Here is a 49,613-nt window from a genome sequence, read left to right on the forward strand (position 1 = left end):
ATCGGCTCCCGCGGGAGGAGGACCGATCATCCGACAGCGCTCCTCGACCGGATCAGCCGGCGCGAGCCTGCAGGCATGAGATTGCCGGCATGAGCACGAGGTTGCCGCGCATCGCCCGAGAAGATCGCGGCGCGCAACCCGGACGCGTTCTGACGCCGTGAGCGCGGGCTGTGGCCGGAGCGGCCCCGTTCGCGGCCTCCGGGACGCCGTCGTGCTGACAACGTTGTCCCAGCGGCCGCCGCGCGCGCCGGGCGGCAAGCCCGGGCGAACGCGGCCCGTTCCGTCCGGAGGGGCCCGCGATCTCTGGCAGGATGCCCTCTGTGAAGCACGGCACACGGGTAGCGTTGTTCCTGGTGGGAGCGCTCGTCTATACCTCCTCGGTGGAGGGGCGGGAGGCGCTCGCCGGGTGGTTCGACGGTGTCCTGTGGTCGGTTGCCACGATCCTGCTGGTCCTCGCGGTGCGGCATCCCGCCCACGACGTCGTCGATCCGAGAAGCTCCGTGGTGCGTGTGCTCGACACGGGCGGGTCGTCGCGGAACCGGGTGCGCGCGATCCTCGGGCTGGCGCCCCTCGGCGCCGTCGAACGGGAGCGCCCGCCCGGGGCGCCGCGACCCGGGCGGGGCGCCGCGCAGGAGGGCTGGATCGTCGCGTACGGCCTGACCCGTGTCCGGGCCGAGCAGGCCGTGGCGCACCTCGCGGTGCGGGGGATCCGTGCCGTGCGGGACGTGGACCCGCTGCACGTCGTGCGCAGGCTGCTCCTGCACGCGGCGCCGGTCGTGATCGCGCCGGTGGTGGTCACGGTGGTCGGCCGGTTCGAGCTGCTGCCGTACGTGGGCCCGCTCAGCGTGGTGGTGGTGTGGGCGGTGCTCGTCTTCCTCGCCTACCTGGCGATCGACGTGCTGGTCGCGCGTCGCGGCACCGCCGATCCCGAGTTCTCCGTCGACGGGCCGTTCACCGTGCGGCTGGTGGGCATGGACGCGACGGCCGGGCGCGACGCCGTGGAGCTCATCAGCGCGTTGTGCCAGGTCGCGGCCCTCGGCCTGGATGACGCGCGCACCCTGTTCCGCACCATCCCGGCGACGGTCGCGGAGCGCGTCACCGCGGCGGAGGCCGACCGCTACCGCACCGCGCTGGAACGGGCGGGCGCCACCGTGGAGGTCGTGGGCAGGTAGCGTCTGCGCATGCGCGACCAGATCATCCTCCAGCCCGGCACCGACGTCCCCGCGGGCGTGCACTACCTGGCCACCCAGCGGGACACGGCCTTCTGGGGCCGCCTGCCGTGCGCCGCCGACGAGCCGGTCCTCACCGTGGACCCGGGGGACGACGTCGTGATCGACACCCTGTCCCACGAGGGCATCCTCGAGGACCAGGGGTCGGATCCGCTCACCTGGTTCGCCGAGCGGGGCGTGCCCGACGGCGCGGTGCTGGCCGACGCGGTCGAGCTGACGCGCGCCGCCCGCGCGGGCGAGCACGCGAGCCGGCTCGGCGTCCGCATCCCCGGGATGCCGGACTCGCCCGGCGGCCACGGCGGCCACGTGGTGACCGGACCGATCGCGGTGCGCGGCGCCCGCCCCGGCGACCTGCTGGCGATCCGCGTCCTGGAAGCGACGCCGCGCGTCCCCTACGGCGTCATCTCCAACCGGCACGGCCGCGGCGCGCTGCCCGGGGAGTACCCCGCCGGCGGCGCGCCGGCCGTCAGCGTGTTCGCGTCGGTGGACGACGACGGGCGCGGGCGCATCCCGCTGTCCGCTGACGCCCGGTCCACCGTCGGGTTCGACCTCGCGCCCTTCTGCGGGATCATGGGCGTCGCCGCCGCGGGCGGCGAGCGACCCCACTCCGTGCCGCCGGGCAGGTTCGGCGGCAACCTCGACATCAACCTCCTCGGCGCGGGCACCACGCTCTACCTGCCCGTGCAGGCCGACGGCGCGCTGGCGTACGTCGGCGACCCGCACTTCGCGCAGGGCGACGGCGAGGTGGCGCTGACCGCGTTCGAGGCCTCCCTGCGGATGCGGCTGCGCCTCGACCTGATCCCGGCCGGCGAGGCGACCGCCATGTTCGGGGAACTGGCCGGCCCGCTGGGGGAGACGCGCGACTTCCTCGTCCCCACGGGCCTGGACCGCGACCTCGACGTGGCCGTGCAGGACTGCGTCCGCGCGGCCATCGCTCTGCTCCGCGCCCGGTACGGGATGGACGCCGAGCACGCCTACGCCTACCTGTCGGCCGCGACGGACTTCGACATCTCGCAGGTCGTGGACGTCGTCAAGGGCGTCCACGCGAAGATCCGCAAGTCGGACTTCGGTAGCTGACACGACCGACCGGGTCGGCCGCACGGCTGGCACCATGGCCCGCATGGACAGCTCAGTGTGGCGGGTGCTCGGGGGCGACGGCGGGGCGCTGGTGGCGCCGACGGGTTCCGGCGTGCTCGACGGCGAGACCGTCGCCGTCAAGGATCTCTTCGCGGTGGCCGGGCAGCGGGTCGGGGCCGGGAACCCGGCCTGGCTCGAACGGGCGGACGTCGAGCCGGCGCACGCCCCCGCCGTCGCCCGGCTCCTCGCGGCGGGCGCCGCGGTCACCGGGATCGCGCGGACCGAGGAGTTCGCCTGGTCCCTCACCGGCGCGAACGCCCACTACGGCACGCCGCCCAACCCGGCCGCGCCCGGTCGGATCTCCGGCGGGTCGACGTCGGGCCCGGCGACCGCCGTCGCGGGTGGCGAGGTGAGCATCGGGCTCGGCACCGACACCTCTGGATCGATCCGCGTCCCCGCCGCCTACCAGAGACTCTGGGGCTTCCGCCCCACGCACGGCGTGATCTCGGGCGACGGCGTGCTGCCGCTCGCGCCGTCGTTCGACACGGTCGGCTGGCTGACCCGGGACCCGGACCTGCTGGCGCGCGTGGGCGACGTGCTGCTCCCGCCGGACACGGCCGGGCCCGCGGACCGGGCCGGCACGCCGATCACCGGAGCCGCACCGTTCCAGGGCCGGCTCGTCCCGGCCGGAGGTCTTCTCGAACTGGCCGAGCCGGGGGTGCGGTCGGCCGTCGAGGCCTGGCTCGGCGGCCAGGTGGCGTCGGACGGGGCGTCCCACCGCGCCGGCCTCGACGCCCCGCCCTTCACCGGACTCCCGGACGAGTGGGTCCAGGCCGTTCGCGTGGTGCAGGCCGCCGAGGCCTGGGAGGCGCACGGCGAGTGGATCGCCGACCACCTCGACGAGCTCGGGCCGGCCGTGCGGGGGCGCTTCCAGTTCGCGCGCTCCGTCACCCCCGGCGAGGCCGCCGCGGCCCGGAAGACCGCCGCCGAGGCGCGGTCGGCGATCCGCGACCGACTCGGCGACGACGTGCTCGTCCTGCCCGCTGCCTCGTCGGTCGCCCCGCCCGCCGGCGACCCCGACGCCGCCGAGGCCGTCCGCGCCGCCACCGTCACGCTCTGCGCCACGGTGGTGCTCGGCGGCCTCCCGGCGCTCGCGGTCCCGCTCCGGACGGCGGACGACCTCCCGACGGCGGCCTGCCTGGTGGGCCCGGCAGGTTCGGACCGCACCCTCCTGGCCATGGCGTCGCAGCTCACCGCCTGAGCCGGCCTGGCCCGGCCCGGCCTGACTCGGGGGCCGCCGGCGCCCGTCGGGTCCCGTGCCTGCCGGGAGCGGCGCTGCCCGTGTACTCGCCGATGTCGGAGACGAGCTCGGCGATGTCGGGCCTGCTCTCGAACCGGCGCCGGTGGATCGCGGCGATCCTCTCCCCGACCTCCGGGTCCATGCCGTCGGAGATGTCGAACGACATGAACGTGTCGACCAGCGGCAGGCCGATCCGGTCCACTTCCAGGTGCGCAGGGTGGTTCATCATCTCCTCGTAGGCGTCCAGGTCCTCCATCACGGAGACGGCGGCGTACTCGAACTCACCGCCGAAGTCGCGGCCGACGGCGCTCCGGACGACCGGCGGTGTCATGGCCCGGTTCGCCTCGCGCATCTTCTCGAGCGCGGCGTCCACCTGGTCCTGGGAGAGCCCGGGCTTGGGAGTGAAGCGAATGACGTGGTAGATCATCGTGCTGCCTCTCCGGTAGGTGTCTTCTCCGCAGGTGCCGCCGCGAAGACGGCCGCGTGGTCACGGGCGAAGTCGGTCAGGTCGCGGGCCGGCCGGCCGGTGAGGTCGGCGACGGACGAGTGCACCTCGGACGCCTCGCCGCGCGCGTAGTGGGCGTAGTCCTCGACCAGGCCGTTGACCTGCCAGGGCGGGAGGATCCCGGACAGCATGGCCGCGAAGCGGTCGGCCGGGACGTCCCGGAAGGTGATGTCGCGCCCGGTGACATCCGAGAGCGCCCGCGCGATCTCGTGGTGACTCACGGCGCGGGGGCCGGTCAGCGTGTACGTCCGGCCGTCGTGGCCCGTGCCGGCGAGGACGGCGGCGGCGCTCTCGGCGATGTCCCTCGTGTCGATCGCGCTGACGGTGGCATCGCCGATGGGCGCGCCGAACCAGCCCTGTGCGATGGTCGCGGCCATGCCGAACAGTCCCTGCAGGTACAGGTTGGGGCGCAGGACCGTGTGGTCCAGGCCGATCCGCCGCACGTGGGACTCGACCTCGGCGTGCCAGCGCAGGAACCGCACCGGCGAGTCGGCGGTGGCCGCGTACTGGGACAGCAGCACCAGCCGCTGCACGCCGGCCTCGCGCGCCAGGTCGGCGAAGCGGATCTGCACCGCGGCCGCGTCCTCGGCCGAAGGGCTGTTGAGGAAGACGGCGTCGACGCCGTCCAGCGCCGCGGCGAGAGACACCGGATCCTTCAGGTCGGCGACGACGGTCTCGGCGCCGTCGATGTCGCGGCCGGCGTGGCGGGTCATGGCGCGGACGCCGAGGCCGCGGACGCGCAGGGCGGGAACCAGCGCGGAACCGACGGTTCCGGTCGCGCCGGTCACGAGGACGGTGGGTGCGTTCATCGGAGATCTTCCTTTCGTGGGGTTGTCAGAGCTGACGGTGCGGCTCGGCGGGAGTCGCGGGGGAGGGATGACGTGGGGAGGAACGAGACGGCGATCGCGATCGCGACCAGCGCGGCCCCGCCGCCGAACGCGGTCGTGAAGTCGATGTCGTCGGGGGTGCCGGCCGCTCCGATGGCGACACCCGCCAGGACGGCGAGGCCGACGGCGCCGCCGACCTGCTGCGCGGCGTTGACGAGCCCGCTGAGCAGGCCCGACTCACCGTCCGCGCTGTTCCGTACGCCCATCGCGGTGGCATTGACGAGGCTGAGCCCGAGCCCGGCGCCGATCATCAGGAACGAACCCAGCAAGCCGGCTGAGAAGCCGCTGGTCGTGGGGTCGAACGCCAGCCACAGGTAGCCGGCCAGCAGCATCGCGAGACCCGTCCGCTGGGCGTTGTCGAGGCCGAGGAGCCTGGCCGTCAGCGGTGCGAGGCCGCTGCCCACGATGATCATCAGGGCGATGGGGACCTGCGCCATCCCGGTCGCCGTCGGACTCATCCCGAGCTCCTCCTGCTGGTACTGCGGCAGGAAGAAGAACAGGCTCGTGAGCGTGCCCCCGGTCAGCAGCATCACCGTGTTCGCCTTGACCACGGTCGTGCGGCGGAAGACGCTCAGCGGTACCAGGGGATGCGCGGCACGGCGCTCGACGAGCGCGAACGCCGTCAGGGCGACGGCGCCGACGAGCAGGCCGCCGATCGCGGCGGGCGATCCCCAGCCGGACTCTGCGGCAGCGCTGGAGCCCAGCGCGACGGCGGAGATCCCCAGGGTGATGGTGGCGGCGCCGGGTAGGTCGAACGAGCCGGGACGGCCCGGAACGGACGGCATCCTGCGCCAGACGACGATCATCCCGACGACGCCCAACGGCACCGGCGCGGCGAACACGGCCTGCCAGCCCAGCGTGCCGGTCAGCACCCCGCCGAGGAAGACGCCGGTCAGGCTGCCGGCACCGGCGACGACGCCCCAGATGCCCATCGCACGCGTGCGTTCTGCGGGGGAGCGGTAGAGCGCCAGCACGAGGGACAGTGCGGCAGGCATCAGCACCGCGGCCCCGATCCCCTGGGCGATGCGCCCGGTGACCAGCATCGCGCCGCCCGAGGCCGTCGCGCAGAACACCGACGCCGCCAGGTAGAGCGTCATGCCGGCCATGAAGAGCCGCTTCGCCCCGAGGACGTCGGCGAGGCGGCCGCCGAGCAGCAGGAGCCCGGCGAACGCCACCAGGTAGCTGTCCACCACGACCGTGAGGCCCGCGGCCGACAGCCCGAGGTCCTCGCGGATCCGCGACCCGGCGAGATTCACCATCGCCGAGTCGAGAACGACCAGGAACATCGCGGTCGCCAGGCCGGTCATCGCCGGGCCACGCGGCCGGGGCGCCAGGGTTCCTGCGGGTGTCGGGTGCTGTGAGAGCGTCTCACTCATCGTGTCGGCCTCCGGGAAGGATGTCGGTCGGTTCCGGCAGCGGGGGACTCCCGTGCCGGCGACACCACGATCGTGTGGCCGTGCCCGCGCTCGCGTCGGTGATGATCACCTAGATCGCGAGCATGTCGCCCGGGCGGCATCGACCCCTAGGGTCGGCACATGCCAACGCCCTCCGGATCGCTCGTCGGCCGTCGCGACGAGGTCGGCCGCCTCCTGGAACTCACCGGTGCCGCGGAGCAGGGTGAGGGCGGCGCTCTCGTCCTCCGGGGGGAGCCGGGCATCGGAAAGAGCGCGCTGCTGGATCACCTCGAACGTGTGACGCGGGAGAAGTTCCTGGTCCTCCGCGCCTCCGGGGCGGAGTTCGAGGGTGAGCTGCCCTTCGCGGTGCTGCATCAGCTGTGCGTCCCGGTGCTGGCGCGCCTGGACCACCTGCCGGACGCCTACCGCGCCCCGCTGCTGGTCGCGTTCGGACTGGCCGACGGAGTCCCCGATCCGTTCCGCGTGGGCCTCTCCGTGCTCGAACTGCTGGCCGCGGCCGCCGCGGAACGTCCGCTGGTCTGCGTCGTCGACGACGCGCACGAGATGGACGACGCCTCGGCGCGGGCGCTGACCTTCCTGGCGAGGCGCGTCGCGTCGGAGCCGATCGCCGTGGTGTTCGCGGCTCGCGACTCCGAGGCCGCACCCGGCCTGGACGAGCTTCCCGGCATGACCGTCGGTGGCCTGGCCGACGCGCACGCTCGCGAACTGCTCGACCGGGACAAGGCCGCGACCCTGGACGAGCGGGTGCGCGACCGGATCCTCGCCGAGGCACGGGGCAACCCTCTGGCGCTGATCGAGCTGCCGCGAGGGGCCGGCCCGGCGCTGCCGGCGCCGACGCCGATCGCGAGCCGGATCGAACGGAGCTACCAGGCCAGGATGACCGATCTGTCTCCGGACGCGAGGCAGCTGGTGACCCTCGCGAGCGCCGATCCCACTGGTGACACGAGTCTGCTGTGGACCGCCGCGGAGGCCTTGGGCATCGACGTCGCGGCCGCGAGCGCCGCGGCGGAGGAGTCGGGGCTGGTGCGGTTCGGTCCGCGCACGTGGTTCTGTCACCCCCTGGCACGATCCGCCGCGTATCGCGCGGCGGAGCCCGCGGGGCGCCGGGCGGTGCATCGGGTCCTGGCCGACGTCACCGATCCGCGGAGCGCGGCCGACAGGAGGGCCTGGCATCGCGCGCAGGCCACGACCGGTCCGGACGAGGACGTGGCCGCCGAGCTGGAGTCGTCGGCGTCCCGCGCCCAGGCGCGCGGCGGTGTCGCTGCGGCCGCCGCGTTCCTCGAGCGGTCGGCCGCGCTGACGCTGGACGCGGGCAGGCGTACCGAGCGTACGCTCGCTGCGGCGGGTGCCGCGCTCGAGGCGGGTGGCCCGGACGCGGCGTCGGACCTGCTGGCCGGCATCGACGTCGCGTTGCTGGAGGAGGAGCAGCACGCCGAGGTCGACCTGCTCCGGGGGCGGATCGCTCTCGTGTCGGGTGCGGACGGGGCCGCCAGCGGACCGGACCACATCCTGCGGGCGGCGCGGCGCCTGGCGGGCATCGACCCGAGGCGGTCGCGCGAGTACTTCGTCTCGGCCCTGGAGACGGGGCTGGTGGTCAGCAGGGCCGCCGGCGTCCTGGACCGGGTGCTCGAAGCGGCTCGCTCGGCGCCACCCGCCCCGGCACCGGATCTGCTCGACGCGCTGATCCTGCTCTACACCGAGGGGCATCGCACCGGCGTGCCGGCGCTGCGGCGCGTGCTCGACGACGAGGCCGTCTGGACCCGGGTGCCGGCGCTGGCCACGGTGCTCGCGGGCGAGCTGTGGGACATGGGCCTGCACGCGTCGGTCGTCGACTGGCTGGTGCGGACGGGGCGGGAGACGGGGTCGCCGATCACGATCAGGCTCGGTCTCTCACAGGTCGCCCTGGCCGCGGTGCTCACGGGTGATCTCGGGAAGGCGATGGCCACGATCGCGGAGGAGGAGGCGATCGCGGACGCCCTCGGCGACGTGCCGCAGTTGTACCCGAGAGTGCATCTCGCGGCCATGCGCGGCCGCCGCCAGGAGGCGCTCGACCTGCTCTCCGACGCGAGGAACCGGGGCGTCGGCCAGCTGGCCGCGAACTCTCCGGGGGCCGCGGCGCTGTTGTTCAACGGGCTGGGTGAGTACCCGGCCGCTCTCGCCGCCGCGCGACGTGCCGCCGCGAGCCAGGAGCCTTTCGTCGCCGGCTTCGCGTTGCCGGAGCTGGTGGAGGCCGCGGTCCGGTGCGGCGAGCGGGCCACCGCGGAGTCCGCGCTGGAGCGGCTCGTGGCGCGTACCGAGCCGGCGGGGACGTGCGACGCGCTCGGAGCCGCCGCCGGGGCGCGGGCGCTGGTCGGGGGCAGGGAGGACGACTACCGGGAGGCGATCGAGCACCTGGAGGAGAGCACGATGGCGCCGTACCTGGCACGGGCGCACCTCCGGTACGGCGAGTGGCTCCGTCGCGAGGGGCGCCGCCGTGACGCCCGTGCGCACCTGCGTATCGCGCACGAGCAGCTGTCCCGGATCGGGATGGAGGCGTTCGTGCGGCGGGCCGCGGTGGAGCTGCGTGCGACCGGTGAGGTGGCCCGCAGTCGTACCGAGCACACCTACGACCGCCTGACCATGCAGGAGATATGCACATCGCCCGCGAGGTCGCGACCGGTGCCACGTCGAAGGAGGTGGCCACGCGGCTGTTCCTCAGCCCGCGGACGGTCGACGCCCATCTGCGGAACATCTTCCGCAAGCTCGGCATCACCTCGCGCAGGCAGCTTCGCGACATGCCGGATCTCCGGTAGGTGCGGAGGCCAGGTTTTACCTCGGAGAAACGTGCGTGTCGCATGTGTGGTCCGGTGAAACCGTAGATTCATCGCCATGGACCTGGCCACCTTCAACGCCCTGCCCGACGCCGAGGCTGCCGCCGTCGTGCGGCCGTGCGCGGACATCCCGGCATGGGTGGACGACGTCGTCTCCGGCCGCCCCTATCCGACCCGCGACGCCCTGGTGCGACACGCGGCCGACAGCGCCGCGCACTGGAGTGAGCCCGACCTGACGGCCGCGCTCGCGCATCACCCGCGGATCGGTGAGCGTGCCCGGGGCGACACCCGCGAGGCCGCCATGTCGCGCCAGGAGCAGGGGGCGTGTTCGTCGGCCGACGACGCCACGGCCGCCGCGATCGCCGACGGCAACATCGCGTACGAGAGGCGCTTCGGGCGGATCTTCCTGATCCGCGCCGCCGGCCGGACCGCGCCCGAGATCCTCGAGAACCTCATCGCCCGGCTGCGGAACGACGACGCGACCGAGACGCTGGTGGCGATCGACGAGCTGCGGCAGATCGCCCTGCTGCGCCTCGAGGGACTCATCGACGAGGAGACCCCGGCATGACCACCGCCTCCACCCACGTGCTCGACGCCGCCCGCGGCCTCCCGGCCGCGGGCCTGGCCGCGTCCCTGACGGGCCCGCTGCCCGGCCCACGACTGCCGTCGGCCGAACACGACGTGAGCGTCGGTCCTGGGGGCAGCATCGACGCCGACGTCGTGCTCGGCGGCGCGAACGCGGGGTTGCGTGCCGCCGTCACCGACGACGACGGGCGCATCGACTGGGGTGAACTCCCGGGGCAGGGGAGCTACGTGCTGAAGCTGGCGACCGGCGACTGGTTCGCCGCGCAGGAGCGCGAGACGTTCTACCCGCGCGTCGTGCTGGAGGTGGCGCTCGGCGCCGCCCACACGCACGTCGCGCTGCTGTTGAGCCCGTTCGCCTACACGACCTACCGGGGGAGCTGACATGCCGATCGTCCTGGGCGCCAACCAGTACGGCAAGGCCGAGGTGCGGCTGGTCCGCGTGGACCGCGCCACCCCGCGCCACCGGCTCACCGACCTGAGCATCACGTCCCAGCTCCGCGGCGACTTCGCCGCGACCCACCTGGAGGGCGACAACGCGGGCGTCATCGCGACCGACACGCAGAAGAACACGGTGTACGCGTTCGCCCGCGACGGCGTCGGCTCGCCGGAGGCCTTCCTCGCGCGTCTGGCGCGGCACTTCCTCACGTTCCCCCAGGTGACGGGCGGCCGCTGGGTCGCGGAGCAGTTCGCGTGGGAGCGCATCGGGGCGGACCGCATCGCCGTCGCCGCGGCCCGTCCCGATCCCGGCCGAGAGGCCGGGCACGACCACTCCTTCGTCCGTTCCGGGGGCGGCCGGCGGACCGCACTCGTGCACGCCGACACGTCCGCGGACGGTTCCCCGGGCCTCGCCGTCCTGGCCGGGCTCCGCGATGTCACCCTGCTCAAGTCGACCGGCTCCGAGTTCCACGGCTTCCCCCGCGACCGCTACACGACGCTCCCCGAGGTCACCGACCGCGTCCTGGCCACGGACCTCACCGCCTGGTGGCGCTACACGGACGAGTTCGCGGCGAGTGCGCTGGACGCCGGCGACGGAGGTGCAACCTTTGACGTGCGGTACGACGCCGTCCGCTCGATCCTGCTGGAGACGTTCGCCGGGCTGCACTCCCTCGCGCTCCAGCAGACCGTGTTCGCCATGGGGAAGGCGGTGCTGGAGTCGCACCCCGAGATCGCCGAGATCCGCCTGAGCTGCCCCAACAACCACCACTTCCTCGTGGACCTGGAGCCGTTCGACCTGGACAACCCCGGCGAGGTGTTCTTCGCCGCCGACCGCCCGTACGGCCTGATCGAAGTCGCGGTGACCAGGTCCGACGCCGAGCCCGATACCAGGTCCGACGACGGCACCCGCGGTTCGGCGAGCCCGGCCGCCGAGCACCCGGTGTGGGCGACGATCGGCGGCTTCGTATGAGCCTGCTGATCGGATCCGAGCGCATGCTGATCGAGGGCGAGCTGCGCCCCGCCGTCCTGCGGATCGAGGGCGACCGGATCGCCCAGGTGTGGTGGGGCACGTCCGACCCCGACCGGGTCGCGGGCGACGGGGACGACGACGTGGTGCTCGGCGGGCCGCCGGTCGGAACCCCCGGCCGCCCCTCGCAAACCCTGTCGGCCGGCGACGCCGTCGTCCTGCCCGGCGTCGTCGACACGCACGTGCACGTCAACGAGCCCGGCCGCACCGAGTGGGAGGGGTTCCGGTCGGCGTCCCGCGCCGCGGCCCTCGGCGGCGTCACGACGATCGTCGACATGCCGCTGAACTCGATCCCGCCCACCACCACCGTCGAGGCGCTGCGGGTCAAGCAGAGAGCAGCCCTCGCCGCGGGCCTGGCGTGCGACGTCGGCTTCTGGGGCGGGGCCGTGCCGGGCAACGTCGAACACCTCGAGCCGCTCTGGGACGCGGGCGTGTTCGGCTTCAAGTGCTTCCTCGCCGACTCCGGCGTGCCCGAGTTCCCGCCGCTCGGACCGGACGAACTGCTGGCGGCGATGGACCGGCTGGCCCGGTTCGGCGGGCTGATGATCGTGCACGCGGAGGACCCGGGCGTGCTCGCGGCGGCCCCCGCGCGGCCCGGCCCGGCGTACGCGGACTTCCTGCTGTCCCGCCCGGAGGAGGCGGAGACGACGGCGGTCGCCCGGCTGCTCGACGTCGTCCGCGAGACCGGGACACGCACCCACGTGCTGCACGTGTCCTCGGCCCGCGTGCTCGACCTGCTCGCCGCGGCCAAGGGCGAGGGCCTGCCGGTGACGGCCGAGACCTGCCACCACTACCTGACGATCGCCGCCGAGGACATCCCCGCCGGGGACCCGGCCTTCAAGTGCTGCCCGCCGATCCGGGACCGGGGCAACCAGGACGCCCTCTGGGACGGCCTCCGCGACGGCATCCTCGACTGCGTCGTCAGCGACCACTCGCCCGCGACCGCCGCCGAGAAATATGGTGCCAAGCGCCCCGGCGCCGTCGACCTCCAGCAGGCCTGGGGCGGCATCAGCGGCCTCCAGGCCGGGTTCCTCGCCCTCGCGGACGCGGCACGACGGCGGGGCGTGTCCCTGGCCGACGTCTCCCGCTGGACCGCGCGGAACACCGCGGCTCTCGCGGGCCTCGACCGCGCGGACCGCCCCAAGGGGGTCATCGCGGAGGGAGCGGCGGCGGACCTGATCGTGTACCGCCCTGACGTGACGCGCACGATCGACGTGGCCGACCTGGCCCACCGCAACCCGATCAGCGCCTACGCCGGCATGACGATCACCGGGGACCTCGACGCGACGATCCTGGGCGGCCGCCTCGTGGCCAACTCCTTCTCGGACGCCGTGGCGCACGGGGAGCTCGACGGCGGCACCAGGCACCCGGCGCCGGACTTCGACCACGTGCTCGGCGGCGGCAAGCTGCTCGCCCGCCCGGGCAGTCCCGCGGCTCAGAAAGGCATCGCATGACGTCCCAGATCAATCCGCCCCCGAGGCTGCTCATGGGCCCCGGCCCGGTGGACGCGGACCCGCGCGTGCTGCGCGCCATGGCCGCGCCCCTGGTCGGCCAGTTCGATCCGTTCATGACCGACACCATGACCGAGACCATGGGCCTGTGGCGCGAGGTCTGGCGCACCGTGAACGAGCAGACGTTCCTCGTCGACGGCACGTCGCGCGCCGGGATCGAGGCGGCGCTGGTGTCGCTGCTGGAGCCGGGGGACGACGTCGTCGTCCCGTCGTTCGGGCGGTTCGGGCACCTGCTTGCCGAGATCTCCGAGCGGGCGGGGGCCCACGTGCACCGGGTCGAGGCGGAGTGGGGGAGCGTCGTCGACCCGGATCGCATCGCCGAGGTGGCGCGGCGGGTGCGGCCGCGGGCGATCGCCGTCGTGCACGGGGACACGTCCACGACCATGGCGCAGCCGCTGGACGCGCTCGGCGAGATCGCGCGGGAGACCGGCGCCCTGCTGTACGTCGACGCGACCGCGACCCTGGGCGGCAACGTCTTCGAGACCGACGCCTGGGGCATCGACGCCGCGACGGCGGGCCTGCAGAAGTGCCTGGGCGGGCCGTCCGGCAGCGCGCCGATCACGCTGTCGGAGCGCGCCGCCGCGCGCATCCGCTCGCGCCGCCACGTCGAGGCAGGCATCCGGTCCGCCGACGACGGCGACGCGCCGGGCATGCGCATCCGGTCCAACTACCTCGACCTCGCGCAGATCATGGACTACTGGGGGCCGCGTCGCCTCAACCACCACACCGAGGCGACGTCCATGCTGTACGCCGCGCGCGAGTGCGCGCGGCTGATCGGCGCCGAGGGGGTCGGCGCACGGGCGGCCCGGCACGCCCGGCACGGCGCCGCGATGGTCGCCGGGGTGCGGGGACTCGGACTGGAGACGTTCGGCGACGACCGGTACCGGATGAACAACGTGGTCGCCGTGCACATCCCGGAGCGGCTGCGCACCGAGCCGGGCGCGGGCGACGCGGTGCGGGCGGCGCTGCTGGAGGACTTCGGCATCGAGATCGGCACGTCGTTCGGGCCGCTGCACGGGCAGGTCTGGCGGATCGGCGTGATGGGCACCGGCGCCCGGCGCGACGCCGTGCTCGCCACGCTCGCCGGACTGGAGCACGTGCTGCGCCGCGCCGGCATCGGCGTCCCGGCGGGCGGCGGAGTCGACGCGGCGCTGGAGTCGTACGGCGGGCACGCCGACGGCGGAGGTGCCGAGCCCGTGCTCCAGGGCGCCGGGCCGGCCGAGCCGGAGGGGGACGTATGACCACCGCACGCCGGGTGCTCGACCGTTGCGCCGCCCTGACGGCCTACTCCGCGAGCCCCGACCACCTGGAGCGCACCTACCTGACGCCGCAGCATGCGGCGGCGAACACGGCGGTCGCCGGCTGGATGCGGGACGCGGGCCTGGACACGGAGACGGACGCGGCCGGGAACCTGTGGGGCCGCCGCGCCCCCGAGCCCCCCGGCACCGACGGCGCCCGCCAGGAGCCGGGCACGCGCGGCGTCCCGGCGCTGGTGCTGGGCTCGCATCTGGACACCGTGCCGGACGCCGGGGCGTTCGACGGCATGCTCGGCGTGGTGCTCGCGATCGCCGTCGCCGAGCGGCTGAGGGACGTCGCGCTGCCGTTCGCGCTGGAGGTCGTCGGCTTCTGGGACGAGGAGGGCGCGCGCTTCGGCACCGCGCTGATGGGCAGCAAGGCCGTGGCGGGGCAGTGGGACGCCGCCTGGTGGGACCGGCCCGACGCCGACGGCGTCACCGTGCGCGAGGCGTTCGAGCGGTTCGGGCTCGCCCCGGACCGAATCGGCGAGGCGGCCCGGCACCCCGAGGACCTGGTGGGCTACCTGGAGGCGCACATCGAGCAGGGCCCGCGCCTGGAGGCCGCCGACCTGCCGCTCGGGTACGTCACGTCGATCGCCGGCGCGCGGCGGTTCGTCCTGACGCTCACCGGCGAGGCCCGGCACGCCGGCGGCACGCCGTACGAGCGCCGCAAGGACGCACTGGCCGCCGCGTCGGAGGTGGTGCTGGCCGCCGAGCGGCTCGCCCGGGAGGCCGGGGCCCTCGCGACGGTGGGGGACATCGGCGTCGAGCCCGGAGCGGTCAACGTGATCCCTGGCCGAGCGCGCCTCACCCTCGACGTCCGCGCCGTCGACGACGCCGCCCGCGACGCGCTCGTGGCCGCGATCGAGGCCGCGGGGCGCGAGCTCGGCGCCCGCCGCGGCGTCGCGTTCGAGATCGCGGAGACGCACAGCGCGCCGTCGGCCGTCTGCTCGGACCGCCTCAGCCACGCGATCGCGGACGGCATCCGCGCCGCGCGGTCCGGCGAGCACACGCCGGACGTCCCCGGCCTGTGGAGCCCTGCCGGCCACGACGCCATGGCGATGGCGGCGGTGACCGAGGTGGGCATGCTGTTCGTCCGCTGCCACGACGGCATCAGCCACCACCCGGCGGAGTCGGTGCGCGAGGACGACGTCGCCGTCGCGCTGGACGCGTTCGAGGCGGCGGTGTTCGCCGTCGCGCGGGGGACGACACCGTGAGGTCGCTCGAGCGGCGCGTCCGCGAGCGCTACGCCGACCTGTCCCCGCAGGAGGCGCGCGCCGCCGACCTGCTGCTGGAGCGGATGTCGGAGCTCGCCGCCTACCGCGCCACGGAGCTCGCGGAGCTGGCCGGCGTCTCCAAGGCCACGATGAGCCGGCTGGTGCGGCGCCTCGGCTACGACGACTTCGAGGGCCTGCGCGAGCACCTGCGCGAACAGCGCGGGCGCGGCCTCCCGGTGACGGTGACCCCGCCCGCCGGGCTCGCCTCCCGGCTCCAGCGGGAGACCGAGCACCTGCAGCGCGCCTACGCGTCGCTCGACGAGGCCGCGCTGGAGGACGCCGCGACGGCGCTCGCCCGCGCGCGCCGGGTGCTGGTGGTCGGGCGCCGGGGCAGTCATCCCGTGGCCGCCGAGCTGCGGCGCAACCTGGCGCAGGTGCGGCCGGGCGTGACGCTCGCGCCGTCGCCCGGCCAGTCGCTCGCCGAGGACCTGGTGGGCACGGGCGCGGACGACGTCGTCGTCGTGGTCTCCTTCCGGCGGCATCCCGCCGGGACGGTGGCCGCCGTCGAACGGCTCGTCGCGGCCGGAGTGCCGGTGCTGCTCCTGGCGGACCCGACGCTGCGCCGGCTCGCTTCCCGCGTGCGCTGGTGGATCGAGTGCCCCGTGGGGTACGAGGGCGCGTTCGACTCGCACGCCGTGCCGATGAGCCTCGTGGCCGCGCTGTCCGACCTGGTGCTCGCGCGGACGACGCCGGGCGCCGCGCGGATCGCGGAGATCGACGCCACGTACGCCGAACTCGGCGAGCTGGACGAGGGGTGACACTGAAATCCGGGGCGGTCGGCCCGACCGCATCCGCGGCCAAGCACGTGAACAGGGCTGACACGAGGACTCATGGACCTGGACATCGACGGCGTGCGCATCGCACGCGAACGCGCCGACCTGGCGCTGCGCCCCGGCGAGCGCCAGCTCGCGGGCGGGACCTTCCTGTACTCGGAACCGGTCCCGGCCGGCGTGACGGGCCTTGTCGACCTGCTCGGCCTCGACTGGACCCCGTGGACGATGTCCGACGGCGGTCCGGGGCGGGGTGGGGCAGGAAGCGGCGGTCTCGACGTGGCCGCGACCTGCACGATCGCGACGTTGCGGGACCGGGCCGCGGAGGCCGCCGGACAGTACCCGGGCCTGCGGCTCGTGGCGCCATGCGTCTCGGCGTTCCTGCTGTCCTTCAAGGTGGCACACACGGCGACCGTGGGTGGGAACCTCTGCCTCGGCCTGCCGGCCGGCCCCATGGCGGCGCTGTTCGCCACCCTGGACGGCACGGCGGAGATCTGGACCCCGGACGGCGCCCGCACCGAACCGGTGTCCGACCTGATCACCGGCCCGGGCATCACCACTCTCACCCCGGGAGAGGTGCTGCGCGCCGTCCACGTCCCGCCCGCGGGCCTCGAAGCTCGGACGGCGGCCCGCAAGCTGAGCCTGACAGACTTCGGCCGCTCGGCGGTCCTGATCACGGCCGCGGTCTTCGGCCCGGTCGCGGAGTCGTCGGGCGCGGAGGGGTTCCCCCCGCAGCTTCCGGCCCCGCCTGGCACGGCCGGGGCGACGGTCCGGATCGTCGTGACCGCATCGGTGCCGCGACCCGTCGTCCTGCGGATCCCCGCCGGCGACCACGACGCGCTCGACCGCGCCGTCGACCGGATCACCGACTGGTACGACGACCCGCACGGCGCCCCCGACTGGCGCGCCGCCATGACCCGCCGGCTCACCCACGAGGTCCTGGAGGAACTCTCATGAGGATCGACGGCACCGAGACCAGCGATCCGCCCCGGCCCGGCCAGTGCCTCCGCACCTACCTGCGCGAGCAGGGCGCCACCGCGGTCAAGCGCGGCTGCGACGCCGGCGACTGCGGCGCCTGCACCGTGCTGCTCGACGGCGAGCCCGTGCACTCCTGCCTGATCCCCGCCCACCGCGCGACCGAGTCCGAGGTCACGACGGCCGCCGGCCTCGGCACCCCCGAGGAACCGCACCCGGTCCAGCGGTGCTTCGCGGAGGCGGCGGGCTTCCAGTGCGGCTTCTGCACCCCGGGCATGGTGGTCACGGCCGCCTTCCTCGCCGCGACCCCGCCCACCGAGGCGGCGGACCCCACGGCCGAGTCGCCGCTGCGGCATGCCTGCGACAGTGTCGACGCCGAGAAGTGGAAGGGGAACCTCTGCCGGTGCACCGGGTACCGGTCCGTCCGGGACGCCCTGACCGGGCGCGTCAACACCGACGCCCCGGACGGCGCCAAGGGACCGGGCGACAGCCGTGAGGCACGCGGACCGGCCGACGAGCCTCACGGCGAATCGAGCCCGGCGTTCGGCCGGTCCGTGCGGGCGCCCGCCGCGGCGCGCGTCGTCACCGGGCGCGAGCCCTACACCCTCGACGAGCCCGCCCCGCCCGGCCTGCTGCACGTCGCCGTGCTCGGCAGCCCGCATGCCCACGCCCGCATCACCCGCATCTCCGCCGACGCCGCACGCCGCGCGCCCGGCGTGCACCTCGTCCTCTCCCACGTGGACGTCCCGGACACGCTCTTCTCCACCGGCCGCCACGAGCACCGCACCGACGACCCCGACGACACCCGCATCCTCGACCCGGTCCTCCGCTTCCGCGGCCAGCGCGTCGCGGTCGCCGTCGCCGACACGCCGCGCCAGGCTCGCGATGCCCTGGCCCTCGTCGAGGTCGAGTACGACGTCCTGCCCGCGGTCTTCGACCCGGAACTGGCCAGGTCCACCCCGGGCCAGACCCCATTGCCTGCCGCAGACCAGGTCGAGACGCCACCAACCGCCGTCGGACACGGATCGGCGGCGCCCGCGGTTCCGCTCCTGCACGATGACAAGGACCCCGTCGCGTCTCGCATCGCCGACCCGTCCCGGAACGTCGTCGCGCAGCTGCACGAGGAGCACCCCGCCCCGGGCGCCGTCGACGTCGCGCTCGCGGCATCCGCGCACACGGTCACCGGCACGTGGACGACGTCGCGCGTCGCGCACGCGAGCCTGGAGACCCACGCCGCCCGCGCACACGTCGCGCCCGACGGCACGCTCGTCGTCCGCACCTCCACCCAGGTCCCGTTCCTGGTCCGCGACGAGCTCGCCCGGCTGCTGGGCCGCGACCCGGCCACGGTGCGCGTCGTCGCGCCGCGCGTGGGCGGCGGGTTCGGCGGCAAGCAGGAGATGCTGCTGGAGGACGTCGTCGCGCTCGCCGCCCTGCGCACCGGCCGCCCCGTGCAGTGGGAACCGAGCCGCGAGGAAGCGTTCGCCACCTTCCCCTGCCGCCACCCGATGCGCGTCACCGTGACACTCGGGGCCGACGACGACGGCATCCTCACCGCCCTCGCCGTCGACGCCCTCTCCGACACCGGCGCCTACGGCAACCACGCGCCCGGCGTCCTGTTCCACGGGCTCAACGAGTCGGTAGCGGTCTACCGCGCCCCCGCCAAGCGGGTCGACGGCGAGGCCGTCTACACGAACAACCTGCCCTCGGGCGCGTTCCGCGGGTACGGGCTCGGCCAGATCCAGTTCGCGATCGAGCAGGCCATGGACGAACTCGCCGCCCGCACCGGCCTGAGCACGGCCGAGATCCGCCGCCGCAACGTGATCCGCCCCGGCGACCCGTTCGTCACCGGCCACGTGGACGACGGCGACCTGGAGTACGGCTCCTACGGCCTCGACCAGTGCCTGGACATCGTCGAACGCGAACTGCGCGCTCCCGACCCCGACCTGAAAGGGCTCGGCGCCGACGGCGAGTGGAGCGTCGGGAGCGGGCTGGCGCTCGCGATGATCGCGACGCTGCCGCCGCGCGGGCACCGGTCGCAGGCGCGCGTCGTCGCGCACCCCGACGGGACCTTCGCCGTGCACGTCGGGACCGCCGAGTTCGGGAACGGGACCTCGACCGCGCTCGTGCAGATCGCGGCGACCGAGCTCGGTGTCGCGCCCGAGCGGGTGCGGCTGGTCCAGTCCGACACGGCCACCTCCGGGTACGACACCGGTGCCTACGGCTCGGCCGGAACCGTCGTGGCGGGACTCGTCGTGGCGCGCGCGGCCGCGGAGGTCCGGGAGAAACTCGAGGCGGGCGCAAGGTCGCGGTCCGTCGTCGAGGCGACGGCCTCCCACGACGGCACGCCGCGCTCCGTCGCGTTCAACGTGCACGGCTTCCGCGTGGCCGTGCGGCGCGCCACGGGCGAGGTGCGCGTCCTGCGTTCGGTGCACGCCGCCGACGCCGGCGTCGTCATCAACCCCGAGCAGCTGCGCGGCCAGATCGAGGGCGGCGTCGCGCAGGCGATCGGGTCGGCGCTGCAGGAGCAGCTGGTGGTGTCGGGCACGCCGGCGGGACCGGTCCGGGCCGGGGCGGCCGGGACGCGCCCCGGGTTCGACGACGTCCCGCCGGGCACTGTCCTCACCCGCACGTTCCGCCACTACCGGCTGCCCGCCATGGCCGACGTCCCCCGCACCGACGTCTTCTTCGCCGACACCGCCGACCGGCTCGGCGTGCGCGGCGCGAAGTCCATGAGCGAGGCCCCCTACAACCCGGTCGCGCCCGCGCTGGCGAACGCGATCGCCGACGCGACGGGCGTACGCCCGCACGGGATCCCGATGCAGCGCGACGTCCTGTGGCGCCTGTTCGACAGCGAGGAGACACGATGACCGAACCCGACGTGACCCACGACGACGACCGCTGGCTCGCCCGTGCCGTCGCGCTCGCCGTCCGGAACGTCGCGGACGGGGGAGGACCGTTCGGCGCGGTCGTGGTGCGCGACGGCGCCGAGGTGGCGACCGGCGTCAACCGCGTCACCCGCGACCTCGACCCCACCGCGCACGCCGAGGTGATGGCGATCCGCGCGGCCTGCCGGGTGCTGGGCACGCACTCGCTGGCCGGGACGGTGCTGTACTCGTCTTGCGAGCCGTGCCCGCTGTGCCTGACGGCGGGCCTGTGGGCCCGCGTGGACCGCATCGTGTTCGCCGCCGACCGGCACGACGCCGCCGCGGCCGGCTTCGACGACCGCGCGTTCTACGGCCTGCTGGAACAGGACCGCGACACGTGGCCCAACCCGGTGATCGCCCGCCGGATCGCGGTGGCGGGCGATCCGTTCACGGCCTGGAAGGCGGCGGAGGAGCGCACGCCGTACTGACAGGGCCGACCTGACAAGCAGGACAAGTAGCGTGGGCACCATGGTGAACGCGGTGGGAATCGTGCTGGCCGCCGGGGCCGGGACCCGGTTCGGCGGGCCCAAGGCGCTCGCCCGGGCCGACGACGGGACGCCCTGGGTCGAGATCGCCTGCCGCACCCTGCTCGACGGCGGGTGCAAGGACGTGATCGTCACCCTCGGCGCCGGCGCGGACACGGCCGGGCCGCTGGTGCCGGGCTGGGCCACGACCGCCGTCGTCCCCGACTGGGCGGGCGGCGCGTCCGCGTCGCTCCGGGCCGGCCTGGCGGCGGCCGCCGGGACCAGCGCCGACGTCGCGGTGATCACCCTCGTCGACCTGCCGCACCTCCCGCCCGCGGCGGTCCGCCGGATGCTCGGGCCCGACGACGGCGCGGTGGGCGCGGACACCCTGCGCCGCGCGGTCCACGCCGGGCGTCCGGGGCATCCCGTCGTGCTGGGACGGCACCACTGGGAAGCGGTCGCGAGCACCGCCACGGGAGACCGCGGCGCGTCCGGCTACCTGCGGGAGCACGGCGCCACCGAGGTCGATTGCACGGACCTGGGCGGCGGTGGCGACGTGGACCGGCGCTGAAGAGCGCTACGCGGGCTTGACCGCGTCGATCGCCCCGCCGTAGCGGCGGTCGCGGCGCGCGTACTCCTCGACGGCACGCCAGAGGTGGCGGCGGTCGACGTCCGGCCACGGCTCCGGCAGGTAGATCATCTCCGCGTAGGCCGCCTGCCAGAGCATGAAGTTGCTGGTCCGCTGCTCGCCCGAGGAGCGCAGGAACAGGTCGACGTCGGGCGCGTCCGGCACGTACAGATGCTGCTGGACCGTCTTCTCGGTGATCCTGCGCGGGTCCAGCCGGCCGGCGGCCACCTCCCGGGCGATGGACGCCGCGGCGTCGGCCACCTCCGCGCGCCCGCCGTAGTTCACGCACATCGTCAGGGTGCAGCGGTCGTTGTCGCGCGTCTCCTCCTCGCACCGCTCCAGCACCTTGATCACCGAGTTCCACAGCTTGGGCCGCCGCCCCGACCAGCGGATCCGCACGCCCCAGGACGCCATCGTCTCCAGCTGGCGATCCATCACCTCCTTGGTGAACCGCATGATGAACGCGACCTCGGAGGGCGAGCGCTTCCAGTTCTCCGTCGAGAACGCGTACGCCGAGATGTGCTCGATCCCGAGCTCGACGGCGCCGGCGACGACGTCGAGCAGCGACGCCTCCCCGGCCCGGTGCCCCTCCGTGCGCGGCAACCCGCGGGCGTTCGCCCAGCGGCCGTTGCCGTCCATCACGACGGCGACGTGCCGGGGCAGGAACTCGCGGGGGATCTGCGGCGCCCGGGCCCCGGACGGGTGCGGATACGGGTCCGCGAACCGGCCTTCCCGTGCGGGGGTGCTTCCCGGGTTCGCCTGCCGCGTGTCCGCCTCGGGCCGGCGCCCCCGGCTCTCGTCGGCATCGATCATGAGCGCTCGACCATCCTCAACGATCTCAGTGTCCTCTCCAGGTAGTACTGGCCGTACGCGGCGACCAGGCCGCTCGCCTCGCTCCGGTGCCGCGCCGCGGACGCGTCCGCTGTCTCCCAGTCGCCGGACAGCAGCGCCGCCAGCAGGGCGAACGTCTCGGGAGCGGGCGACGGCGACCCGGGCGGCCGGCAGCGCGGGCACACCGCGCCGCCCTGCGCCACGTTGAACGCCGTGTGCGGACCGGGCTCGCCGCAGCGCGCGCAGTCGACCGCCGACAGCGCCCAGCCCGCCACGGCCAGCGCCCGCAGCAGATAGGAGTCGAGCACCAGCCCGGCCGCGTGCTGCCGCTCCGCCAGCGCACGCAGCCCGCCCGCCAGCAGCCAGTACTGCTGCACGGCCGGCTCGTGCTCCTGGTCCACCAGCCGGTCGGCAGCCTCCAGCATCGCGGTGCCCGCCGTGTAGAGCTCGTAGTCCTCGCAGATCCGCCGCGCATAGGCGCCGACGGTCTCGGCCTGCGTCACGGTGTCGAGCGTGCGGCCCGTGTGGAACTGCACGTCCACGGCCATGAACGGCTCCAGCCGCGCCCCGAACCGGGACGACGTCCGGCGTACCCCCCGCCCGACGGCACGCACCTTGCCCCGCTCGCGGGTCAGGAACGTGACGATCCGGTCCGCCTCGCCCAGCTTCTGGGTGCGCAGCACGATCGCGTCGTCTCGGTACAGGGGCACGGGACCAGTGTCCCAGGTGTGGCTGACAGCGGCTGACGGCGCGCGGCGGCCGGCGTCGACCGTCGTCGACATCACCGTCCGGGAGAACCCTGAACCTGCCCTGAGATCCCGCGAGATCCGTCCGGCCGTATATGTAGCGTCGCTACATTTGAAGGGTGAGTGCCGCAGATCTCGCCCGCCTCGAGTTCGCGCTCCTGGCGGCCGTCCACTTCCTCTTCGTACTGGTGACACTCGGGCTCGGCCCGGTCGTCGCCGTGTTCAGCAGCCGCTGGGCCCGGGCCGAGCGCCGCGGCCTGTGGCAGGCGCCGGTCCTGGAGCGTGCCACCCGGTTCTGGGGCCAGCTCTACCTGGTGAACTACGCCCTCGGCATCGCGGCCGGGATCGTGCTGGAACTGCAGTTCGGGCTGCACTTCCCCGGGCTGCTCGACGTCGCCGGGGAGGTCTTCGGCGCGCCGCTGGCGATCGAGACGCTGGGCGCGTTCTTCCTGGAGTCCACGCTGCTCGGGCTGTGGGTGTTCGGGTGGCACGTGATCCCGCGCCGCGCGCACGCCCTGATCTTCTGGGGCGTGGTGGCCACCGGCTACGTCTCGGCGTTCACCGTGATGATCGCCAACGGCTTCCTCCGCAACCCCGTCGGCCACGAGCTGGTCGACACGCCCGACGGCCCCGTCGCCACCATCAGCGACCCGCTCGCCCTGGTCCTCAACCCGGCGGCGGTGCTGTCGGGATTCCATGTGGTCGGAGCCTGCCTGATGGCGGGCGGGTTCCTGCTGGTCGCGGTCGGCGCATGGCACCTGCGGCGCGGAGGGGGCGCCGGCGGGCCGTGGGGCGGGCGGCAGCCGGCGGACATCGACGAGGACCTGTGGCGCCGTTCCATGCGCACCGGGATCGTCACCGGTTCGATCGGCGCCCTCCTCGCGACCGGTTTCGGGTACGGCCAGTTCGCGTACATCACGAGGCTCGACGACCCGGGCCCGTCGGGCGGCGACGTCGACGGACCGCTCGACATCGTGGCGGCGATGGGGCTCGGGCTCATGGACACCGTCGCGAACCTCGTCGTCCTCGTCGGCATCGTGCTGCTCCTGATGCTGATCGGCAACGGCATCTTCCGCATGCGCCGGGGCGTGCGGAACGCGCTCTACGGCATCCTGATCGCCCTCCTGCCCGTGCCGTTCGTCACGGCCGTCTCCGGCTGGCTCACCCGTGAGCTCAGCCGGCAGCCCTGGGTCGTCGCGGGCGTGCTGCGGACCGACGAGGCCGTGAGCGACCAGCCCGCCGGAGCGGTGCTCGCGTCGCTGCTCGTGCTGGTCGGGCTCATGGTGACGCTCGCGGTCGTCGACTGGTCCGTCCTCGCGAAGCTCGCCGGCCGCGGCGGGGACCGGCTCGTCCTGGGTGCCCCGCCGGACGAGGTGCTGGGCGCCGAGACGGACGGCGATCCCGACGCGGACCTGCTCCGCTTCGCGGACGCGCCCGCCGGCGTCGGTCCTCCGGCCGGACCCGGCTCGTCCTCCGCCGTCGCCGCGCCGTCCGGCGCGACCCGGCCCTCCGGCGTCGGCCCGTCCCCCGAGCTTGCCCAGTCCTCCGGGCCGGCCGTGCGCCCTGCTCCGACCGATCCGACCACACCGGAGGGTGCTCGATGACCGCCGCCTGGGGAATCCTGCTGATCGTCCTGCTCACGGGTTGGTCCGTGCTCGACGGCGCCGTCCAGGGGGCCGCCGCCACCAACCTCGGTGCGCGGGGGGACGCAGCCCGCCGGGTGCGCCTCGCCGCCGTCGGCCCGCTGCTGCTGCCCGGCGAGGTGTGGCTCGTCGCGGGGGCGGGCGTGCTGATCGGCGCGTTCCCGCACGCGGAGGCGGAGCTCCTGCACGCGGGCTACGCGGCCGCGATCGCGCTGATCGCGTCGTGGGCACTGCGCGACGCCGCCCTCTGGCTCCGTTCCCGTCGCGAGGGCCACGCCTGGCGCGCGACCTGGGACTGGTTGCTCGCGGCGGCGTCGACACTGCTCCCGGCGGCCTGGGGCGCCCTGCTCGGAACGGCCTGGGGCAGCGCGGTCGCCGTCGTCGTGCTCGCGGCCTGGAGCGTCGCCGCCACGCGCCTGCACGGGGCGGCGCTCGTCGCGCGCCGCCTCGGCGAGCCGTCCCGGTTCGGGTGGTGGACGACGTCGGCCCTGGTGGCGACGCCCGTGCTCGTGACGGCGGTCGTGGCGTGGCCCCACCTCATGACCGGCACCGCGGTGAACGGCCCGTCCGCGGCGCTCGGCGGGGTGGTGGCGGCGCTGCTGCCGGTCCTCGGGATCGCGCAGTGGTTCGCGTGGCGGCTCCTGGCCCGCCCGCTCGGTCCACGGGACGTGATCTTCTTCTGACCGTGCCCGATTTCGATAGGATCGAAGCACCATGACCACCAAGAACCGCATCCTCTGCGCGCTCCTGGGCGCGGGCGCCGTCAGCCTGACCTTCCTGATCATCGCCTGGGTCCCCGATGCCCTGACCTGGCTGCTCGGCGTGGGCGGATCGGTGCTCTTCCTGGTGTCGCTCGCGATCCCCGGCCCCACCTACATGAAGCAGCCGCCGTGGCACTCCGTCACGATCCTCGACCGCGGGTACATGACCCCGGCCGAGGTGCACCAGATGCTCGGGATCTGGCTGCCCGCGCAGATCGAGCACCTGGAGGCGCGCGACGCGCAATGGACGGTGGCGCGGCACGTGCCGAAGTGGCGCGCGGACCACGTGGTGCAGGTCCTCGACTACCGCGGCGTCGTCGCCGAGCGGCGCTTCGAGCCGCTGTCCGCGCTGCAGTGGGTGGGCGTGCACATCTTCCCGGTGCTGCTCGGCGTGGGCCTGGCGCTCCCGCTGCTGGCGGTGATCGGCTTCGGCACGCTGGGGAGCAACTGGCTCACGGCGCTGCTCCTGTTCGCCGTGTGGGGCGCGGTGGCGATGGCGGTGCGCGGCGTCCTGGAGCGGTGGGTCATCCACCGCGTGGTCTGGGAACCGGAGCTCACCCCGGACGGCACCCGCTTCGTCGAGCGGTGACGGAAAGTATCCGTTCAGGGGCACGAGGCAGCTGGCCCCACCGGTCGCAGGATCTGGTGGAGACCGAGGGTGCCGAGCGATGGTGAGGGCCGCCGGCCAGGTTCAGTACCTGGGCGGCGGCCCTCGGGCGGTTCGGCAGACTCGGCCTGATCAGCCCAGGAGCTCGCCCAGGTCCTCGGCCAGGGCCGGGACGCCCTCCGGCCAGTCGTAGGACAGGGCGGTGGGCGGCGACACGGAGGACACGTTGACCGTCCCGACCACCTGCGCCACCATGCCGTTCTGCAGCGCGGGCAGGGCGCCGAGCTCCTTGCTGTCCGGGAGGGCCTCGGCCTGCTCCTCGGTGTACGTGTACGCCACGACGACGTCGGACTCGAGCTTGTCGAGCTCCTCGTAGGAGAGGGTGTAGAAGAAGTCCTCACCGCCCGTCGGGTCGAGCTCGTCGACGGCCGGGGCAGTGGTGAAGCCGAGCTTCTCGAGGAACCCGGCGCGAGGGTCCGACGAGTTGTACACGAAGATCTGGCCGTTCTGCGGGTCGTCCACGATCGCCGCGATGGTCTTGCCCTCGAACTCCGGGTGCTCGGCGGCGATCCCGGCCGCGTAGTCCTCGAACGCGGTGAGCACCTCCTCGCCCGCCTCGCTGCGGCCGAGGGCCTGAGCCGTCAGCGTGATGTTGTCGTCCCAGGGCGTGGTCCACGGTGCCTCGGGGTAGGCGACGACCGGCGCGATCTCCTCGAGCAGCTCGTACTGCTCCTCGGTGAGGCCGGAGTAGGTGGCGATGATCAGGTCCGGGTCGACCTCGGCGAACTGCTCGTACGGCACCTCCTCACCGGCGGCCGAGTCGTCGAGGATGACGGGCAGCTCCTCACCCGCCTCCTCGTACGCGGTCTCGACCCACGGCAGCAGCGCGTCCTCACCGACCGTCCAGACCTGCTCGGCGACCGCGACCGGGAAGACACCCGACGCGATCGCGGCCTCGGTGGAGCCCCAGCCCCACGTGGCGACGCGCGTGGGCGCCTCCTCGATCGTCGTGGTGCCGAGGGCGTGCTCGATCGTGATCGGGAACTGGTCGGCGGTCTCCTCGGCCGCGGGCGCGGCGTCGTCCTCGGGGGCCGGCGACGCGCAGCCGGCCAGGGCGAGGGCGGACGCGGCCAGCAGGCCGGCCGCTGCGGTGAGGGTGCGGCGTACTCGCACGGGTCCTCCTTGTGGTTCCGGGCCCGACGACGTCAGGCGCATGTGAGGCGAGCCTAACCTCATCTACTGGCCTATTACGTCACGTCCGCATCACGAAATTCCCCGCGCGGTGTGGCGTCTGTCGCACCGCTGCGCGTGCCGCTCGGGATCAGAAGGGCGGCGCGCCCGTGTCCGGTGTCGTCGGTGTCGGCCCATCCGCCGTCGGTGGTGCCGGCGGCGCGGCGAGGGTCATGCCGCGCGTCAGTGCGTAGCGGATGGCGGGGTCGGTGATGGTGGGCCGAACGTCCGTCCTGGCTCCGGTGGGCGCGGTCCAGCGGGTGACCCCGGTGCCGGGGTCACGGGTGACGTGCCAGCCGCCGTGCGTCTTGAGGTTGTGGTGCTTGCGGCACAAGGCGTGAAGGTTGGCCGCACGGGTCTGTCCCGGCGTGCCAGGCCTGTCGGGGTGGTCGGGGTCGAAGGGCTGGATGTGGTCCAGGTCGACCGTCGTTCTGCCGCCGGAGCGCGCGGGCCGGTGGCATCCGGGGAACGTGCAGGTCTCGTCGCGTGCGGTGACCGCGGCGCGCAGAGTGGCGCCGGGGGTGTATGCGCGGGTCGAGTAGTCGGTGAGGACGCCGGAGGCGGGATCGGTCAGAAGGCGCCGCCACGTGCCGTCCGCGGCGATGCGTGCGGCGGCATCGGCCGGGATGGGGCCGATGCCTTCCAGGTTGCCGGGCGTCAGATCGTCCGGATCCAGCAGCATGGTGGCCGGCACGGTCACGTGGACGGTGGCGGGCACGTCGACGACCCGTATCCGGGTGCCGGCCGGGTGGGCTGGGTCGGTGGTCCCCGGTTCAGGTGCAGGAGCGGTCAGGTGGATGCCCGGGGGATCCTCGGGGACCGGGACCAGGTCCGTGTCGAGCACGGGCGCCACCAGTCCGGGCAGTTCCTCGGTGGCGTCGCCCTCGTCGCTGCCGTTCTCGCCGTCGCCGTCAGGACAGGCCAGGACGACACGACCGGTGATCAGCGCCGCGAACGCCGCGGCGCGCAGTGCGCCCAGGGGGCGCGTCTCTCCGGGGGCGTCCTTGAGCGCCTTCGCTGCACCCTGGACGGTGTTGAACGCCTGGGCGGCGTCGGCGACCGGCAGGTCCGCGATGATGCGACCCACGCCGGGCCCGGCCGACTCGGCCCACACGTCGCTGCGGTCGACGACCTGACGCCGACGGGCCTTCTTCCCGTGCAGGCGTGCCGCCCAGGCATTCATCCGCTCGCTGATCCACTTCCAGGTGTGCTCGGGTGCGTCGGGAAGCAACTCGGTGATCGCCTCGCGCCGCTCCTCGGTGGTCAGATCAGCGCCCGCACGGAGGAAGGTGTCTGCCTTCCTCGCGTCGATGCGCCCCGCCGACAGGGCCCCTTCCAGATCCGGGTACAGGCCGGTCCCCTCGCCGCGCATCGCGATCCCCCATGCCTCGCCGGTCGTGACGCGCAGTTCGCCGGCGATCTCGCCGGCCACCGAGTCCCTTCCGAGCGGTCCGTCGGTGCGCGCCATGAGTTCGCGCGCCACCCGGGCCTGGCCGGCACGTGCCCAGGAGATCAGCCGCTCCCACCCCGCTACGACGCCGCGCAGCTCGCTGTCGCTCACCGTGTCCAGGTGCTCCGGAGTCCGTGTCAGATCGCGCAAGGCACCGGCGAGCGCCGCATCGGGCGCCAGCCCTGCCACGTCGCCCAGCAGCAGGTCGGCGGGGTTCACGACCTCTCCGGGGAGACCGTCGGGACCGGCGTCCCGCGCCGCGAGCTCGGCGGCGAACGTAGGATCGTTCAGCGGGTTCGTCGCCAGGATCGCGGCGAGCTCGCGGGCCGTGTGGTCCGGAGCGGGAACGGGCACTCCGAACTCGTCCACGAGCTCCGCGTCGTCGAACATCGGACCCTGCATGGGCGCACCCCCTTTCCGAACACGGGCGACGGCTGGTCCGCCGCCGATCGCTCACGTGTTCGATCCTATGGTCGTGGGGTGCTTGTCGCCACCGCGCAGCAGAATCTGTGGACAACCGTCGTGACGCGCCCTACGGCCGTGTCAGCCCGCGACGTGGAACCGTCCGCGGGGCACTACCAACGGCGTGCCGGAGACCGGGTCCGGGACGACGTCGGACGCCAGGTCGAACGCGCCGTGGACGACGTCGCTGGTCAGCACCTCGCCGGGGTCACCCTCGGCGACGATCCGCCCGGAGTTCATCACCACCAGGTGATCCGCGTACCGGGCGGCGAGGTTCAGCTCGTGGAGCACCATGGCGACCGTCGTGCCGCGCTCCCGGTTCAGGGAGGTGAGCAGGTCGAGCAGGTCGAGCTGGTGGCGCACGTCGAGGAACGTCGTCGGCTCGTCGAGCAGCACGATGCCGGTCTGCTGCGCCAGCACCATCGCGATCCAGACGCGCTGGCGCTGGCCGCCGGACAGGTCCTGGACCGGGCGGTCGGCCAGGTCCGCGACCCCCGTCGCGGCGAGCGCGGAGGCGACCACGGCGTCGTCGTCGGACGAGTGGCGCCCGAACCAGCCCTGGTGCGGGTACCGGCCGCGTGCGACGAGCTCGGCGACGCGGACGCCGTCGGGCGCGATCGACGACTGCGGCAGCATCCCGACCGACCGCGCGAGCTCGCGGCGCGACATCGCCGACACGTCGCGGTCCCCGAGCAGGACCCTCCCGCCCGACAGCGGGTGCAGGCGCGCCATGCCGCGCAGGAGCGTCGACTTGCCGCAGGCGTTGGGTCCGACGATCGCGGTGATTCTCCCCGCCGGGAGGGCCAGGTCGAGTCCGTCGATGACGGTGCGGCCGTCGTACCCGAGGACGACGCCCTCGGCGCGGAGGGTGGGACTCGCGCCGGGCGTCGGGCCGACGACGCCCACCGGCGCCAGGGCGTCCTCCGTGCGGACCTCGGCGGGTTCGGGGCGCGCGGTCACGGGCGTTCCTTTCTCTCGTTCGTGGCCAGCAGCCACAGCAGGTACGGGGCGCCGACCAGGCCGGTCACGATTCCGACGGGCGCGGCCACGCCGAACACCTGGTGGTTGCCGATGAGGTCCGCTGCCAGGACCAGCAGGGCCCCGACCGCGGTGGACGCCACCAGGGCCGGGCTGCCGTCGGACAGGAGGCGCCGGGCGATCGCCGGCGCGACCAGGGCGACGAACGCGACGGGCCCGGCGAACGACGTGGCCAGCGCCACGAGTCCGACGGCGAGCAGCAGCGTGCCCACGCGCGCCGCGTCCACGTGGACGCCGAGGGCGCGGGCGTTGTCGTCGCCGAGCGCGAGCGGGCGCTGCGTGCGGGCGACGGCCGCACCCCCCGCCATGAGCACGAGGGCGCCGCCGGCGAGGATGCCGAGGTCGTCGCCTCGGACGTCGGCCACGGAGCCCACGGTCCACAGCAGCGCGGAGGCGGCCTCGCGCTCGTCGGCCCGGGCGAGCAGCCACGTCATGAACGCCTGGCACAGGTACGCGAACCCGACGCCGACCAGCACGAACCGGATCGAGTGCAGGCCGCGGCGCCAGGCGAAGAACCAGATGGCCAGGGCGACGGCGAGCCCGCCGCCGAAGGCCGACGCCGCCACCGCGACCCCGGCGAGGCCGAACGTCAGCAGTCCGCTGACCGCGCCGAGGCTCGCCCCGGCGGCGATGCCGAGGATGTCGGGGGAGGCGAGCGGGTTGCGCAGCGTCGACTGGAACAGCGCCCCGGCCAGTCCGAACATCGCGCCGACGACGATCGCCGCGACGACACGTGGCAGGCGCAGCTGCTGGACGATGAACAGATCGCCGCCGTCGCCCGCGCCGAACGCGGCGAGCAGGGCGTTCCCGGGGGCGATGGTGGAGTCGCCGAGCATCAGGCCGAGCGTGCCGAGCACGGCCAGCGCCGCGACGCAGGTACCGAGGACGAATCCGAGGCGGCGCCGCCGGGCGGTGCGCAGGCGTCCGATGGCGTGGCGGAGGCCGTCGGTCCCGTCGTCGGCAGCGTCGCCGGTCACACCGTGGGGCGCGTTCGGCGCGGTGGGCAGGGTGTTCGTGGGGGAGGGGGTCATCGTCACACCCCCGCCAGGGAACGGCTGCGCGCGACGGCGATGAGGACGGGTGCGCCGATCGCGGCGGCGACGACACCCGCCTCCAGCTCGGAATGGGGCATGACGACGCGCCCCACGACGTCGGCGACCAGCAGCACCACCGGCCCGAGGAGGAAGGCCACGGCGGTGATCCAGCGGTAGTCCGTACCGACCAGGCGCCGGGCGGCGTGCGGGACGGCGAGGCCGATCAGCGCGATCGGGCCGACCAGGGCCGTCGCCGTGCCCGAGAGCATGACGATCGCGATCCCGGAGAGCACCCGCGTGGTGCCGACCCGCTGGCCGAGGGCGGTGGCGACGTCGTCGCCGAGCGCGAGCATGTTCATGCGGTGCGCCATCGCGGCGGTGAGGACGGCTCCGGCGACGAGGAACGGCCACAGGTCGGCCAGCGCCGCGGAGCGGACTCCGGCGAGCGACCCGACCGCCCAGGTCCGGTAGAGGTTGAACGCCGTCGAGCTCTGGATCAGCGTGATCGTGATCAGCGGTGTGAGCAGTGCGGTCACGGTCGCGCCGACCAGCGCGAGCCGCACGGGGCGGCCGGCGCCGATCGAGAACACGAGCAGGGCCGCCGCGGCGGCGCCCGCGAACGCGAACCAGATGAAGCCCAGGGGCGACGAGACGCCGAGGATGACGCTGGAGATCACGATCGCCAGGCTGGCCCCGGCGTTCAGGCCCAGCAGCCCGGGGTCCGCGATGGGGTTGCGCGTGACGCCCTGGACGAGGGTTCCGGCCAGGGCGAGGGCCGCGCCCGCCGCCATGCCGACGACGGTGCGTGGCAGGCGCTGCTCGACGACGACGCGGTGGTCCTGGTCGTCGGGGAGCGGTGCGCCGGTGGCCCAGCCGGTCAAGGCGTCCCACACGACCGCGGGGTCGATGTCGCGGACGCCGAGGGCGAGGCTCGCCAGGACGGTCGCGGCGAGGGCCGCGACCAGGCCGAGCAGGACCAGCGTCCTGCGGCGTGCTCGATCGGGGGTGCGGGTCACCTCACGGGCCGGAGCCACCGAGGGTGAGGTAAGCATTGCCTAAGTCTGGCACAGCACAGGGAGTGCTCCGACGGGCGTCTCGCACGGCGACCAGGGGCGTCCGGCGTGGACCACCGGAGGTGAGGCTCATGCCGAGGCTGACGACCATCGGTCCACGGCGAGGCCGCCGTCGGGCCAGAGCCGACCCGACGGCGGTTGTCTGCCGGAACCCGTCAGGCGTGGGGGTCGAACGGGATGCCGGACGGCTTGGCCCTGCTCAGCTCGACCGGGAACCTGCCGTCCTGCAACGGGAAGTTGGCGTCGCCCCACGACGACCTGTTCAGCGTGTCCCGCAGGTCACTCCGGAGCCTCGACCAGCTGACGAGCGCGGGCTCGTCCCAGCCGCCGTCGCCCCACGCCTCCGCCTGCTCGCCCTGCTTGGCGAAACGCATGACGTGGGTGCTGATGCCGTCCTTGTGATAGACGGCCTTGACGCGGGGGCCGACCTTCTCCGAGATGTCGCTCCACCGCTTGGTCTCGTACTGGCCGTGGCGGGACACCGACACGTAGGAGGGCGTTCCCGAACCCTCCGGTACCCAGACGACGACACCCTCCCAGTCGTGTCGGTGCGACGTGGCGGTGCAGCCGTCGCAGCTCATGTCCTTCTCGAAGTACAGGGAGTAGGCGATCGCGCACCAGCCGTTGTTGCACGTGGCTCTCGAGTACGTGTTGGCCTTGCCGAGGTGGCCGCTACGGCACTCGCCGGTGACCGGCCCGGTGTCCTTGAGGCCGCCGTTGAGCCGGCCGGCGTCGTCGATGGCCGCGACGGGCAGGCAGCCGTCGCCGTCGTAGTCGAAGTACGGCTGGAACGTCCGCTGGAACGAGGTGTGGTTCGGGGGCAGCGGATCCAGCACGGCGGCCGAGGCGACGTTCGGCAGGCTGAGGATCAGGGCGATCGCGCCGGCCAGGGCCACGAGGGCCCTGACCGCGCGGGGTGACGTTCTCGACTTCACGGCAGCAGACATAGGCGCTGGTTCTCCGATTCGCTCACGCGGTGTGCCGGGGCATTTCTTGCCAGGCGTGCCGACATTTGCAGTCGACGGCGTCGTGCGAGTTACCGGAAGGCGGCCATCTGGTGCCGGCGCGATGACGCCGCCGGATCAGACGCCCGGCAGGTGGCCCGCCAGGTAGGTGACGAGCTGGTCGATCGCGATGCGCTCCTGCTCCATGGAGTCGCGGTGGCGCACCGTGACCGCCTGGTCCTCGAGCGTGTCGAAGTCGACGGTGACGGCCAGCGGGGTGCCGATCTCGTCCTGGCGGCGGTAGCGCTTGCCGATCGCCTGCGTCACGTCGTAGTCGATGTTCCAGTACCGGCGCAGCTCGTCGGCGATCTTCTCGGCCGTGGGGAGCAGCTCCGCGGACTTGGACAGCGGCAGCACCGCGACCTTGACCGGCGCCAGGCGTGGGTCGAGCCGCAGCACGGTGCGCTTGTCGACCCCGCCCTTGGTGTTCGGCGCCTCGTCCTCGTCGTACGCCTCGACGAGGAAGGCCATGAGCGACCGGGTCAGACCCGCGGCGGGCTCGATGACGTACGGGTAGTACTTCTCGTTCGTCGCCGGGTCGCGGTACTGCAGGTCCTTGCCCGAGTGCTCCGCGTGGGTCTTCAGGTCGAAGTCCGTGCGGTTCGCGATGCCCTCGAGCTCGCCCCACTCGCTGCCGGTGAAGCCGAACCGGTACTCGATGTCGACCGTGCGCGTCGAGTAGTGGGACAGCTTGTCCTTGGGGTGCTCGTAGTGGCGGAGGTTCTCACGCGAGATGCCCAGGTCCGTGTACCAGTCGGTGCGGTAGTCGATCCAGTACTGGTGCCAGGTCTCGTCCTCGCCGGGCGTGACGAAGAACTCCATCTCCATCTGCTCGAACTCGCGCGTGCGGAAGATGAAGTTCCCGGGCGTGATCTCGTTGCGGAACGACTTGCCGATCTGGCCGATGCCGAACGGGGGCCTCATCCGGGCGGACTGCGCGACGTTGGCGAAGTTCACGAAGATGCCCTGCGCGGTCTCGGGCCGCAGGTAGTGCAGGCCGGACTCGTCCTCGACCGGACCGAGGTACGTCTTCAGCATCATGTTGAAGTCGCGCGGCTCGGTCCACCGGCCGCGGGTGCCGCAACTGGGGCAGGCGATCTCGGCGAGGCCGCCCTCCGGGGCGCGGCCCTTCTTCTCCTCGAACTCCTCGATCATGTGGTCCTCGCGGAACCGCTTGTGACAGTTCAGGCACTCCGTCAGCGGGTCGTTGAAGGCGCCGACGTGGCCGGAGGCCACCCACACGGGGCGGGGCAGGATGACCGCCGAGTCCAGGCCCACGACGTCGCTCCGGCTGGTCACCATCGAGCGCCACCACTGGCGCTTGATGTTGTCCTTGAGCTCCACGCCGAGCGGCCCGTAGTCCCACGCCGATCGCGTTCCGCCGTAGATCTCCGCCGACTGGAAGACGAAACCTCGCTTCTTGGCGAGCGAGATGACGGCGTCGAGTTTGGCGGTCTGCGCGGAGCGCGATGACTTGTCGGACACGGGGGTATCTCTCCAGGTGGAATTGGTCGCCGCGGAGCGGCTGGAATGACGGGCTCCAGCCTACCCGCCACGGGCCTCCGGCCCCCGGCGTATTCCACAGGGGGTACCCTCCGGCCGGCGGAGTTTGACTTCCGTTCTGACCAAGCGTGAGAATCGTTCTCATGAATCGCCGACTCCTCGCCGTGCCCGTCGCCCTGGCGGCGACGTCCCTCCTCGCCACCGGATGCTCCGCCGCGGGCAGTTCCGGGGACTCCGGGTCCGACGGCGTGACGGTGCTCGCCTCCTTCTACCCGCTCCAGTACGCCGCGCAGCAGGTCGGCGGCGATCTCGTGACGGTGGACAACCTCACGCCGCCGGCGGCCGAGCCGCACGACCTCGAGCTCGCGCCGGCTCAGGCGCGCGAGATCGGCGAGGCCGATCTCGTCGTGTACCTGTCCGGCATGCAGCCCGCCGTCGACGAGGGTGTCGAGACGCGGGCGCCGGAGCACGTCGTCGACGCCGCCGCGTTCGCGGACCTGACCCCCGCCGAGGAGGACGGCCACGCGGAGGACGAGCACACCGAGGACGAGCACGCGGACGACGAGCACGCCGAGGACGAGCACGACCACGGCGCCACCGACCCGCACTTCTGGCTCGACCCCAGCAGGATGGCCGCGCTCGGCCAGGCCGTGGCCGACGAGCTCTCCGTCGTCGACCCCGAGCACGCGGACGAGTACGCCGCCGGGGCCCTGCAGCTCGGCCGGCAGATGGAGGAGCTCGACCAGGAGTTCGCCGACGGGCTCGCCACGTGCGAGGGCGCGACGCTCGTGACCAGCCACGCCGCGTTCGGCTACCTGGCCGAGCGGTACTCGCTGCACCAGGAGGCCCTCTCGTCCTTCGACCCGGAGACGGAGCCGTCGCCTGCGCGCCTGCGCGAGGTGGGCGACATCGTCCGCGAGACCGGCGTGACCACCATCTACAGCGAGACCCTCGTGAGCCCGAAGGTCGCCGAGACCCTCGCCGACGACCTCGGCGTCGAGACCGCCACGCTCGACCCGCTGGAGGGCCTGAGCGAGGAGGCCCTCGCCGCCGGGAACGACTACGTGAGCGTCATGCGCGACAACCTGGCCGCCCTCGAACAAGGGCTGGTGTGCGAGTGACCGAACGCTCCACCGAGCCCTCCACCCGACCCGAGCCGGTCATCGAGGTCGAGCGCCTGCACGTGCACGCCGGCGCCAGCCACATCCTGCGCGGCATCGACCTGACGGTCCGGAAGGGTGAGGCCGTCGCCCTGCTCGGCGCCAACGGCTCCGGCAAGTCGACGCTCGTCAGGGCGCTCGTCGGCACCGTCGCGCCGTCGCACGGGACGGTCCGGCTGCTGGGCGCCGGGCTCGACGCCGACCGCGTGCCGTGGGAGCGGATCGGCTACGTGCCGCAGCGCGCCGGGGCCCGGACGGGCGTCCCGTCGACGGCCGCCGAGGTCGTGGCGTCGGGCCTGCTCAGCGGGCGGCGCTGGTGGCTCCCGCGCGGCTGGCGCGCCCGCGTGCGCACGGCGCTGGACGAGGTCGGCCTTGCCGACCGCGCCTCGTCCGCCATGCACGTGCTGTCCGGCGGGCAGCAGCAGCGCGTGCTCATCGCGCGCGCCCTGGTGCGCGACCCCGACGTGCTCGTCCTCGACGAACCCGTCGCCGGTGTCGACCGGCCGAGCCAGGAGGCGTTCGCCGCCAGCGTGCGGCGCCTCGTCGGGCGTGGCGTCACCGTGCTCGTCGTCCTGCACGAGCTCGGCGAGCTCACCGAGCTCGTGACCCGCGCCGTCGTGCTCCGTCACGGCCGTGTCGTGCACGACGGCGCCCCGCCGCGCCCTCGCGCCGCCCACGACGCGGTGAGCCACCGCCACGTGCACCCGCACGACGACGAGGCCCGCCGGCCCGCCCCGCTCACCCAGAACCCCGTCAACGGCAGCACCGAGGAGGTGGCGTCGTGAACCTGCTCACCGAGCTCGGCTGGATGCTGACCGACCCGTTCATGCAGCGCGCCCTCCTGGCCGCGCTCCTCGTCGGCGCCAGCGCGCCCGTCGTCGGCACCTACCTGGTGCAGCGCCGCCTGTCCCTGCTCGGTGACGGCATCGGGCACATCGCCCTCACCGGCGTCGCCCTCGGCTGGCTCATCGGAGCGGCGCTCGGCGTCGCGCCCGAAGCGTTCGCGGTGCCCGGGGCGGTGGTCGCCGCCGTCGCCGGCGCCCTCGCGATCGAACTGGTACGACGGCGGGGACGCACCTCCGGGGACCTCGCGCTCGCCATCATGTTCTACGGCGGCATCGCCGGCGGCGTCCTCCTGATCGGGATCGCCGGCGGGTCGAACGGGAATCTCATGCAGTACCTGTTCGGCTCGATCTCGACCGTGTCGGGGAGCGACCTGGTGCTCACCGTGGTGCTGTCCGCCCTGATCCTCGTCGTGGGAATCGGCTTGCGTGCCGCGCTGTTCTCCGTGAGCCACGACGAGGAGTTCGCCGTCGCCTCCGGGCTGCCGGTGTGGCTGCTCAACGCGATGGTGGCCGTGGTCTCGGCGCTCACCGTGACCGTGGCGATGCGGGTGGTGGGCCTGCTCCTGGTCAGCGCGCTGATGATCGTGCCTGTCGCCGTGGCCCAGCAGCTCACGCACTCGTTCGCGCGGACCATGGGGACCGCCAGCGTCGTCGGCGTCGTCGTCTGCGTGACCGGCCTGACTATCACCTACTTCCAGGACGTGTCACCCGGGGCGACGATCGTGGTGCTCGCGATCGCGGTCTACGCTGTGGCTGCCGCCGTGCGCCCGCTCGTCGCCCGGCGCGGTCCCGCCGCGGACCCTCACCCCGACCTGCCCGACGACGTCGAGCTGCCGCCGGGGCCACGAGCGCGAACCGACCAGGAGGTGTGTACGTGATGACGACTCGTATGACCCGGCAGCGGGCCGCCGTCGCCGAGGCGCTCGACGAGCAGGACGAGTTCCGCTCCGCCCAGCAACTGCACGAGGTGCTGCGGGCCCGGGGCGACTCGGTGGGCCTCGCCACGGTGTACCGGACGCTGCAGACGTTCGCCGACGCCCACGAGGTGGATCAGCTGCGCAACGCCGACGGCGAGGTGCTGTACCGGCGCTGCGAGCGCGTGGAGCACCACCACCACCTGGTGTGCCGGTCGTGCCGCCGCACCATCGAGATCGACGGGCCGACGGTCGAGGCGTGGGCCGCCAAGGTCGGCGCCGCGCACGACTTCACCGACATCGACCACACGATCGAACTGTGGGGGACGTGCAAGGACTGCCGCGGCTGACCCTTCGCGGGGTGGCGCCGGGCGTCCGCGGGCCGTGCGCCGTCGTCCGCGGGGATCGGCCGCCGGGCGCCGGAAGATCGCTCCGTGAACCGGCGTTGCCGTCGAGGATGAGGATCGGCGAAGCCTCCAGGATCAGCGGCGCGAGCGCGAGGTCGTTGCGGCACTACGAGGACGAGGGCCTGATCGTCCCCGGGAGATGCGGCAACGGGTTCCGCGACTACTGCCGGTCCACGATCGAGCGCGTGCTCGTCATCCGCTCGCTGCTGGAGTCCGGGCTGCCCGTGCGGCTGATCCGGGAGCTCCTGCCGGACGCGGCGGAGGGGTCCGACGTCGGCACCGGCGCGGTCGGTGCGGAGTTCCTTCGCGAGGTGGAGGGCTATCGCGACCGCCTCGCGGCACGCATCGCCGTCCTCCGCGAGCAGCAGGCCGCCCTCGACGCGTACCTGCGACAGGCTCGTCGGGCCGAGACCGTCCGGAGAGGTCTCCCGGCCGGCCCCGACCACGCCCGTGTGGCCGGTGGGAGCGCAACGATCGACCACGACGGCACGGTCGCGCGCAGGCGCGACAGGGATCCGGACGGTGCGTGATGGCCGTACTTGACCTTGACGCAAGTGTCAGGCTTCTACGTTCCCTCCATGGAGATCAACGAGCGGGTGCACCCACCTCGGCGGATGCGGGCGCTGGTCCAGCGGTCACACCGGGGGCCGGAGGATCTGACCCTCACGACCGATCGGCCCCGGCCCACGCCGGGGCCCGGCGAGTACCTGGTCCGCGTCGGCGCCGCCGGGATCAACTTCGCCGACGTCATGCGGTCGCGGGGCACGTACGACGGCGGCCCGCGGGCGCCCTATGTCGCAGGTTTCGAGGCCGCGGGCGAGATCGTGGGCCACGGCCCGGACGTCGTCGATCCGCTCCCGCTCGGCACGCACGTCGTCGGCACTGGCCTCGGCGCCTTCGCCCAGTACATGACCATGCCGGTCGCGGAGGCGTTCCCCGTGCCTTCCGGCTGGACCGACGCCGAGGCCCTCGGCCTGGTCCTGAACTGGGCGACCGCCCTGGCGGCACTGAAGCCGCTGGGCGAGACGAAGGCAGGTGACGTGGTGCTCGTCCACGCCGCGGCCGGGGGCGTCGGACAGGCCGCGGTCCGCCTCGCCCGCCACTTCGGCGCACGCGTGATCGCCACGGCGGCCCCCGCCAAGCACGACACCGTCCGGGCGCTCGGCGCCGCCGAGGTACTGGACCGGTCGCGCCCCGACCTGGCCGCGGAGATCGTGCGCCTGAGCGGTGGCGTCGACCTGGTCCTGGAGTCCGTGGGACGGGCCACGTTCGACGTCAGCCTGTCGGTCACCAAGCCCTTCACCGGCCGCGTCGTCGTGTTCGGCGCCGCGTCCGGCGATGCCCACCTCAGCACGCACGACCTGGTCTTCACCCACCCGGTCCAGGTCAAGGGCCTGCACATCGGTGCGCTGGCGGCCGCGGTCCCGTCCGTCCACAGATCACTGCTGGTCGAGCTGGAGGCGCTCATCGCCCAGGGCGTCTACCCGCCCGGCACTCCGCGGGTCCATCCCCTCGCCGAGGGGCGGACGGTGCTGGAGCGCCTCGAAGCAGGGCAGACCGAGGGCAAGCAGGCCCTCGACCCCTGGCGCTGAGGGGTCCACCGCCGCGCCGGCTCCTCGGTCCGCCGACCGGTCCGGTGACCTGTGCCCTGTCCGGTGTCGACGACATGCCCGGAGGGGTTGTGGATCAGTATCTTGATCTGACAAGGTACTGACGTGGAAATGGACAGCAAGCTCGCGGCCCTGCGGCGCGGCATGCTTGAGCCGCTTGTGCTGGCCTCGATCGAGTTCCGGCGGCGCTACACCGCTGAGATCGCCGCGGCGCTGCGAGAGGTGGGCTTCCCCGTTCAGGAGGGGACGCTCTACCCGTTGCTGAACAAACTCCGGCGGGACGGACTCGTGGCGCACGAGTGGCAGGAGTCGCCGGCAGGTCCTCCGCGCAAGTACCTCACTCTCACCACCTCTGGCCGAGCGCAGCTCGCGGAGTTCCGCGACTACTGGGGCGCGCTCACCGGCATGATCGAGACGATCGGACGCTGACATGGAATCGACGAAGCACATGAGGTTGACCGGGCACGCCGATGCCTTCGCGGTCACGCATGCTGCCCACGAACGCCTGCTGCGATACCTCGCGGAGGCGCGCACGGCGCTGACCGCGGATCCCGACGGGGACGAGACGATCCGCGATCTCGAAGCGACACTCGGCGACCGCCTGCGTGCCGTCCTCGAATCGAGCGGAGGCCCGGTCGACGACACGCAGATGGCCCGAGTGCTCGTCGAGACGGGCCCCGTGCAGAGCCATCACCCGGTCGGCGATCCGTCGCCCGGCCGGCCGCTCCGGGGGCCGTTCTGGTGCCGCATCGAGGAGGGCAAGTGGTTCGGCGGCATCTGCGTCGGCATCGCGGCCCGTGGCGAGTTCCGGCTCGACTGGGTCCGCACCGTCGTGGTCCTCCTCATGCTGGTCACGGCAGGTTTCATCGGACTCGTCTACCTCGCACTCCTCCTGCTCCTTCCCCGCGTGGAGACCGTCGAGGAGTACCGGCGGCTGCGTGACACCCCACGATCGGCCACCTGAGCCGCCGAGATGCCACCGGCGATCTGCGCCTACGGCTGGGCGTCGCGGAGCCCGAGGTGGTTCAGGAGCTCGGGGATGCGCGAGGCCAGGGCGGTGAAGACGAGGCGGTCGTCCACACGGTCGTAGCGGTGCGCGATGAGGTTGCGCATGCGGGAGATGCCGACCCAGTCGACACCGTCGTGGGCGGCCTTGTACGCGTCGGGGAGCTTCTCCACGACCGTGGCGACCTGGATCACGATGTGGCGGCCGTTGTTGCGGAGCACCCGCCCCTCGGGCGAGGCATCGAGGTAGGCATCGAGTCCCCGAGCGACGGTGTAGGCGGCGTCGTCACCGAACGCGGACAGGTCTTCGAGCCGGCGCTCGATGCGCAGCCTGTCGGAGGCTGTCAGGTCGTCGTTCACAGCGGAACCGCTTCGCGGCGCGCCTGCTCGGCCACGCGGCTGTCGGCGCGCGCGTCGATCACGTCGACGGGGAAGGTCAGGAGCTCGGTGAGGTCCTCTTCGAGGGCGAGGAGGTCGACGATGTCGTAGTCGTCGGTGAAGGCGACCATGAGATCGATGTCGGATCGAGCGTCGTCCTCATGGCGTGCCACGGAGCCGAACACGACCGGCGCGGGGAGGCCGACTTCCGCGAACCGGGCCACCACCTCGTCGTGCAACGCCTTGAGCGCGGTCGACGGCTTCGTTTCGAGCGCGGCGTCGAGCGCTTCGCGTGTGGCGGGGGACGGCGTCCTCGCGCCGGTCTCGATCGCCGCGATCAGCGGTTGCCGAACGCCCGAGCGACGCTCGAGATCCCGCTGAGACAGTCCGAGGATCTGGCGACGTCGGCGAACACGGCTCGCGTAGGTCATGGGGTCGATGATAACTCAGCGTGTTATCACCGGTCCGGACGGTGAGCCCTCCCGGTCAGGTCGAGTCCCGCTTCACCAGTGACGTCGGCAGCATGATCCCCGCGGGTTCCTCGCCCTCCATCACCTCGAGCAGCAGCCGCACCATCTCCGAGCTGATCCGGCCGAACGGCTGCCGCATCGTCGTCAGGGCGGGGTGCATGGCCGCCGCGACGCCGGAGTCGTCGAACCCGCCGACGGCGACGTCGTCGGGCACGCGGCGGCCCTCGGCCTGGAGGGTCGCGAGTGCCCCGGCGGCCATGAGGTCGGAGGCGACGAAGACGGCGTCGAGGTCCGGCCGCCGCCGCAGAAGCTCGGCCATCGCGAGGCGGCCCGACTCCCGCGAGTAGTCCCCGGTGGCGACCAGCGTCTCGTCGTACAGGTCGCCGAGCGCCTCCCGGTAGCCCTCGAGGCGCAGCGTCCCGCCCGACGTGTCGAGCGGCCCGGTGATCATGGCGATCCGGGTGCGCCCACGCTCCAGCAGGTGACGCGCCATCGTGACGGCGCCGAGCTTGTCGTCGGCGGCGACGTACCCGACGCGGCCCTCGTACCCGAGCGGGACACCGCAGGCGACGACGGGCACGTCGTGCGCCAGCAGGTCGGCGAGCACCGGGTTGTCCCGGTGGGAGGAGATGAGCAGCACGCCGTCGACGTGCCCGGCGGCCACGTACCGCGTGATCTGCCGCCACTCGGACGGCGTCCCGGCCACCATGAGCAGCAGCGGGATCTCCCGGCCGGAGAGCTCCTCGGCGACCCCGCGCAGCAGGACGGAGAAGTTCGGGTCCTCGAACAGCAGGTGCTGCGGCTCGGTGAGGAGGAACGCGATGGAGTTCGACCGGGACGTGGCCAGCGAGCGCGCGTGCTGGTTGGCCACGTACCCGGTCGAGGCGATGGCGGCCTCGACGGCGGCGCGGGCCTCGGGGGAGACCAGCTTGCCGCCGTTGAGCACGCGCGACACGGTGCCGCGGGACACGCCCGCGGCGGCCGCGACGTCGCGGATCGTGGGCCGCCGGTTCCTGGTGCTCACGCCTTGACGGCCCCGGCTGCCAGGTCGACCTGCCAGAAGCGCTGCAGCAGCAGGAACAGGGCCACCAGCGGCACGATGGACAGCAGCGCGCCGGTGACGACGAGCGTGTACATCGCGGGCTGGGACGCGGTCTGGCCGAGCAGGCCGGAGAGGCCCACGGTGAGGGGGAAGAGTCTGTCGTCGCCGAGCATGATGTAGGGAAGCATAAAGTTGTTCCAGATGGCGACAAACTGGAACAGGAAGATCGTCACCAGCCCGGGCGTCATCATGGGCATCGCGACCTGCACGAACGTGCGCAGTTCCCCGGCGCCGTCGGTGCGGGCGGCCTCGACGATCTCGTCCGGGACCGCCGCCGCGGCGTAGATGCGCGCGAGGTAGATGCCGTACGGGCTGATGATGCTCGGCAGGAGCACGGACCAGTAGGTGTTGGTCAGTCCCACCTGCGCCAGCAGCAGGTACTGCGGGATCGCCAGGATGACGCCGGGTACGAGCACGCCGGCGAGCAGCACGTTGAACACGGCGGTCTTGCCGCGGAACGAGTACTTCGCCAGCGCGTAGCCGGCCATCGCGGAGACGACGGCGGACAGCGCGGCCGCGACGCCCGCGTAGAGGGCCGTGTTGAGCATCCACCGCCAGAAGAGTCCCTGGCGGTAGGCGGACAGCTCGGCGATGTTGTCGAACAGGTGGAGCGACGGGACGAACGTCAGCGTCGAGAACAGCTCGGCCGAGCTCTTGGACGCCGCGAACACCACCCATACGACGGGAAGCAGGCAGTACACCGCGCCGATCAGCAGGATCGCGGTCGCGGTGGCGCTGGGCCGGTCGCGCGCGGGCCCGGCGGGAGCCCGGGGGACGACGACGTCCGGGCGTGCGGTCACTGCGGTCATCGTTCCTCCTGGCCGAAGGCCCGGGACTGCACCAGGCGCAGGAACCCGAACGAGAGCACGAACGTCGCCACCGCGATGACCACGGACGTCGCGGCGGCCGAGTAGAGGTCGCCGCGCGTGAAGGCGTCCCGGTACACCTTCATCAGCGGGGTCCACGTGGTGGAGATCGCGTTGGACAGCGGCCGCAGGGTGGTCGGCTCGGCGAACACCTGCAGCGTCGCGATCATCGAGAACACGAAGGTCATGATGATCGCCGGCAGCACGATCGGGATCTTGATGCGCCAGGCGATGCCGATCTGCGACGCGCCGTCGAGCTCGGCGGCCTCGTACAGCTCGGACGGGACCGACTTGAGCGCCGTGTAGAGCACCACCATGTTGAACCCGATGCCGCCCCAGATCGCGATGTTGGCGACGGCGAAGATGACCAGGTTCGGCCCGAACAGCGAGGGCACCGACCAGCCGAGGCGATCGAACACCCAGTAGAACGGGCTGACCGCCGGCAGGTAGAGGAAGCCCCACAGCAGCGACGAGATCACGGCCGGTACGGCGTAGGGCAGGAAGATCGTGATGCGGCCGAACCGGCGGGCCCGGGTCCGCCGCGCGTCGAGCAGCAGCGCGAACAGCAGCGCCGAGCCGAGCATGACGGGCACCACGATCAGGCCGTACAGCCCGATGCGGCCGACGGAGGCGAGGAACTCCGTGTCGGCGACGGCGGACACGTAGTTCGCCACGCCGTTCCACACCTCCTGGCGGGAGCCGGAGCCGAGGCCGAGCCCGCTCACCTTCTCGGTGCGGAAGCTGAGGTACACGGAGTACCCGATCGGCGCCGCGAGGAACAGCGTGAACAGCACGATGGCCGGGGAGAGGAACGCCCAGGGGGCGATGTGACGGCCGCGCCGCGTGGCGCCGCCGTGTCGTGCTCGCGTGCCCGAAGGCGGCGCGAGGGCGTGGGCCGACGCCGGCCGGCGGGCATCCGTGGCCCGCCGGCGCGGCGTGTCCTGCGTGATCGGTTCGGGCATACGTCACTCCGCGACGTCGAAGCCGGAGTTCACCAGGTCGTCGACCGTGATCTGCTGCATCGCCTCGACGGCGGCGACGAAGGCGTCGGCCGACCTCGCCTCGGTGGCCTTGGCGAACTCGTCGTTGTAGGCGCTGTAGGCCACGTTGATGTTCGGCCCGTAGGTGAAGGGCTGCGTGGTCTGCGCGGTCTGGGCCGCGATCTCGTAGAAGTCCTCCTGGTTCGAGAAGAACTCCGGCGGCTCGGCCAGGGCGTCCTCGGAGCCGGCGACGTCGGCGGGGTAGAGGCTCGACACGTCCACGAGGGCCTGCACCGCGACCGGGTCGGTGTTCAGCCACTCGATGAACCGCGCCGCCTGCTCCGGGTGCTCGGACTGGGTCGTGACCGCCGTCGCGGATCCGCCCCACGTGCCGGTCGCCTCCGCGGATTCGTCCCACTGCGGCATCGGCGCCATCTCCCACTTGCCGGCCGTGTCGGGGGCGTTGCTGTTCAGCACGCCGGGCGCCCAGATCGCGGACAGCCAGCCCACCTGGGTGCCGTCGTTCAGGCCCTGGTTCCACTCGGGGGTGTACATGGGCTTGTTGTCGATGACGCCCTCCTCGACGAGCCCGCCCCAGTACTCGGCCACCTGCCTGACCTCCGGGCTGTCGATGTTCACCGACCAGGACTCGCCCTCGATCCCGTACCAGGACGCGCCGGCCTGCTGGGTGAGGCCGACGAACCACCCGGCGTCGTTCGCCGAGAACGTGCCGAGGTACTTGTCCGGGTCCTTCTCGTGCAGCTCCCTGGCGACCTCGGCGTACTCCTCCCAGGTGGTCGGGACCTCGAGGTCGTACTTCTCGAAGATGTCGGCGCGGTAGTAGAACTGCATCGGCCCGGAGTCCTGCGGTACCGCGTACACGGCGTCGGACCCGAGCGTCACGGCGTTCCACACGCCGTCGGCGAAGTGGCCGGGAGTCTCCTCGCTCAGCAGCCCGGAGATGTCGGCAACGGCGTCGTTGGAGACGAGCTGCGGGATCTTCTGGTACTCGGCCTGCATGATGTCGGGCGCGCCGGAGCCCGCCTCGATCGCGGTGAGCAGTTTGGTGACGGCCGGGTCACCGCCGTCCTGCTCGTTCACCACCACCTGGATGTCGGGGTTCTCGGCGTTCCAGATGTCGACGACCTCCCCGAGCCCCGCCCACGTCCAGAACGTGAGCTCGACGGGGCCCGTCGGCTCCGAGCCGTCGTCGGGGCTGCCGGAGCATCCGGCGGCGAGCAGGGCGGTGGCGGCGAGAACCGCGCCGGCCTTGGTGCCTGAAGTCAGGCGCATGGGTGTCCTCCTCATCAAGGACCATCGCGTGGGGCGCCCGGGACTCCCCGGCCGCGTCACGACAGTGTGAGTCTCCGTGCACGATGGTGTGCACGGTCACAGTAGCGATGGCACGGCGCACAGCGCAAACACCCAGTTGGAACTCACTGGCTTGCCACGACAGCGCTTCATGGTGTGGACTTGCCCCACGAAATGCTGGGACCGCGCACAGCATCTGCCGGGGACCGGACCAGTGAGACCACGCCCACGCCGTCGTGATCGAGGAGTACCCATGCCCGCAAGCACCCCACCGGTCGGACCTGCCTTCACGGGCTGGCTGCCCGGAGTCGACAGCCTCTGCTACGGGGGCGACTACAACCCCGAGCAGTGGCCTGAGGAGGTCTGGGAGGAGGACGCCCGCCTCATGCGCGAGGCCGGCGTGAACCTCGTCAGCATCGGCATCTTCAGCTGGGCGCTCCTGGAGCCGCGCGAGGGGGAGTTCGACTTCACGTTCCTGGACCGCGTCATCGAGCTGCTGCACGCGAACGGCATCCGGGTCGACCTCGGTACACCCACCGCCGCGCCCCCGGCCTGGTTCTACGCCACCTACCCGGAGGCGCGCGTCGTCACGCGGGACGGCGTGCCGCTGGGGCCCGGCTCGCGCGGCATGGTCTCACCGAGCTCTCCCGAGTACCGCCGGGCCTCCGTCCGGATCGCCACGGAGCTGGCCAAGCGCTACGGCAGGCACCCCGCGCTGGCGCTGTGGCACGTCCACAACGAGTACGGCGCGCCCGTCGCCGACGACTACTCCGTGCACGCCCGGCGCGCCTGGCGCGAGTGGCTGCAGGGGCGGTACGGCACCCTCGACGCGCTGAACGCCGCGTGGGGCACCGCCTTCTGGGGCCAGGTCTACGGGGACTGGGAGCACGTCCAGGTCCCCGCGGCGTCGGCGTCGGCGGTCAACCCCGCGCAGCGGCTGGACTTCGCGCGGTTCACCGACTCCGCGCTGCTCGCCTGCTTCACCGCCGAGCGGGACGCGATCCGCGAGCACTCCGACGTGCCGGTCACCACCAACTTCATGGCCACCGAATGCCTCTCCACCGACCTGTTCCGGTGGGCGCGCGAGGTGGACATCGTCGCCAACGACCACTACCTCACCGCGGCCGACCCCCGCGGCGAGGTCGGCCTCGCGCTGGCCGCCGACCTCACCCGGTCCGTCGCCGGCGGCAAGCCGTGGCTGCTGCTGGAGCACTCGACGTCGGCGGTCAACTGGCAGCCGCGCAACGTGGCCAAGCGTCCGGGAGAGATGGCCCGCAACTCGCTCTCCCACCTGGGCCGCGGCGCCGACTCCATCATGTTCTTCCAGTGGCGCGCCTCCCGCTCCGGCGCGGAGAAGTTCCACTCGGCGATGCTGCCGCACGCCGGGACGGGCAGCCGCGTGTGGCGCGAGGTGGTCGAACTCGGGCAGCACCTCGGCAAGCTCGGCGAACTGCGCGGGACCCGGGTGCGGGCCGACGTCGCGCTCCTGTGGGACTACGAGTCCTTCTGGGCCCAGGACCTCGACTGGCGTCCCAGCGAAGCGGTCAGCCACCGCGAGCGCGTCAACGCGTTCTACGACCGCCTCTGGCGTGACGGCCACACCGTGGACCTCGCCCGGCCCGAGCAGGACCTCAGCGGCTACCAGCTGGTCGTCGCCCCGGCGTCGTACCTGCTCACCGCCGACGGCGCCGCCAACCTCACGCGGTACGTCGAGGGCGGGGGAACACTCCTGGTCTCGTACTTCTCCGGGATCGTCGACGAGCACGACGCCGTGCACCCGGGCGGCTTCCTCGCCCCGCTGCGGGACGCGCTCGGCGTGACCGTCGAGGAGTTCCTGCCGCTGCGCGCCGGCGAGAGCCTGACCGTCAGGTACGACGGCGGCCGCGGGCGGGCGGGCGCCGAGCTCACCGGGACCGTGTGGGCCGACGACCTGACCCTTGCCGGGGCTCAGGTCGTCGGCACCTACGCCGACGGGCCCAAGCCGGGCGGCGCCGCCGTCACCCGGCACCGGCACGGGACGGGTACCGGCTGGTACGTCTCCACGAACTTCGACGTCGAGACGTTGTCGGCCCTCATGGCCGACGTGTACGCCGACGCCGGGCTGCCGTCGTCGGGCGTCCCCGAGGACCTGGAGGTGATCCGCCGGCACGGCGACGACGCCGAGTACGTGATCGCGATCAACCACGGCGAGGACGCCAAGCTCCCGCTCGACGGCCCGGCCACGGACCTGCTGACCGGGGACGAGACGTCCGGAGGCGGCATGGTCGTCCCGGCCGGCGCGGTGCGAGTGCTGCGCCGCCACGGATAGCCGCTGAGTGGTTGGTGGGTTGCAGTGCAGGTGCTTGCCCGCACGGCGCGGGGAGCGAGCAACGTCAAGGAGGACGTATGCGGAAGAGACGAGTACTGATCCCGGCGGTGGCACTCGCCGTCGCCATGCCCGCGGCGCTCGCGGGCGGGGCCGCGGCGACGCCGGCGGAGCGCCCGCCGCGGGCCGACGCCGTCGCACGGAACGCGATCCAGCTGGTCAACCCCGGGTTCGAGGACGGGCTGACCGGCTGGCGGGTGTCGTCACCCACCGGTGACGCCGCCGCAGCGAAGACGGAGGCCGGCGGCGCGTCGTCGGACATGCGGCTCACGCACTGGGCCGGCCGCGACTACTCCGTGACCACGAGCCAGCGGGTGACCGGCGTGCCGACCGGCTGGTGGACCGCCAGCGCGATGGTGAAGTCGGGCGGGGACCTCGACGCGACGGAGCTCTGGCTCTGGTGCGGCGACGGCCGGGCCGAGGCGGGCTCGACCGTCGCGGCGGTGACGGAGCAGGACGACGCGTGGGTGCGGATCGCCGTCTCGGCGTTCTCGACGGGCGGCAACTGCACGGTGTCCGTCGCCACGAACGGCGGCGCGGGCGCGTGGGCGAACGTCGACGACGTCACCCTGGAGCGCGGGCGGGCCACGCGGGACATCCGCGGTGGTGACCTGTCGAGCCTCGCGAAGAACGAGGACTCCGGGGCCGTGTACCGCGACACCGACGGCTCGGTGGCGGACCCCGTCGACCTGCTGGCGGACCGGGGCATGAACCTGGCGCGGTTGAAGGTCTGGGTCGACCCGGCCGACGGCTACAACACGGGCGCCCGCGTGGCCGCCGCCGCGGCCCGGGCGGAGGCCGCGGGGATGGACGTCATGATCGACTTCCACTACTCCGACCGCTGGGCCGATCCCGGCGCCCAGGGGACACCCGCCGCCTGGGAGGGCGCCCCACCGGCCGAGATGGCCGGCCTGCTCGCGGAGCACACGCGCGACGTCCTGACCACGGTGCGCGACGCCGGCGCGACGGTCGACTACGTCCAGCTCGGCAACGAGATCAATCCCGGCATGATGTGGCCGCACGGCCAGACCTGGGACGTCGATCCGGACGACGGCGTCTCCGCGCCGCAGTGGGACAACCTCGCGGCGTTCCTCACCGCCGGGCACGATGCCACCAGGGAGGTGTTCCCCCAGGCGCGGACCCTCCTGCACCTGACGAACATCAACCGGGGGATCGACTCGCTGACCTGGTGGTTCGACGAGGTCACGGCGCGGGGTGTGCCGTTCGACCTGATCGGCCTGAGCTACTACGGCTACTGGCACGGGTCGTTCGCGGACCTGCAGGAGGCGGTGTCGACGCTCTCGGACCGGTACGACAGGGACGTGATCGTGGTGGAGGTCGCGTACCCCTTCACGCTGGACGACGACGCGCCCGCGGCGGGGAACATCATCGACCAGCCGAGCGAGCTCGTGGCCGGGTATCCGGCCACGGAGGCGGGCCAGGCGGCATGGTTCCGCGCGGTCCAGGACGTCGTCGCCTCCGCCCCGGGCGGGCGCGGCCTCGGCGTCGTGTACTGGGAGCCGGCGTGGACCGCCGTCGACGGCGGCGGCTGGGACCCGGCGGACCCGACGTCGGGCAACGCCTGGGAGAACCAGGCGATGTTCGGCTTCGACGACCGCCTGCTCCCGCTGGTGGCGGCAGAGCTGGCCCCGGACCCGACCCGCTGAGCCACCCCTGGCGTGGTCGGTCGGATGTCGGGTGGTC

At 73.3% G+C, this 49,613-nt stretch carries 46 protein-coding genes; 28 read left to right on the forward strand and 18 right to left on the reverse strand.

Going from position 1 to position 49,613, the window contains the following annotated elements; genetic code table 11:
• The first annotated feature begins 320 nt into the window (after positions 1-320).
• Genes IIE03_RS26855 through IIE03_RS19065 form a run of 3 tightly spaced genes read left to right on the forward strand, consistent with a single transcriptional unit; the run spans position 321 to position 3,567 of the window.
• Positions 321-1,172, forward strand: a complete 852-nt coding sequence (locus IIE03_RS26855) for a ribosomal protein L7/L12 (RefSeq protein WP_192864338.1) — start codon at positions 321-323, stop codon at positions 1,170-1,172.
• Positions 1,173-1,181: 9 nt separating this feature from the next.
• Positions 1,182-2,306, forward strand: coding sequence for an acetamidase/formamidase family protein (locus IIE03_RS19060; RefSeq protein ID WP_192864339.1), 1,125 nt, complete (start codon positions 1,182-1,184; stop codon positions 2,304-2,306).
• Between the two features lie 43 nt (positions 2,307-2,349).
• Positions 2,350-3,567: an amidase family protein gene (locus IIE03_RS19065; protein ID WP_192864340.1), complete on the forward strand. Its 1,218-nt coding sequence runs from the start codon at positions 2,350-2,352 to the stop codon at positions 3,565-3,567.
• Here IIE03_RS19065 and IIE03_RS19070 read toward each other — a convergent pair.
• The 3 genes from IIE03_RS19070 to IIE03_RS19080 are packed head-to-tail and all read right to left on the reverse strand — an operon-like array spanning position 3,557 to position 6,374.
• Entirely contained in the window at positions 3,557-4,033 is a 477-nt protein-coding gene (locus tag IIE03_RS19070) for a Dabb family protein (protein WP_192864341.1), read from the reverse strand. The two genes, IIE03_RS19065 and IIE03_RS19070, sit on opposite strands and share 11 nt — an antisense overlap.
• Entirely contained in the window at positions 4,030-4,920 is an 891-nt protein-coding gene (locus tag IIE03_RS19075) for an SDR family oxidoreductase (RefSeq protein ID WP_192864342.1), read from the reverse strand. The genes IIE03_RS19070 and IIE03_RS19075 overlap by 4 nt, the downstream gene beginning before the upstream one ends.
• Positions 4,917-6,374: an MFS transporter gene (locus IIE03_RS19080; RefSeq protein WP_225997981.1), complete on the reverse strand. Its 1,458-nt coding sequence runs from the start codon at positions 6,372-6,374 to the stop codon at positions 4,917-4,919. Before IIE03_RS19080 ends, IIE03_RS19075 begins: the two co-directional genes overlap by 4 nt.
• A 159-nt stretch (positions 6,375-6,533) precedes the next feature.
• Here IIE03_RS19080 and IIE03_RS27150 point away from each other — a divergent pair, with 159 nt between their 5' ends.
• The 12 genes from IIE03_RS27150 to IIE03_RS19140 all read left to right on the forward strand — a co-directional run bounded on the left by IIE03_RS27150 (position 6,534) and on the right by IIE03_RS19140 (position 21,057).
• Entirely contained in the window at positions 6,534-9,263 is a 2,730-nt protein-coding gene (locus IIE03_RS27150; protein WP_264158612.1) for an AAA family ATPase, read from the forward strand.
• 18 nt (positions 9,264-9,281) lie between these two features.
• On the forward strand, positions 9,282-9,791 hold the full coding sequence (uraD, locus tag IIE03_RS19090; RefSeq protein WP_192864343.1) for a 2-oxo-4-hydroxy-4-carboxy-5-ureidoimidazoline decarboxylase: 510 nt from the start codon (positions 9,282-9,284) through the stop codon (positions 9,789-9,791).
• Entirely contained in the window at positions 9,788-10,189 is a 402-nt protein-coding gene (locus tag IIE03_RS19095; protein WP_192864344.1) for a hydroxyisourate hydrolase, read from the forward strand. The genes uraD and IIE03_RS19095 overlap by 4 nt, the downstream gene beginning before the upstream one ends.
• 1 nt (position 10,190) lies before the next feature.
• Positions 10,191-11,213 carry a factor-independent urate hydroxylase gene (pucL, locus tag IIE03_RS19100; protein WP_192864345.1) on the forward strand — a complete coding sequence of 341 codons (1,023 nt, stop codon included), beginning with the start codon at positions 10,191-10,193 and terminating at the stop codon, positions 11,211-11,213.
• Positions 11,210-12,724 carry an allantoinase AllB gene (gene allB, locus IIE03_RS19105; RefSeq protein ID WP_192864346.1) on the forward strand — a complete coding sequence of 505 codons (1,515 nt, stop codon included), beginning with the start codon at positions 11,210-11,212 and terminating at the stop codon, positions 12,722-12,724. Before pucL ends, allB begins: the two co-directional genes overlap by 4 nt.
• Positions 12,721-14,022 (forward strand): pyridoxal-phosphate-dependent aminotransferase family protein, encoded by a 1,302-nt coding sequence (locus IIE03_RS19110; protein WP_192864347.1) that lies wholly within the window; start codon positions 12,721-12,723, stop codon positions 14,020-14,022. Before allB ends, IIE03_RS19110 begins: the two co-directional genes overlap by 4 nt.
• Positions 14,019-15,293 carry an allantoate amidohydrolase gene (locus tag IIE03_RS19115; RefSeq protein ID WP_192864348.1) on the forward strand — a complete coding sequence of 425 codons (1,275 nt, stop codon included), beginning with the start codon at positions 14,019-14,021 and terminating at the stop codon, positions 15,291-15,293. Before IIE03_RS19110 ends, IIE03_RS19115 begins: the two co-directional genes overlap by 4 nt.
• Entirely contained in the window at positions 15,290-16,111 is an 822-nt protein-coding gene (locus IIE03_RS19120) for a MurR/RpiR family transcriptional regulator (RefSeq protein WP_318843068.1), read from the forward strand. Before IIE03_RS19115 ends, IIE03_RS19120 begins: the two co-directional genes overlap by 4 nt.
• A 72-nt stretch (positions 16,112-16,183) precedes the next feature.
• A complete protein-coding gene (locus IIE03_RS19125) occupies positions 16,184-17,080 on the forward strand; it encodes an FAD binding domain-containing protein (RefSeq protein WP_192864349.1) in 897 nt (298 codons plus the stop codon).
• Positions 17,077-19,965: a molybdopterin-dependent oxidoreductase gene (locus IIE03_RS19130; protein ID WP_192864350.1), complete on the forward strand. Its 2,889-nt coding sequence runs from the start codon at positions 17,077-17,079 to the stop codon at positions 19,963-19,965. The genes IIE03_RS19125 and IIE03_RS19130 overlap by 4 nt, the downstream gene beginning before the upstream one ends.
• Positions 19,962-20,450 carry a nucleoside deaminase gene (locus IIE03_RS19135; RefSeq protein ID WP_192864351.1) on the forward strand — a complete coding sequence of 163 codons (489 nt, stop codon included), beginning with the start codon at positions 19,962-19,964 and terminating at the stop codon, positions 20,448-20,450. Before IIE03_RS19130 ends, IIE03_RS19135 begins: the two co-directional genes overlap by 4 nt.
• 40 nt (positions 20,451-20,490) lie before the next feature.
• Complete coding sequence (locus IIE03_RS19140) at positions 20,491-21,057, forward strand: nucleotidyltransferase family protein (RefSeq protein WP_192864352.1); 567 nt, start codon at positions 20,491-20,493, stop codon at positions 21,055-21,057.
• Between the two features lie 6 nt (positions 21,058-21,063).
• Here IIE03_RS19140 and IIE03_RS19145 read toward each other — a convergent pair whose 3' ends face one another.
• Together IIE03_RS19145 and recO are read right to left on the reverse strand one after the other, a co-directional pair.
• Complete coding sequence (locus tag IIE03_RS19145) at positions 21,064-21,927, reverse strand: isoprenyl transferase (protein WP_192864353.1); 864 nt, start codon at positions 21,925-21,927, stop codon at positions 21,064-21,066.
• On the reverse strand, positions 21,924-22,655 hold the full coding sequence (gene recO, locus IIE03_RS19150) for a DNA repair protein RecO (RefSeq protein ID WP_192864354.1): 732 nt from the start codon (positions 22,653-22,655) through the stop codon (positions 21,924-21,926). Before recO ends, IIE03_RS19145 begins: the two co-directional genes overlap by 4 nt.
• Before the next feature lie 155 nt (positions 22,656-22,810).
• On the opposite strand from recO, the gene IIE03_RS26870 reads away from it, so the two are divergent.
• Genes IIE03_RS26870 through IIE03_RS19165 form a run of 3 tightly spaced genes read left to right on the forward strand, consistent with a single transcriptional unit; the run spans position 22,811 to position 25,684 of the window.
• Positions 22,811-24,295 carry a cytochrome ubiquinol oxidase subunit I gene (locus IIE03_RS26870; protein ID WP_192864355.1) on the forward strand — a complete coding sequence of 495 codons (1,485 nt, stop codon included), beginning with the start codon at positions 22,811-22,813 and terminating at the stop codon, positions 24,293-24,295.
• Positions 24,292-25,017 (forward strand): cytochrome d ubiquinol oxidase subunit II, encoded by a 726-nt coding sequence (locus IIE03_RS19160; protein WP_192864356.1) that lies wholly within the window; start codon positions 24,292-24,294, stop codon positions 25,015-25,017. Before IIE03_RS26870 ends, IIE03_RS19160 begins: the two co-directional genes overlap by 4 nt.
• 31 nt (positions 25,018-25,048) lie before the next feature.
• A complete protein-coding gene (locus IIE03_RS19165) occupies positions 25,049-25,684 on the forward strand; it encodes a hypothetical protein (protein WP_192864357.1) in 636 nt (211 codons plus the stop codon).
• Positions 25,685-25,834: 150 nt separating this feature from the next.
• Here the strand turns inward: IIE03_RS19165 and IIE03_RS19170 are convergent, their stop codons facing one another.
• The 7 genes from IIE03_RS19170 to IIE03_RS19200 all read right to left on the reverse strand — a co-directional run bounded on the left by IIE03_RS19170 (position 25,835) and on the right by IIE03_RS19200 (position 34,478).
• Positions 25,835-26,875 carry an iron-siderophore ABC transporter substrate-binding protein gene (locus IIE03_RS19170; RefSeq protein WP_192864358.1) on the reverse strand — a complete coding sequence of 347 codons (1,041 nt, stop codon included), beginning with the start codon at positions 26,873-26,875 and terminating at the stop codon, positions 25,835-25,837.
• Positions 26,876-27,023: 148 nt separating this feature from the next.
• A complete protein-coding gene (locus tag IIE03_RS19175) occupies positions 27,024-28,784 on the reverse strand; it encodes an HNH endonuclease signature motif containing protein (protein ID WP_192864359.1) in 1,761 nt (586 codons plus the stop codon).
• A 141-nt stretch (positions 28,785-28,925) separates the two neighbouring features.
• Positions 28,926-29,750: an ABC transporter ATP-binding protein gene (locus tag IIE03_RS19180; protein ID WP_192864395.1), complete on the reverse strand. Its 825-nt coding sequence runs from the start codon at positions 29,748-29,750 to the stop codon at positions 28,926-28,928.
• A 50-nt stretch (positions 29,751-29,800) separates the two neighbouring features.
• On the reverse strand, positions 29,801-30,913 hold the full coding sequence (locus tag IIE03_RS19185) for a FecCD family ABC transporter permease (protein WP_192864360.1): 1,113 nt from the start codon (positions 30,911-30,913) through the stop codon (positions 29,801-29,803).
• A 2-nt stretch (positions 30,914-30,915) separates the two neighbouring features.
• Positions 30,916-31,968: a FecCD family ABC transporter permease gene (locus IIE03_RS19190; RefSeq protein WP_192864361.1), complete on the reverse strand. Its 1,053-nt coding sequence runs from the start codon at positions 31,966-31,968 to the stop codon at positions 30,916-30,918.
• Between the two features lie 176 nt (positions 31,969-32,144).
• Complete coding sequence (locus IIE03_RS19195) at positions 32,145-32,924, reverse strand: NPP1 family protein (protein ID WP_318843069.1); 780 nt, start codon at positions 32,922-32,924, stop codon at positions 32,145-32,147.
• Positions 32,925-33,071: 147 nt separating this feature from the next.
• On the reverse strand, positions 33,072-34,478 hold the full coding sequence (locus tag IIE03_RS19200) for a glycine--tRNA ligase (RefSeq protein WP_192864363.1): 1,407 nt from the start codon (positions 34,476-34,478) through the stop codon (positions 33,072-33,074).
• A 161-nt stretch (positions 34,479-34,639) separates the two neighbouring features.
• On the opposite strand from IIE03_RS19200, the gene IIE03_RS19205 reads away from it, so the two are divergent.
• The 8 genes from IIE03_RS19205 (at position 34,640) to IIE03_RS19240 (ending at position 40,396) form a co-directional block, all read left to right on the forward strand.
• Positions 34,640-35,617 carry a metal ABC transporter substrate-binding protein gene (locus IIE03_RS19205; RefSeq protein ID WP_192864364.1) on the forward strand — a complete coding sequence of 326 codons (978 nt, stop codon included), beginning with the start codon at positions 34,640-34,642 and terminating at the stop codon, positions 35,615-35,617.
• Positions 35,614-36,441, forward strand: a complete 828-nt coding sequence (locus IIE03_RS19210; protein WP_318843070.1) for a metal ABC transporter ATP-binding protein — start codon at positions 35,614-35,616, stop codon at positions 36,439-36,441. Before IIE03_RS19205 ends, IIE03_RS19210 begins: the two co-directional genes overlap by 4 nt.
• A 23-nt stretch (positions 36,442-36,464) precedes the next feature.
• Positions 36,465-37,379: a metal ABC transporter permease gene (locus IIE03_RS19215; RefSeq protein WP_192864396.1), complete on the forward strand. Its 915-nt coding sequence runs from the start codon at positions 36,465-36,467 to the stop codon at positions 37,377-37,379.
• Positions 37,379-37,765 (forward strand): Fur family transcriptional regulator, encoded by a 387-nt coding sequence (locus IIE03_RS19220; RefSeq protein WP_192864366.1) that lies wholly within the window; start codon positions 37,379-37,381, stop codon positions 37,763-37,765. The genes IIE03_RS19215 and IIE03_RS19220 overlap by 1 nt, the downstream gene beginning before the upstream one ends.
• Before the next feature lie 107 nt (positions 37,766-37,872).
• Positions 37,873-38,352 carry a MerR family transcriptional regulator gene (locus IIE03_RS19225; protein WP_192864367.1) on the forward strand — a complete coding sequence of 160 codons (480 nt, stop codon included), beginning with the start codon at positions 37,873-37,875 and terminating at the stop codon, positions 38,350-38,352.
• A 48-nt stretch (positions 38,353-38,400) separates the two neighbouring features.
• Entirely contained in the window at positions 38,401-39,414 is a 1,014-nt protein-coding gene (locus IIE03_RS19230) for a zinc-binding dehydrogenase (protein ID WP_192864368.1), read from the forward strand.
• Positions 39,415-39,543: 129 nt separating this feature from the next.
• Entirely contained in the window at positions 39,544-39,861 is a 318-nt protein-coding gene (locus tag IIE03_RS19235) for a PadR family transcriptional regulator (RefSeq protein WP_192864397.1), read from the forward strand.
• Between the two features lies 1 nt (position 39,862).
• A complete protein-coding gene (locus IIE03_RS19240) occupies positions 39,863-40,396 on the forward strand; it encodes a PspC domain-containing protein (RefSeq protein WP_192864369.1) in 534 nt (177 codons plus the stop codon).
• Positions 40,397-40,425: 29 nt separating this feature from the next.
• Here IIE03_RS19240 and IIE03_RS19245 read toward each other — a convergent pair whose 3' ends face one another.
• From IIE03_RS19245 to IIE03_RS19270, 6 genes are read right to left on the reverse strand one after another with little or no spacing between them, the layout of a single operon-like run.
• Positions 40,426-40,797, reverse strand: coding sequence for a HepT-like ribonuclease domain-containing protein (locus tag IIE03_RS19245; RefSeq protein ID WP_318843071.1), 372 nt, complete (start codon positions 40,795-40,797; stop codon positions 40,426-40,428).
• Positions 40,794-41,246 carry an XRE family transcriptional regulator gene (locus IIE03_RS19250; protein WP_192864370.1) on the reverse strand — a complete coding sequence of 151 codons (453 nt, stop codon included), beginning with the start codon at positions 41,244-41,246 and terminating at the stop codon, positions 40,794-40,796. Before IIE03_RS19250 ends, IIE03_RS19245 begins: the two co-directional genes overlap by 4 nt.
• 55 nt (positions 41,247-41,301) lie before the next feature.
• Positions 41,302-42,309, reverse strand: a complete 1,008-nt coding sequence (locus tag IIE03_RS19255) for a LacI family DNA-binding transcriptional regulator (RefSeq protein WP_192864371.1) — start codon at positions 42,307-42,309, stop codon at positions 41,302-41,304.
• The gene (locus tag IIE03_RS19260) at positions 42,306-43,196 is read right to left on the reverse strand and encodes a carbohydrate ABC transporter permease (RefSeq protein ID WP_192864372.1); all 891 of its coding nucleotides are present in this window, start codon (positions 43,194-43,196) and stop codon (positions 42,306-42,308) included. The genes IIE03_RS19255 and IIE03_RS19260 overlap by 4 nt, the downstream gene beginning before the upstream one ends.
• The gene (locus tag IIE03_RS19265; protein ID WP_192864373.1) at positions 43,193-44,215 is read right to left on the reverse strand and encodes a carbohydrate ABC transporter permease; all 1,023 of its coding nucleotides are present in this window, start codon (positions 44,213-44,215) and stop codon (positions 43,193-43,195) included. The genes IIE03_RS19260 and IIE03_RS19265 overlap by 4 nt, the downstream gene beginning before the upstream one ends.
• Positions 44,216-44,218: 3 nt before the next feature.
• Positions 44,219-45,526: an ABC transporter substrate-binding protein gene (locus tag IIE03_RS19270; RefSeq protein ID WP_192864374.1), complete on the reverse strand. Its 1,308-nt coding sequence runs from the start codon at positions 45,524-45,526 to the stop codon at positions 44,219-44,221.
• Between the two features lie 271 nt (positions 45,527-45,797).
• Here IIE03_RS19270 and IIE03_RS19275 point away from each other — a divergent pair, with 271 nt between their 5' ends.
• Together IIE03_RS19275 and IIE03_RS19280 are read left to right on the forward strand one after the other, a co-directional pair.
• The gene (locus IIE03_RS19275) at positions 45,798-47,852 is read left to right on the forward strand and encodes a beta-galactosidase (protein ID WP_192864375.1); all 2,055 of its coding nucleotides are present in this window, start codon (positions 45,798-45,800) and stop codon (positions 47,850-47,852) included.
• Positions 47,853-47,929: 77 nt separating this feature from the next.
• Positions 47,930-49,576 (forward strand): glycoside hydrolase family 53 protein, encoded by a 1,647-nt coding sequence (locus IIE03_RS19280; RefSeq protein WP_225997982.1) that lies wholly within the window; start codon positions 47,930-47,932, stop codon positions 49,574-49,576.
• Positions 49,577-49,613 lie beyond the last annotated feature (37 nt).

The sequence above is a fragment of the Myceligenerans pegani genome (assembly GCF_014892515.1).
Taxonomy (GTDB): domain Bacteria; phylum Actinomycetota; class Actinomycetes; order Actinomycetales; family Cellulomonadaceae; genus Myceligenerans; species Myceligenerans pegani.

What these genes read in the sequence shown, in the direction of transcription:
- IIE03_RS19265 (WP_192864373.1), bottom strand. Translation starts at nt 44,215, where the DNA reads ATGCCCGAACCGATCACGCAGGACACGCCGCGCCGGCGGGCCACGGAT.
- IIE03_RS19070 (WP_192864341.1), bottom strand. Translation starts at nt 4,033, where the DNA reads ATGATCTACCACGTCATTCGCTTCACTCCCAAGCCCGGGCTCTCCCAG.
- uraD (WP_192864343.1), top strand. Translation starts at nt 9,282, where the DNA reads ATGGACCTGGCCACCTTCAACGCCCTGCCCGACGCCGAGGCTGCCGCC.
- IIE03_RS19270 (WP_192864374.1), bottom strand. Translation starts at nt 45,526, where the DNA reads ATGCGCCTGACTTCAGGCACCAAGGCCGGCGCGGTTCTCGCCGCCACC.
- IIE03_RS19065 (WP_192864340.1), top strand. Translation starts at nt 2,350, where the DNA reads ATGGACAGCTCAGTGTGGCGGGTGCTCGGGGGCGACGGCGGGGCGCTG.
- IIE03_RS19280 (WP_225997982.1), top strand. Translation starts at nt 47,930, where the DNA reads ATGCGGAAGAGACGAGTACTGATCCCGGCGGTGGCACTCGCCGTCGCC.
- IIE03_RS19135 (WP_192864351.1), top strand. Translation starts at nt 19,962, where the DNA reads ATGACCGAACCCGACGTGACCCACGACGACGACCGCTGGCTCGCCCGT.
- IIE03_RS19175 (WP_192864359.1), bottom strand. Translation starts at nt 28,784, where the DNA reads ATGCAGGGTCCGATGTTCGACGACGCGGAGCTCGTGGACGAGTTCGGA.
- IIE03_RS19240 (WP_192864369.1), top strand. Translation starts at nt 39,863, where the DNA reads ATGGAATCGACGAAGCACATGAGGTTGACCGGGCACGCCGATGCCTTC.
- IIE03_RS19110 (WP_192864347.1), top strand. Translation starts at nt 12,721, where the DNA reads ATGACGTCCCAGATCAATCCGCCCCCGAGGCTGCTCATGGGCCCCGGC.
- IIE03_RS19250 (WP_192864370.1), bottom strand. Translation starts at nt 41,246, where the DNA reads ATGACCTACGCGAGCCGTGTTCGCCGACGTCGCCAGATCCTCGGACTG.
- IIE03_RS19060 (WP_192864339.1), top strand. Translation starts at nt 1,182, where the DNA reads ATGCGCGACCAGATCATCCTCCAGCCCGGCACCGACGTCCCCGCGGGC.
- IIE03_RS19230 (WP_192864368.1), top strand. Translation starts at nt 38,401, where the DNA reads ATGGAGATCAACGAGCGGGTGCACCCACCTCGGCGGATGCGGGCGCTG.
- IIE03_RS19235 (WP_192864397.1), top strand. Translation starts at nt 39,544, where the DNA reads ATGGACAGCAAGCTCGCGGCCCTGCGGCGCGGCATGCTTGAGCCGCTT.
- IIE03_RS19095 (WP_192864344.1), top strand. Translation starts at nt 9,788, where the DNA reads ATGACCACCGCCTCCACCCACGTGCTCGACGCCGCCCGCGGCCTCCCG.
- IIE03_RS27150 (WP_264158612.1), top strand. Translation starts at nt 6,534, where the DNA reads ATGCCAACGCCCTCCGGATCGCTCGTCGGCCGTCGCGACGAGGTCGGC.
- IIE03_RS19145 (WP_192864353.1), bottom strand. Translation starts at nt 21,927, where the DNA reads ATGATCGATGCCGACGAGAGCCGGGGGCGCCGGCCCGAGGCGGACACG.
- IIE03_RS19140 (WP_192864352.1), top strand. Translation starts at nt 20,491, where the DNA reads ATGGTGAACGCGGTGGGAATCGTGCTGGCCGCCGGGGCCGGGACCCGG.
- IIE03_RS19205 (WP_192864364.1), top strand. Translation starts at nt 34,640, where the DNA reads ATGAATCGCCGACTCCTCGCCGTGCCCGTCGCCCTGGCGGCGACGTCC.
- IIE03_RS19130 (WP_192864350.1), top strand. Translation starts at nt 17,077, where the DNA reads ATGAGGATCGACGGCACCGAGACCAGCGATCCGCCCCGGCCCGGCCAG.
- IIE03_RS19165 (WP_192864357.1), top strand. Translation starts at nt 25,049, where the DNA reads ATGACCACCAAGAACCGCATCCTCTGCGCGCTCCTGGGCGCGGGCGCC.
- allB (WP_192864346.1), top strand. Translation starts at nt 11,210, where the DNA reads ATGAGCCTGCTGATCGGATCCGAGCGCATGCTGATCGAGGGCGAGCTG.
- IIE03_RS19220 (WP_192864366.1), top strand. Translation starts at nt 37,379, where the DNA reads ATGACGACTCGTATGACCCGGCAGCGGGCCGCCGTCGCCGAGGCGCTC.
- IIE03_RS19125 (WP_192864349.1), top strand. Translation starts at nt 16,184, where the DNA reads ATGGACCTGGACATCGACGGCGTGCGCATCGCACGCGAACGCGCCGAC.
- IIE03_RS19115 (WP_192864348.1), top strand. Translation starts at nt 14,019, where the DNA reads ATGACCACCGCACGCCGGGTGCTCGACCGTTGCGCCGCCCTGACGGCC.
- IIE03_RS19075 (WP_192864342.1), bottom strand. Translation starts at nt 4,920, where the DNA reads ATGAACGCACCCACCGTCCTCGTGACCGGCGCGACCGGAACCGTCGGT.
- IIE03_RS19190 (WP_192864361.1), bottom strand. Translation starts at nt 31,968, where the DNA reads ATGCTTACCTCACCCTCGGTGGCTCCGGCCCGTGAGGTGACCCGCACC.
- IIE03_RS19185 (WP_192864360.1), bottom strand. Translation starts at nt 30,913, where the DNA reads ATGACCCCCTCCCCCACGAACACCCTGCCCACCGCGCCGAACGCGCCC.
- IIE03_RS19260 (WP_192864372.1), bottom strand. Translation starts at nt 43,196, where the DNA reads ATGACCGCAGTGACCGCACGCCCGGACGTCGTCGTCCCCCGGGCTCCC.
- pucL (WP_192864345.1), top strand. Translation starts at nt 10,191, where the DNA reads ATGCCGATCGTCCTGGGCGCCAACCAGTACGGCAAGGCCGAGGTGCGG.
- IIE03_RS19215 (WP_192864396.1), top strand. Translation starts at nt 36,465, where the DNA reads ATGCTGACCGACCCGTTCATGCAGCGCGCCCTCCTGGCCGCGCTCCTC.
- IIE03_RS19080 (WP_225997981.1), bottom strand. Translation starts at nt 6,374, where the DNA reads ATGAGTGAGACGCTCTCACAGCACCCGACACCCGCAGGAACCCTGGCG.
- IIE03_RS19225 (WP_192864367.1), top strand. Translation starts at nt 37,873, where the DNA reads ATGAGGATCGGCGAAGCCTCCAGGATCAGCGGCGCGAGCGCGAGGTCG.
- IIE03_RS19275 (WP_192864375.1), top strand. Translation starts at nt 45,798, where the DNA reads ATGCCCGCAAGCACCCCACCGGTCGGACCTGCCTTCACGGGCTGGCTG.
- IIE03_RS19160 (WP_192864356.1), top strand. Translation starts at nt 24,292, where the DNA reads ATGACCGCCGCCTGGGGAATCCTGCTGATCGTCCTGCTCACGGGTTGG.